Origin of the sequence: Bradyrhizobium sp. 62, from assembly GCF_023073035.1 — a bacterium.
Lineage (GTDB): Bacteria > Pseudomonadota > Alphaproteobacteria > Rhizobiales > Xanthobacteraceae > Bradyrhizobium.
On record NZ_JADPIT010000013.1, the window covers coordinates 123,600 to 174,993 of the forward strand.

Annotated in this window: 51 protein-coding genes; 29 read left to right on the top strand and 22 right to left on the bottom strand. The window is 63.6% G+C overall.

Annotated elements, in window-relative coordinates:
• Positions 1–434 precede the first annotated feature (434 nt).
• Positions 435–620 carry a hypothetical protein gene (locus tag IVB47_RS08225; protein ID WP_247290484.1) on the top strand — a complete coding sequence of 62 codons (186 nt, stop codon included), beginning with the start codon at positions 435–437 and terminating at the stop codon, positions 618–620.
• A 287-nt stretch (positions 621–907) separates the two neighbouring features.
• Complete coding sequence (locus tag IVB47_RS08230) at positions 908–2,194, top strand: divalent metal cation transporter (protein WP_247460943.1); 1,287 nt, start codon at positions 908–910, stop codon at positions 2,192–2,194.
• A gap of 155 nt (positions 2,195–2,349) precedes the next feature.
• Here IVB47_RS08230 and IVB47_RS08235 read toward each other — a convergent pair whose 3' ends face one another.
• Positions 2,350–2,538: a hypothetical protein gene (locus tag IVB47_RS08235; RefSeq protein WP_027566617.1), complete on the bottom strand. Its 189-nt coding sequence runs from the start codon at positions 2,536–2,538 to the stop codon at positions 2,350–2,352.
• Between the two features lie 174 nt (positions 2,539–2,712).
• On the opposite strand from IVB47_RS08235, the gene IVB47_RS08240 reads away from it, so the two are divergent.
• Positions 2,713–3,927: a mandelate racemase/muconate lactonizing enzyme family protein gene (locus IVB47_RS08240; RefSeq protein ID WP_247356482.1), complete on the top strand. Its 1,215-nt coding sequence runs from the start codon at positions 2,713–2,715 to the stop codon at positions 3,925–3,927.
• A gap of 6 nt (positions 3,928–3,933) precedes the next feature.
• Here IVB47_RS08240 and IVB47_RS08245 read toward each other — a convergent pair whose 3' ends face one another.
• From IVB47_RS08245 to rocF, 4 genes are all read right to left on the bottom strand, one after another.
• Positions 3,934–4,230, bottom strand: coding sequence for a hypothetical protein (locus IVB47_RS08245; RefSeq protein ID WP_035961179.1), 297 nt, complete (start codon positions 4,228–4,230; stop codon positions 3,934–3,936).
• Between the two features lie 97 nt (positions 4,231–4,327).
• Positions 4,328–4,870, bottom strand: a complete 543-nt coding sequence (locus IVB47_RS08250) for a cytochrome c (RefSeq protein ID WP_027566614.1) — start codon at positions 4,868–4,870, stop codon at positions 4,328–4,330.
• Positions 4,857–6,128, bottom strand: a complete 1,272-nt coding sequence (gene soxC, locus IVB47_RS08255) for a sulfite dehydrogenase (RefSeq protein ID WP_247460945.1) — start codon at positions 6,126–6,128, stop codon at positions 4,857–4,859. The genes IVB47_RS08250 and soxC overlap by 14 nt, the downstream gene beginning before the upstream one ends.
• Positions 6,129–6,289: 161 nt before the next feature.
• Entirely contained in the window at positions 6,290–7,267 is a 978-nt protein-coding gene (gene rocF, locus IVB47_RS08260; protein ID WP_247436804.1) for an arginase, read from the bottom strand.
• 243 nt (positions 7,268–7,510) lie between these two features.
• Here rocF and IVB47_RS08265 point away from each other — a divergent pair, with 243 nt between their 5' ends.
• On the top strand, positions 7,511–7,795 hold the full coding sequence (locus IVB47_RS08265) for a hypothetical protein (protein WP_007612789.1): 285 nt from the start codon (positions 7,511–7,513) through the stop codon (positions 7,793–7,795).
• Positions 7,796–7,807: 12 nt separating this feature from the next.
• Here IVB47_RS08265 and IVB47_RS08270 read toward each other — a convergent pair whose 3' ends face one another.
• The gene (locus IVB47_RS08270; RefSeq protein WP_247356478.1) at positions 7,808–10,549 is read right to left on the bottom strand and encodes an EAL domain-containing protein; all 2,742 of its coding nucleotides are present in this window, start codon (positions 10,547–10,549) and stop codon (positions 7,808–7,810) included.
• A gap of 59 nt (positions 10,550–10,608) precedes the next feature.
• On the bottom strand, positions 10,609–11,889 hold the full coding sequence (locus IVB47_RS08275) for a FecR family protein (protein ID WP_247356476.1): 1,281 nt from the start codon (positions 11,887–11,889) through the stop codon (positions 10,609–10,611).
• A 129-nt stretch (positions 11,890–12,018) separates the two neighbouring features.
• Between IVB47_RS08275 and IVB47_RS08280 the strand changes: the two genes are divergently transcribed.
• From IVB47_RS08280 to IVB47_RS08290, 3 genes are all read left to right on the top strand, one after another.
• The gene (locus IVB47_RS08280; protein ID WP_247460947.1) at positions 12,019–13,815 is read left to right on the top strand and encodes a POTRA domain-containing protein; all 1,797 of its coding nucleotides are present in this window, start codon (positions 12,019–12,021) and stop codon (positions 13,813–13,815) included.
• A gap of 154 nt (positions 13,816–13,969) precedes the next feature.
• Complete coding sequence (locus tag IVB47_RS08285) at positions 13,970–14,800, top strand: alpha/beta fold hydrolase (RefSeq protein ID WP_247460949.1); 831 nt, start codon at positions 13,970–13,972, stop codon at positions 14,798–14,800.
• 293 nt (positions 14,801–15,093) lie between these two features.
• On the top strand, positions 15,094–15,411 hold the full coding sequence (locus IVB47_RS08290; RefSeq protein ID WP_247402861.1) for a cytochrome c: 318 nt from the start codon (positions 15,094–15,096) through the stop codon (positions 15,409–15,411).
• Positions 15,412–15,608: 197 nt separating this feature from the next.
• On the opposite strand, the gene IVB47_RS08295 is transcribed toward IVB47_RS08290, so the two are convergent.
• Positions 15,609–15,950 (bottom strand): phasin, encoded by a 342-nt coding sequence (locus tag IVB47_RS08295; protein ID WP_027519308.1) that lies wholly within the window; start codon positions 15,948–15,950, stop codon positions 15,609–15,611.
• Positions 15,951–16,092: 142 nt separating this feature from the next.
• Positions 16,093–16,278 carry a hypothetical protein gene (locus IVB47_RS08300; RefSeq protein ID WP_027519309.1) on the bottom strand — a complete coding sequence of 62 codons (186 nt, stop codon included), beginning with the start codon at positions 16,276–16,278 and terminating at the stop codon, positions 16,093–16,095.
• A gap of 755 nt (positions 16,279–17,033) precedes the next feature.
• Here IVB47_RS08300 and IVB47_RS08305 point away from each other — a divergent pair.
• Complete coding sequence (locus IVB47_RS08305) at positions 17,034–17,390, top strand: hypothetical protein (protein ID WP_247460951.1); 357 nt, start codon at positions 17,034–17,036, stop codon at positions 17,388–17,390.
• 46 nt (positions 17,391–17,436) lie between these two features.
• Here the strand turns inward: IVB47_RS08305 and IVB47_RS08310 are convergent, their stop codons facing one another.
• The gene (locus tag IVB47_RS08310) at positions 17,437–18,012 is read right to left on the bottom strand and encodes a hypothetical protein (protein WP_247436793.1); all 576 of its coding nucleotides are present in this window, start codon (positions 18,010–18,012) and stop codon (positions 17,437–17,439) included.
• A 46-nt stretch (positions 18,013–18,058) separates the two neighbouring features.
• The gene (locus tag IVB47_RS08315; RefSeq protein ID WP_247460953.1) at positions 18,059–18,586 is read right to left on the bottom strand and encodes a GcrA family cell cycle regulator; all 528 of its coding nucleotides are present in this window, start codon (positions 18,584–18,586) and stop codon (positions 18,059–18,061) included.
• Positions 18,587–18,752: 166 nt separating this feature from the next.
• On the opposite strand from IVB47_RS08315, the gene IVB47_RS08320 reads away from it, so the two are divergent.
• Positions 18,753–19,361 (top strand): S24 family peptidase, encoded by a 609-nt coding sequence (locus IVB47_RS08320; RefSeq protein WP_007612810.1) that lies wholly within the window; start codon positions 18,753–18,755, stop codon positions 19,359–19,361.
• A gap of 96 nt (positions 19,362–19,457) precedes the next feature.
• On the top strand, positions 19,458–19,733 hold the full coding sequence (locus IVB47_RS08325; RefSeq protein WP_247460954.1) for a hypothetical protein: 276 nt from the start codon (positions 19,458–19,460) through the stop codon (positions 19,731–19,733).
• A 39-nt stretch (positions 19,734–19,772) separates the two neighbouring features.
• On the opposite strand, the gene IVB47_RS08330 is transcribed toward IVB47_RS08325, so the two are convergent.
• Positions 19,773–20,747: a quinone oxidoreductase gene (locus tag IVB47_RS08330; RefSeq protein ID WP_247460956.1), complete on the bottom strand. Its 975-nt coding sequence runs from the start codon at positions 20,745–20,747 to the stop codon at positions 19,773–19,775.
• Between the two features lie 224 nt (positions 20,748–20,971).
• Between IVB47_RS08330 and IVB47_RS08335 the strand changes: the two genes are divergently transcribed.
• From IVB47_RS08335 to IVB47_RS08345, 3 genes are all read left to right on the top strand, one after another.
• Positions 20,972–21,172, top strand: a complete 201-nt coding sequence (locus IVB47_RS08335; RefSeq protein WP_247460957.1) for a hypothetical protein — start codon at positions 20,972–20,974, stop codon at positions 21,170–21,172.
• Positions 21,173–21,319: 147 nt separating this feature from the next.
• A complete protein-coding gene (locus tag IVB47_RS08340; RefSeq protein ID WP_007601482.1) occupies positions 21,320–22,267 on the top strand; it encodes a MoxR family ATPase in 948 nt (315 codons plus the stop codon).
• Positions 22,268–22,272: 5 nt separating this feature from the next.
• Complete coding sequence (locus IVB47_RS08345; protein ID WP_027566601.1) at positions 22,273–23,649, top strand: VWA domain-containing protein; 1,377 nt, start codon at positions 22,273–22,275, stop codon at positions 23,647–23,649.
• A gap of 18 nt (positions 23,650–23,667) precedes the next feature.
• Here IVB47_RS08345 and IVB47_RS08350 read toward each other — a convergent pair whose 3' ends face one another.
• Positions 23,668–23,850: a hypothetical protein gene (locus IVB47_RS08350; protein WP_027519316.1), complete on the bottom strand. Its 183-nt coding sequence runs from the start codon at positions 23,848–23,850 to the stop codon at positions 23,668–23,670.
• A 350-nt stretch (positions 23,851–24,200) separates the two neighbouring features.
• Here IVB47_RS08350 and IVB47_RS08355 point away from each other — a divergent pair, with 350 nt between their 5' ends.
• Positions 24,201–24,422, top strand: coding sequence for a hypothetical protein (locus IVB47_RS08355; protein ID WP_247460959.1), 222 nt, complete (start codon positions 24,201–24,203; stop codon positions 24,420–24,422).
• 216 nt (positions 24,423–24,638) lie between these two features.
• A complete protein-coding gene (locus tag IVB47_RS08360; RefSeq protein WP_247460961.1) occupies positions 24,639–25,958 on the top strand; it encodes a dicarboxylate/amino acid:cation symporter in 1,320 nt (439 codons plus the stop codon).
• A gap of 10 nt (positions 25,959–25,968) precedes the next feature.
• Here the strand turns inward: IVB47_RS08360 and IVB47_RS08365 are convergent, their stop codons facing one another.
• Together IVB47_RS08365 and IVB47_RS08370 are read right to left on the bottom strand one after the other, a co-directional pair.
• Positions 25,969–27,342 (bottom strand): hypothetical protein, encoded by a 1,374-nt coding sequence (locus IVB47_RS08365; RefSeq protein WP_247460963.1) that lies wholly within the window; start codon positions 27,340–27,342, stop codon positions 25,969–25,971.
• Positions 27,343–27,439: 97 nt separating this feature from the next.
• A complete protein-coding gene (locus IVB47_RS08370) occupies positions 27,440–28,699 on the bottom strand; it encodes an allantoate amidohydrolase (RefSeq protein ID WP_247460965.1) in 1,260 nt (419 codons plus the stop codon).
• A 403-nt stretch (positions 28,700–29,102) separates the two neighbouring features.
• Between IVB47_RS08370 and IVB47_RS08375 the strand changes: the two genes are divergently transcribed.
• Genes IVB47_RS08375 through IVB47_RS08400 form a run of 6 tightly spaced genes read left to right on the top strand, consistent with a single transcriptional unit; the run spans position 29,103 to position 34,975 of the window.
• Positions 29,103–30,215 (top strand): BMP family ABC transporter substrate-binding protein, encoded by a 1,113-nt coding sequence (locus tag IVB47_RS08375; protein ID WP_027566597.1) that lies wholly within the window; start codon positions 29,103–29,105, stop codon positions 30,213–30,215.
• On the top strand, positions 30,212–31,324 hold the full coding sequence (locus tag IVB47_RS08380) for an ABC transporter permease (RefSeq protein ID WP_247460967.1): 1,113 nt from the start codon (positions 30,212–30,214) through the stop codon (positions 31,322–31,324). Before IVB47_RS08375 ends, IVB47_RS08380 begins: the two co-directional genes overlap by 4 nt.
• 1 nt (position 31,325) lies before the next feature.
• A complete protein-coding gene (locus tag IVB47_RS08385) occupies positions 31,326–32,252 on the top strand; it encodes an ABC transporter permease (protein ID WP_007612833.1) in 927 nt (308 codons plus the stop codon).
• A gap of 11 nt (positions 32,253–32,263) precedes the next feature.
• Positions 32,264–32,947, top strand: a complete 684-nt coding sequence (locus tag IVB47_RS08390; protein WP_247460969.1) for an isochorismatase family cysteine hydrolase — start codon at positions 32,264–32,266, stop codon at positions 32,945–32,947.
• Entirely contained in the window at positions 32,944–34,476 is a 1,533-nt protein-coding gene (locus tag IVB47_RS08395; RefSeq protein WP_247460971.1) for an ABC transporter ATP-binding protein, read from the top strand. Before IVB47_RS08390 ends, IVB47_RS08395 begins: the two co-directional genes overlap by 4 nt.
• 13 nt (positions 34,477–34,489) lie before the next feature.
• Positions 34,490–34,975 carry a nucleoside deaminase gene (locus IVB47_RS08400; protein WP_247436770.1) on the top strand — a complete coding sequence of 162 codons (486 nt, stop codon included), beginning with the start codon at positions 34,490–34,492 and terminating at the stop codon, positions 34,973–34,975.
• 132 nt (positions 34,976–35,107) lie between these two features.
• Here IVB47_RS08400 and IVB47_RS08405 read toward each other — a convergent pair whose 3' ends face one another.
• Positions 35,108–36,217: a hypothetical protein gene (locus IVB47_RS08405; RefSeq protein WP_027566591.1), complete on the bottom strand. Its 1,110-nt coding sequence runs from the start codon at positions 36,215–36,217 to the stop codon at positions 35,108–35,110.
• 571 nt (positions 36,218–36,788) lie between these two features.
• Between IVB47_RS08405 and IVB47_RS08410 the strand changes: the two genes are divergently transcribed.
• The 4 genes from IVB47_RS08410 to IVB47_RS08425 all read left to right on the top strand — a co-directional run bounded on the left by IVB47_RS08410 (position 36,789) and on the right by IVB47_RS08425 (position 41,493).
• On the top strand, positions 36,789–38,360 hold the full coding sequence (locus IVB47_RS08410; protein ID WP_247460973.1) for an ABC transporter ATP-binding protein: 1,572 nt from the start codon (positions 36,789–36,791) through the stop codon (positions 38,358–38,360).
• Complete coding sequence (locus IVB47_RS08415) at positions 38,344–39,435, top strand: ABC transporter permease (RefSeq protein WP_247402824.1); 1,092 nt, start codon at positions 38,344–38,346, stop codon at positions 39,433–39,435. The genes IVB47_RS08410 and IVB47_RS08415 overlap by 17 nt, the downstream gene beginning before the upstream one ends.
• Positions 39,422–40,339: an ABC transporter permease gene (locus IVB47_RS08420; RefSeq protein ID WP_247402821.1), complete on the top strand. Its 918-nt coding sequence runs from the start codon at positions 39,422–39,424 to the stop codon at positions 40,337–40,339. Before IVB47_RS08415 ends, IVB47_RS08420 begins: the two co-directional genes overlap by 14 nt.
• 77 nt (positions 40,340–40,416) lie before the next feature.
• A complete protein-coding gene (locus IVB47_RS08425) occupies positions 40,417–41,493 on the top strand; it encodes a BMP family ABC transporter substrate-binding protein (RefSeq protein WP_247438164.1) in 1,077 nt (358 codons plus the stop codon).
• A 112-nt stretch (positions 41,494–41,605) separates the two neighbouring features.
• Here IVB47_RS08425 and IVB47_RS08430 read toward each other — a convergent pair whose 3' ends face one another.
• Positions 41,606–42,955: an 8-oxoguanine deaminase gene (locus tag IVB47_RS08430; protein ID WP_247460975.1), complete on the bottom strand. Its 1,350-nt coding sequence runs from the start codon at positions 42,953–42,955 to the stop codon at positions 41,606–41,608.
• Between the two features lie 153 nt (positions 42,956–43,108).
• Here IVB47_RS08430 and IVB47_RS08435 point away from each other — a divergent pair, with 153 nt between their 5' ends.
• Genes IVB47_RS08435 through IVB47_RS08445 form a run of 3 tightly spaced genes read left to right on the top strand, consistent with a single transcriptional unit; the run spans position 43,109 to position 48,076 of the window.
• On the top strand, positions 43,109–43,936 hold the full coding sequence (locus IVB47_RS08435; RefSeq protein WP_247436731.1) for an FAD binding domain-containing protein: 828 nt from the start codon (positions 43,109–43,111) through the stop codon (positions 43,934–43,936).
• Complete coding sequence (locus IVB47_RS08440; RefSeq protein WP_247436710.1) at positions 43,933–46,656, top strand: molybdopterin-dependent oxidoreductase; 2,724 nt, start codon at positions 43,933–43,935, stop codon at positions 46,654–46,656. The genes IVB47_RS08435 and IVB47_RS08440 overlap by 4 nt, the downstream gene beginning before the upstream one ends.
• A gap of 22 nt (positions 46,657–46,678) precedes the next feature.
• Positions 46,679–48,076 (top strand): nucleobase:cation symporter-2 family protein, encoded by a 1,398-nt coding sequence (locus IVB47_RS08445; RefSeq protein ID WP_247460977.1) that lies wholly within the window; start codon positions 46,679–46,681, stop codon positions 48,074–48,076.
• Here IVB47_RS08445 and uraD read toward each other — a convergent pair.
• The 4 genes from uraD to IVB47_RS08465 all read right to left on the bottom strand — a co-directional run bounded on the left by uraD (position 48,073) and on the right by IVB47_RS08465 (position 50,693).
• On the bottom strand, positions 48,073–48,960 hold the full coding sequence (uraD, locus tag IVB47_RS08450; RefSeq protein WP_247460979.1) for a 2-oxo-4-hydroxy-4-carboxy-5-ureidoimidazoline decarboxylase: 888 nt from the start codon (positions 48,958–48,960) through the stop codon (positions 48,073–48,075). The two genes, IVB47_RS08445 and uraD, sit on opposite strands and share 4 nt — an antisense overlap.
• Positions 48,961–48,965: 5 nt before the next feature.
• Positions 48,966–49,901, bottom strand: a complete 936-nt coding sequence (gene puuE / locus IVB47_RS08455) for an allantoinase PuuE (protein WP_247290552.1) — start codon at positions 49,899–49,901, stop codon at positions 48,966–48,968.
• Positions 49,902–50,315, bottom strand: a complete 414-nt coding sequence (locus IVB47_RS08460; RefSeq protein WP_027566580.1) for a DUF3830 family protein — start codon at positions 50,313–50,315, stop codon at positions 49,902–49,904.
• Positions 50,316–50,414: 99 nt separating this feature from the next.
• Entirely contained in the window at positions 50,415–50,693 is a 279-nt protein-coding gene (locus tag IVB47_RS08465) for a hypothetical protein (protein WP_035961174.1), read from the bottom strand.
• Positions 50,694–50,921: 228 nt separating this feature from the next.
• Here IVB47_RS08465 and IVB47_RS08470 point away from each other — a divergent pair, with 228 nt between their 5' ends.
• On the top strand, positions 50,922–51,140 hold the full coding sequence (locus tag IVB47_RS08470) for a hypothetical protein (RefSeq protein ID WP_027566578.1): 219 nt from the start codon (positions 50,922–50,924) through the stop codon (positions 51,138–51,140).
• A 19-nt stretch (positions 51,141–51,159) separates the two neighbouring features.
• Here the strand turns inward: IVB47_RS08470 and IVB47_RS08475 are convergent.
• The coding region (locus IVB47_RS08475) for a hypothetical protein (RefSeq protein WP_247460981.1) at positions 51,160–51,394 on the bottom strand (235 nt) is incomplete at its 5' end.

A 51,394-nucleotide genomic window follows, 5' to 3' on the forward strand; every position in this document is an offset into this window, starting at 1 on the left:
AGTGTGGAGATGCGCGCGGCGCGGCGGGCCAGTTCGTCGTAATTTTCCGCCACCTTGCGCAGCACGTCCCGCGTCTCGGGGTATTCGCAACTGTCCGCCTTGGTGCGAAATTCTTCCGCCCGCATCCGCCAGTACCGCGGAGGGTGCATCCGCTCGGCGCCCATGGGCCACTCCCCTCAGTTGGTCCAATTGTTCATGTTCGTTAATGGAGAGCGCGTCCAACAGTTCCCGCGCAGATATTCCATTCCCGCTCGCACGTCCAGATTGCGCAGCAAACTGCAGCCGACGGCGGCATCCTGCGGAACGGGTCAACTTTAGTTCAAATGCAGCAGGGCGAATTCGGCAGGACGCAATGGGTTCGCGCCATGCTGGGACGCGTCCCTTGACAGGTCTCTTGCGACAGACGCAAGGGGGATAGCTCGGAGAGATCGTCGATGTATTTCGTCGCCGCCGCATTGCTGGTGCTGTCCGGACTGTTCTACTCCGCGGGCCATCACGAGATCGGCTCGTTTGGTGTCACCATGTGCACCTATGGCAGTGCGTTCTGCGACAATCCGCTGATCGTCTTTTCTGGCGCCGCGCTGGCCGGCGCCTGGGGCATGTTCGTCAGCATCAAATAATCCCGACCGCACTCTCTGCGGGACGAACACCGTGCTGGTGTCCGTAATACGGGGGTTGCGGAATGCGCGACAGCCGTCCATGGCCGCCCGGTTGCGCCCGGGGATGCGCGCCAAAGCGGGCACCGGGTATTCTCCGATGATGAAACTTATACAGGTGTTTTGCCCGACGAGTCAAAGGCGATTAGCTTTATCCGAATTGGATGAGACGCCCGCTCACCCCCGGCTCGGGAACCTTGTTTCCTGCTTAGCATTTGTGAAGGACGCGCCCGACCGAGGTCCCTCCTGCCATGGCCGACAGTGCCCTCACCGCTACGAAATCCGCGCCGACGCTGTTGCAGAGGCTGGGGCCGGGTCTCGTCACCGGGGCGGCCGACGACGATCCGTCCGGCATCGCCACCTATTCGCAGGCCGGCGCGCAATTCGGTTACGGACTGCTCTGGACGGTGTTTCTGACCACGCCGTTCATGATCGCCATCCAGCTCGTCAGCGCCCGGATCGGCCGCGTCACCGGCAAGGGGCTCGCCGCCAACGTCATGCAGATCGCGCCGCGCTGGGCGGTGCTGTCGCTGGTCGCCATGCTCGTCGCCGCCAACACCTTCAACATCGCCGCCGACATCGCGGCGATGGCGGAGGCGCTGTCGCTGGTGATCGGCGGCCTCAACCACGAGCACGCGCTGATCTTCGCGGCGGGCTCGACCCTGCTGCAGGTGTTCCTGCCCTATCGGCGCTATTCGCCGGTGCTGAAGTTTCTCACCTTGGCGCTGTTCGCCTATGTCGCGACCGCCTTCACCGTCAAGATCCCGTGGAGCACGGCGCTGCTCGCGGCGGTGTGGCCGAAGACGAATGTCAGCGCCGACTATTTCATGATGGTCGTCGCCGTGCTCGGCACCACGATCAGTCCGTATCTGTTCTTCTGGCAGGCCTCGCAGGAGATCGAGGAGATGAACCAGGGCAAGCGCGACAAGCCGCTGCGCGAGCTCAAGCGCGGCGGCAGTCCGGAGCTGGCACGCATCAGGTCCGACACCATCGCCGGCATGCTGCTCTCGAACGGCATCGCCTTCTTCATCATCCTCACCACCGCGTCGGTGCTGCACGCGAATGGCGTCACCAACATCAATTCGGCGACGGAGGCCGCCGAAGCGCTGCGGCCGCTCGCCGGCGACTTCACCTTCGCCCTGTTCGCGACCGGCATCATCGGCACCGGCCTGCTCGCAATTCCGGTGCTGGCGGGCTCGGCCGCTTACGGCGTGGCGGAGATCTTCGGCTGGCGCGCGACGCTTGAGGCGAAGCCCGACGAGGCGGTCGGCTTCTACACCATCATCGCCGCGGCAACCATCATGGGCTTCGGACTCGGTTTCACCGGGATCGATTCGATCCACATGCTGGTCTGGAGCGCCGTGCTCAACGGCATCGTCGCCGTTCCGATCATGGCCATGATGATGCTGATCGTGTCGAGCAAGGCGATCATGGGTCGCTTCAAGGGCCGCTCATGGCTGGTCGCGCTGGGCTGGCTCGGCACCGCGCTGATGGCGCTGGCCGTGCTCGCTTTGCTCGGCTCGTCCGCGATCGGCTGACCAGCCTTTCACTAACCTTGCGACAAGGCGGCCGAGATCTGCGAGGCGATGACGAGGGCCGCGAACACGGCCGGCACGCTGATGAAGCGCAGGAATTGATCGATCGAAAGCATCGCTGTCTCCCCCAAGACAAAAAAGCATCTCCGCCCGCCGCGCTATTCCACCCCGTGCGCGACGTGCTGATCGGCCGTCAGAAACTGATCGGAAATGGCGGCTCCACCCATCGTGAGCAGCGCCAAGATCGAAATCACAGCCAGAAATTTCATGGCCGGAGGGTCGATCCCGATTGTGGCCAAAAACGTCAAAGCATGGTCCCTTTTCAGGACGATCCCGGGAAAGATCATGGCTGTCCCCACCGGATTCCCCGACCTTTCCCGCCGAAGAAAGGCGGCAAAGCGCCCCCGGCGCAGCTCCCCGGGCTTCACTGCGCAGGTCCATTAGCTTAACAGTTGCGGCTGGAGCGGGGCTTGCGAGCCGGCCAAACAAAAAAAGGACCCAGCCGGGTCACAGGGAGCGACATGACCAGATCATCAAAAGCAACGAGTCTCGAAATTCTCGCCTGCGACGCCGGCTGGCGAAACTACCACTTCGTCAAGCTGACGACCGAGGACGGCATCGTCGGATGGAGCGAGTTCGACGAGGGCTTCGGCTCGCCTGGCGTCGGCGCTGCGATCCAGCGCCTGTCCGCCCGCGTCGTCGGGCAGAACGTCTTCCGGCACGAGCGCATATACGCAGAGCTGTTCGCGGCCACGCGTCCCGCCGCCGGCGGCGTAGTGGCGCAGGCGCTCGGCGCGATCGAGAATGCGCTGCTCGACGCCAAGGCGAAGTGTCTCGGTGTGCCCTGCTACGAACTGCTCGGCGGCAAGATCCGCGACCGTGTCAGGGTTTATTGGTCGCATTGCGCGACGTGGCGGATCAATCATCCGTCCTGGTACAAGCCGCCGATCGAGAACCTTGACGGCGTCAAGGCAATGGGACGCGAAGTGCGCGAGAACAAGTTCACCGCGCTCAAGACCAACATCTTCTCCTACGACGACGGCAAGCCAACCGGTTGGCGACCGGGCTTCGGCTCGCCCTTCGCCCCCGAAATCAACGTCGATCGCAAGATCCTGCGCGACCTGCGCATGCATCTGGAAGCGATCCGCGACGGGGCAGGCCCTGATGTCGACATCCTGCTTGACTGCAACTTCAACGCCAAGACCGAGGGCTATCTGGAGATCCTGCGCACCATTGCGGACCTCGACATGTTCTGGATCGAGATTGACAGCTTCAATCCGGAAGCACTCGGTTACATCCGCAGGCAAAGCCCGCATCCGATCTCGTCCTGCGAGACGCTATTGGGCTTGCGGGAATTCCTGCCCTATTTCCGCGAGCAGGCCATGGACGTCGCGATCATCGACACACCCTGGAACGGCGTCTGGCAGTCGATGAAGATCGCAGCCGCTGCGGAAGCGTTCGAAGTCAACGTTGCGCCACATAATTTCTACGGCCATCTCTGCTCGATGATGAACGCGCATTTCTGCGCCGCCGTGCCGAACCTGCGCATCATGGAGATCGACATCGATCGCCTGGCATGGGACCGCGAACTGTTCACGCATGAGCCCGAAATTCAGAACGGCCATCTGGTCATTCCGGACCGGCCCGGCTGGGGCACCGATCCGAACGAGGAAGCCCTTCGCGCGCACCCGCCAAAGACCACCGGCGGACTGCTCAACTACGGCCGCAAGAGCTAGAGCGTCTTACGGCGTAACTGGATTGACGGTCGGGGACGTCTTGGGCCCCGGCCGCTCCGGCTCGAGCGGCGACTTCTGTTCGGTCGGGAGCACTGCGGCGCCTGCGGCGCGTGCGGCCTCGCCCGTGGTCGCATACATCGCAACGTGAGCAGGCTGCGTCTTGGCCCGATTCCATGGTCCGTGATCGACGATGAGCATCGCAGCAATCGTCACCGCGGCCACAATCAACGCGATCACGCCGGGATGGCGAAGCGCTGAGGACATGGAATTTGCGAAGCGATCCGTTGCCATCGTGGAATCCATAGGTTTTTCCTCTCGCAGGTTAATGCAATCGGGTCCTGCGAGTTCCGCCCTTGGCCAACGCAAGTTCCAAGCGGGGAACCTGAACGCCACAAGGCAGTCAGTGTTTCACATCCGGCCGGGTATCGCCGACGAACCGGTCGCGGTTCGGCATTTTGACAGCCGCAAGCGATTTGGCATCGAGCGTCGCATCCGCTCCTACCAGTCCATTCAGGTTCAGGATGTACGCGGAGACCGCATAAACCTCCTCATCGCTTAACGATTGCGGCGCGTTCTGCGGCATCGCGCGGCGGATGTAGTCGAACAGCGTCGGCGCATACGGCCAATAGCTACCGACCGTGCGGATCGGCTTTGGCGTTGCGATCGTGCCCTGCCCACCGACGAGCCGGTCACCGAGCCCGCCCTCGCCTTTGTCGCCATGGCATGATGCACATTGCTGGGCGAACACCTCGCGCCCATGGCTGACCGAGCCACTTCCCTTCGGGAGATTGCTGCCGTCGCGTCCGATGTCGATATTCCAGCCCGCGATCTCCGCAGCCGTCGCGGGGCGTCCGAGGCCGTACAGGCTTTGTGCTTGCGCAACACTCGCGAACGCACACAGCACGATGACGACAGCAATGCCGCAAGTCTCACGCCAGCGCATTGGTCACCTCGCCGTCAGCCGCGATGCGCCACGGCCAGATCGCGTTGTTGTGGTAGAAATAGTTCTCGCCGCGCACCGCGAGCAACTCAGAGAGCGTCGGCTGCACATAACCGGTCTCATCGATGGCACGGCTCTGAATCACGGCAGGCTTGCCGTCCCATCGCCACGGCAAACGGAAGCGCGTGAGAGCGCGGGTCAGCACCGGCTCCTGCAATTGCGCGCTTTGCCAACTTTTTCCCTCGTCGACGGACACTTCGACGCTTGCGATCTTGCCATGCCCGCTCCAGGCGATGCCGGTGATCTCGTGGACGCCGGGCGCGCCCAGGCGTTGGCCGCCGGAGGGCCTCGTGATGATCGACTTCGCCTCCATGTAGAACGAAAATTCACGCGCGGTGCCGTCCGGCAGCAGGTCTGTGTATTTCGAGGTCTCCTCGCGCGAGTAAACCGGCTCAGCCGTCACATGCAGGCGGCGCAGCCACTTCACGCTCATATTGCCCTCGAAGCCCGGCAGGAACAACCGCAGCGGATAGCCCTGCTGCGGGCGCAGCCGCTCGCCGTTCTGGCTGTAGACCAGCATGGCGTCCTCGAGGCATTTCTCGATCGGGATGCTGCGGGTCAGTGCAGCCGCGTCGGCGCCCTCGGCGACGACCCATTTGGCTTCCGGCTTCAGCCCGGCCTCTTGCAGCACCAGCTTGAGGCTGACGCCGGTCCATTCTGCACAACTCACCAGACCCACAAGGTCCGACGCTGTCTTGCCGTAAGGCTTGGTGTAGCCGGGATTGCCGGAGCATTCGAGAAAGTGGACGCGCGATTCCGACGGGAAACGCCTGAGATCGTCCATTGTGAAGATCAGCGGGCGCTCGACCAGCCCGTGCAGCATCAGCCGGTGCTGGGCCGGATCGATGGTCGGAACGCCGCCGTGGTGACGCTCGTAGAACAGTCCATTCGGCGTGATGATGCCATCGAGCTCCTGCAACGGCGTCCGGCTGGAGGCCGAGATGTACTGTTTGAGAGTCTTCGAGATGTTCTTGACGACGCCCTTCTCGAACGACGATGGCGCGCCATAGAGCTGGCCCCCCGTCGGTTCGCCCGGCGCCTTCATCCATTCGGGAATGTTGGGTGGAAGGTTGTCGGTCCCGGCGGCAACCGATGCGCCGGCGCCCAGGACAGTACCACCCGCAGCGGCAGCGCTGCCGCGCAGAAAGCGGCGGCGAGTCGTCCCCGCGGATTTGTCGGCGGCGTCGAACGTGCGGCTCATTTGCGGATCCTCGGTTGAAGCGCGACCCGCATGAAACATTCTGCGACGAGCATTTGCAATTCGCACCTGTTTCAAAAACAGGCGATTTCGATCTGGACTGATCTAAATCCGGTGGCGGCGACGGCAATTCTCTTCTTCGCAACGCACAAACGGCTCGTCCGTCACTCGCCCGGCGCGATCGCATTGCTCGGGGTCGGCCGGTCGGCGATCTGCTGGCCGAACAGGCTGCCGATCAGTTCGACCGCGGTGCGCGCGGTGCGGCCACGCTCGTCGAGGAACGGATTGAGCTCGACGATGTCGAGTGAACCGACTACGCCGGAATCGTGCAGGAGCTCCATGATCAGATGCGCCTCGCGATAGGTCGCTCCACCCGGCACCGTCGTGCCCACGCCAGGTGCGACGCAGGGGTCGAGAAAATCGACGTCGAAGCTGACATGCAATACGCCGTTGCTGGCCCTGACGCGCTCTATGACGCGGCGGATCAGCACGGCGACGCCGAATTCGTCGATCTGGCGCATGTCGACGACCCTGATCCGGCGCGTGCGCATCAGCTCCTTTTCGAGCTTGTCGATCGAGCGCGCGCCGAACAGGTCGAGCCTGTCGGGATCGATCGAGGCGCGCGGATCGTCGCCCAGCAATCCGTCGAGGCCGGGTTCGCCGCAAAGGAATGCCGCCGACATGCCGTGCATGTTGGCAGTGATCGTCGTCTCCGGTGTGTTGTAGTCGGCATGGGCATCGAGCCAGAGCACGAACAGCTCGCGTCCGCGCTCCTGCCAGTGACGGGCCATGGCATTCACCGATCCCATTGACAACGTGTGATCGCCGCCAAGAAAAATCGGCAGCGCGCCGGTTTTCGCGATCTCGTAGCCTCTGCGGCTCAGCACGCGCGTCCAGCGCTGGATTTCGCGGTAGTGATTGGCTTTGTCGGGGGCCCTGTCTGCGAGGTCCCGGAGCTCGGCCACCGAGAGATCGCCGTAATCGACGACCTCGAAATCCAGGCTCTCGAGCAGTGTCGCAAGGCCGGCGGTGCGGAGCGCCGCAGGGCCCATCAGGGTACCGCGCTGCGAAGCCCCCATGTCGATGGGAGCGCCGAGCAAGGCGATGCGCCGGGCTCGATCCGTCGTGGTCCGGTCGGTCACAGCTGTCTCCTGACATCAGCAAGATTGAGCCAGCCTAACAGAGATTCGCATCCGTCGTTTCACGGGGGCGGTCCGCGCAGGGGCGCATCGTTTCGGAACAAAAGCCCGCGCGCCGAATTGCTCATTCAAGGCCGGTACCCGCCGTAAAAACCACGGCGCCTGTCGCGGATAGCCAAAGGTCATCTGACCCGCTGTTCAGAACGAGCGCTCGCGCGGATAGCCAAAGGTATCGGCCTCCGTCACATGATCAGCCCGGAGGTCGCGCACTTGAGCACGGAGATCCCGCAGTCCACCTCACATCCCGGCATGGCCGAGCGCGCCATCGATGCCGCGACGGACGTATCCCGCACCATCGGTGAAGTCGCGGGTGGCCTGCATGCAGCTGTCGACCGCATGACCTCCGCTATCGACGAAGCGCGAAAGCCGGGCCGGCCCCTCGCGACCGTCGCCGCGATCACGCGCGAAGCGCCGCTCGCCAGCCTGTTCGTTGCTTTCCTGTTCGGCGTCGCGGTCGCGCGGCGGCGCTAGAGCAACGTATGTTCAGGCCGCACTGACGGCGGCGCACTCGGCTGCGAGGAACTGCCGCTCGAATGCTTCCGCCGGCATCGGACGGCCGAAGAAATAGCCCTGGCCTTCCTCGCATCCCATGCTCACCAGGAAGTCGGCCGTAGCGCGATTCTCGATGCCCTCGGCCACGACCGTCAGTCCGAGCTGTTTGCTGAGGCCGATGGTCGACCCGACGATCGCGGCATCGTCGGAATTCGCGAGCAGACCGAGCACGAACGACCGGTCGATCTTGAGCCCGTCGAGCGGAAACTTCTTCAGATAGCTCAGGCTCGCATAGCCAGTGCCGAAATCGTCGAACAGAACGCGGACGCCGAGCTGCTGAATACGCTTGAACATGTCGAGCACGCGGGCTTCGTCGTGAAGCAGGATGTCCTCAGTGACCTCAATCTCGAGCAGCGACGGTGTGAGCCCCGTCGCTTCGAGCATCCCCGCAACCGAATGGGCGAGGTCGCCGGAGTGAAGCTGCGAGGGTGACAGGTTGATCGCGACGCGCACAGGGTCGCCTGACAATTCCCAGGCGCGTGCCTGGCGGCAGGCAGTCTCCATCACCCAGTTTCCGATCCGCTCGGACAGGGCTGAGCTGTTGACCACGGGCATGAACTCTCCGGGCGAAACGTAGCCGCGCACGGGATGCCGCCAGCGGATGAGCGCTTCGGCCCCGACCAGGCTGGCGTCGATCAGGCGAACCTGGGGCTGGTAGAACAGCTCGAACTCGCCGCGATCCGCGGCAAGCGCCAATTCGCTCTCCAGCGTCAGGCGGTTCTCCAGCTCCTGCCGGATCGCGCTCTCGAAGACCACATGACCGCCGCGCCGCGTCAGCTTTGCCTTGGTCAACGCAAGATGGCCGTTGCTCAGGAGATCGTCGGCGTTGTGTCCGCCTTCCGGATGGACCGCGACGCCGATGCTGATCCTGACGCGATGCTGCCGCGTGCCGGTCGCAAGCGGCGCTTCGAACGCGCGCGCAATTCGTTCGGCGTACTCTGCGATCCGCTCGTCGCCATCGGCGCCTTTGCGCGCAATTGCGAATTCGTCGCCGCTAAGCCGGGCAACGACAGCGCCGTCGCCCGCGTGGGCTTTCAGGCGAGTAGCGACCGCCTGCAGCACGAGGTCTCCGGCGGAATGGCCCAGCATGTCGTTGATGCTCTGGAAACCGTCGAGCCCGATCACGAGCAGCGCGACCTCGCAAGGACGCTGCGCTGCATCCGCGATCATGCCGACCAGTCCGGCGTGCAGCGTGTTGCGGTTGACCAGACCGGTCAGCACGTCGTACTCGGCGAGATATCTGACGCGTTCGGCCTCGCGCTTGCGGACCGAAATGTCGCGCAGGATGGCTCCGTATTGGAAGCCGTCCGTTCCCTGCCAGCCCGAGAAGCTCGCCTCGACCGGGAAAGTTTCACCGTTCTTGCGCCGCCCTTCGAACTCGATGACGACCGCTCCGCCGGGTGCGAGGAGTGCCTGGCGCGCGGCGTCGCGCGTGGACGGCCTCGCCTCACCGTCCACCGGAACGGCACATAGCGTTTCGAACGGGCGGCCGATGATCTCGGCGGGCATATAGCCGAAGATCGCGCTGGCGCCGGGGTTCCAAACGGTGATCAGCTGATCTTCGTCGGTGCAGACGAGGCCATCGCCGAGCGACATCGCGATACGATGAAAGCGGCTTTCGGCGATGCGCCCCAGCAGACCACGAAAATCGATCTCGTCGAGTGCGATCGCCGTCAGATAAGCGACAATCGCGATGTGGAACAACGATGTGTCGATGATGAAGGGCCATCTTGCCTGAACGAGGATCGCAACCAGCTCGAAGGCCGCCCCGGCCGAGATGAGGATTGCGACGCGAATTCCCGAAGCGAAGCGGCGCCACGAATACATCATCAGCAGGCAGATCACCGCGAGACCCAGGATCATGCCGGTATCGGAAGTCCAGCGCAGCATCCGGTTCTGGAGGATCGATTCCGCTGCCAGCGCCTGGAGGATGGGTCCGGAGATGATGCGGCCATTTGGAACGCTGAAGCGGTCGCCGAGTTCGAGCGCCGTCGCTCCAATGATGATCTTCTTGTCTCTCAGCCTGTCGAGAGCGGCGGCTTTGCCGCGGAGCACGTCGACATAGGAGACACTTGGAACAGAGCCCGCCCGAATGCTGAAATCGATCAAGAACGGCGGCCGCCGATTGGCGTCCTGCCCGGCCAGCACGACGGCCATCGAAGGCATCAGGGCATCGCCGAGCTTCTCGCCGAACGGATATCGGCGAACGAGCCCGTCGGATTCGATGGCGACATTGACCAGCGCGGGCCACGACTGGTTGCCGAACGGCTTCAGGGGGCGATTGATGTGAGCTGCGCCGCCATTCGGCGCCGGCTGCTTGAAGGACGGCAGGATGGTCGAGCCGCCTGCCTCACGCAGCGCGTTGACGAAAGCCTCGTCGGAGGCCGGATCGGATGGCGAGCTGAAATCGACGTCGAAAGCGACGTCCTGTGCCCCCGCAGCCTCTAACCTTTGCAACAGTTCCGCGTGCAGCCGGCGCGGCCAGGGCCATACCCCGATCTGGTCGATTGAGGGCGCGTCAATGGCCACCACGACGACGTTGCCGCTCGCGGCGCGCGATTGCCAGGCAAACCGTAGGTCGGTCAGCGCGTTGCGAAGCGCACCATGCCACCCCGTCGACAGCACGATCGCCAGCGCGGTCACGACTAGAATATGCGGACGATAGCGCTTCACTCCGGTCCTCCCGCGCACCCGCTTCTGCGGTTGCGCCCCCTCATCCCCAGGAAATCGCCTCAGTGCTTGTTGTGGCCAAAGGCATTGCCGTGGCCATTGCTGCCGTTGCCGCCGCCATTGCCATTGCCGTTGCCGTTGTTGCCCTTGCCGTTTCCGGTGGCACCGCTGTTGCCATTGCCGTTGCCGGAATTCCCATTGCCGGAATTGCCGTTACCGGAGTTGCCCTTATCCGGTTTGGTCTTGCCATCGGAATTTCCGCTGCCGCCGCCCGAACCGTCGCTGGACGCACCTGCCGTGGTCGCGGCTATTGTCGTGCTTGCAGCCGACGAACTGGTGCTGCCAGCCGTCACGCCGCTGCTCGTGGTTACCGCAGTCTGGACGGTGCTGTTGGATGCGTTTGTGCCCGATTTCGAGTCGCTCCAGACCGTCTCCGTGCTGGCGTGCGCGTTGCGCACCTGTCCGGGGGCACCGCCGCCGTGGGCGAGCCCGTGCGTGACCTTGTGGACGTTCAGCTTGACCTCGCCGAGCGAGTTCGAGATGCGTACGACGCCGGGCTTTGCAGCACCGCCCTTGGACGCGTGAGCTCCAGCCGCCTGTTGCGATGGCTTGAGCGCGCCAGCCGCCTTGGTGCCCTTATCGATCGGCCCGAGCGCATGGATCATGTGGCCATTCGCCCCGTTGCGCGGCGCCGGCAGGCCCGATTTCGGCACGGGCACGCGCTCGATGCTCGAGGCGCGTGGCTTGCCGTGCTCGATCGGATTGAAAGTCCCGGCGCCGCTCAGGCTGAGACCAGGCTTGCCATGCTCAAAGACGGTGGCGGCCTGCCCCGGCAGGACCTGGGCGATCTGTCCCGTCTTGAAGTCGGAGACCTCGACCTGGCCGCGAAGCACGCCGACCTTGGTGCTGCCCGCGGCCACGGTGACGCTGAACTGCGTTCCCTTGACGACAGCGGCGAGATAGGGCGTCTCGACCTCGAAATGCTTGACGTTGCGCTTCTCGACCTCGAGCAGGATCGAACCTGCCTGCTGGATGATGGTAGTCGAGAGGCCCTCCTTGCTCTCGGTCGGCAAGCCGACCACCGAGTTGGGAGAGATCAGGATCGTTTCCTCGCCGCGGACGAGCAGCACGCGGCCATTACGTCCGGTGCGAATGGTGTCGCCGGGCTTGAGCGCCTCCTGCTGATTCAACGAGACCTGCTGCGCGCCGCTGGTGGCGACCCAGACCTCGCCGGTGGCTTTGCCGACCGACCAGACGCCATCGTCGGCGGCGGATGCGCCGCAAGCCGTTCCCAGGATCAGCGCAGCCGCGAAGGCGCACCGCATTCCAATTTTGCTCAGCATGACGATCCTCAGTCCGCGTTACAGCCAACCTGAGGGGTATCCGAAATCACTCAACATAGGATTAGCGGGAAGCGGCCAGCGGAGCGGTCGCGTTAACGGTTCATTGACCATAAAAAACTATGAAAAATCATGTGGCTAACGAACCCTTATCGCATCAGGGGCACATCTCCGTCGAACTACGGGGACAGGCGCATTGCGCGCGTCGGGAAGCGGCATCTCATTACCGCATTGGCGCTGTTAGCCCCTTTTTTCACGGGAGTTCCTCAGGCTTTCGCACAACAGGCGAACCAGCCGGGCTTCGATCCGCGCCAACCCGAGAAATATTTTGAAAACCAAACCGAGCGGGAATCGCTGACCCGCCCTCCGGTCAGGCTGCCGACAGTCGGTCAGCCCAACACCGGCGGCGATACCAAGCCTCAATTCGTGCTGCGCGGCGTCGATATCAGCGGAGCCCGGGCCGTATCCCCCGATCGCATCGCCGCGGTTTACCAGCCCTATGTCGGCAAGAAGATTTCGCAGGCGGATCTCGCCGCGATCGCAGGCGCGATCAGCGATCTCTACCGTGCCGATGGTTTTCACTTGAGCCGTGCGATCGTGCCGCCGCAGGATATTGCGGACGGACGCGTCCGGATCCAGGTGGTCGAAGGCGCCATTTTGGAGGCCGAGCTGAAAGGCGACGGCGCCGAGCAGTTCGGCGTGAGACCGATGCTTGGGCCGGTTCTGGCTGAGCAACCGTCGCGCCTGGCAACGCTGGAACGTCAGCTCTTTCTCGTCAACGGCAGACCTGGCGTCCGGATCACCGACACCGCACTGGAGGAGATCGGCACTGCAACCGGCCGATTCCGCCTCATCGTCTATTTGAAGACCTGGCACGTCTTCTCGTCGTTCGGTCTGGACAATCTCGGCTCATCATCAGTTGGTCCGTGGCAGACCTATGCGACCGGCGCGTTCAACTCCTATCTCACGCCCGGCGACACGCTGGCGGTCAATCTGTCGACCATCGCCAACGACCCCCGCCAGCTTGGCTTCGCACGGCTGTCCTACGATGCACCGGTCGGTGTCGACGGTGTGCGTCTCGGCGGGTCCGTCCTGTACAGCGCGGTTAGACCGGGCGATGCCCGCCGCCTCGACAGCGACATCACCACGACCGAGGCGTTCGAGCTGCGTGCCAGCATCGTCCCATTGCAGTCGCAATCCTCCTCGCTGACCCTGACTGCGGCGACGACCTTCAGCAACGTGTCCGAGCATGACCTTTACGGCCCCTGGTACAATGACCACATCAGGACCGCGAGCCTGACCGCCGATTACCGGCTTCAGGACCATTTCGGCGGCACCAATTTCGCGACGCTGACCTACCGCCAAGGCCTCGACATCTTCGGTTCCTCGCATTTCGACGACGATCTTTTGTCGCGCGATGGCGCGTCATCGAACTTCTCGGTGCTAAACCTCTGGTTCACGCGCTACCAGACGCTCAACGACGTCTGGTCGCTCAAACTTTCCGCTGCGAGCCAGACGGCGTCACGGCCGCTGTTCACCTCGCAGCAATTCTATCTCGGTGGCGCTGCCTTCGGGCGCGGCTATGGCGCAGCAGAGATCAGCGGGGACAACGGTCTTGCCGGCTCACTCGAACTGCGCTTCGACCAGAAGCTCAACTACCGCTACTGGACCGGCTATCAGCTCTATGCCTTCGGCGACGCCGGCGCCGTCTGGAACGACGGTTACCGCCTGAGCGACGGCCTGTCGCTGACCTCGCCCGGAGCTGGCGTGCGGTTCTTCCTGCCGGACGATTTCCAGGCCGATCTCGGCGTGGCCGTCCCCCTGAGCTACCGGGCGCCCGACAACGACCGCCGCAGCCCCCGCTTCCTATTTACTCTGTCAAGCGCGCTGCGGCTCTGCCCCGAACGCGGCAAGGGCGGCTGTCTGTAAACCCTCGCCCTTCGCGCTATGGCCCCGGGCATGCGGCTCTTTTGGGGCGCGGCTCACAGACTTGCCTAAATTTAATCCCGTAACCTGCTCACGATCGCTCGATCCGGGAGTTCCCAATGGCCATGTTCAGTCGAAAGTGATTTGAGACGGAACCATGAAAAAGGTTTTTGCTGTTCTGGCGTTTCTCTGCATCCTCGGCGTCGGCCAGTATTTCGTCGTCAGCCGGTTCGCGATCCGCCATGAGGTTTTGACCCTGTTCGACGCCGCGCGCCAGCGGCCGATTGCGGTCGAAATCGCTGTACGGCGCGATTACGAGACCAAGGCCAATCTCGGCCTCTGGAAGCTCCCGCTCGCCATCATCAGCAACGGCAATACCGTCAAGGCCACCGAATATTCCTTCCTCGCCAACGTGCTCGCCGCACGCGGTTATCTCGTCGCGAGCATCCAGCAGGATCTGCCGAGCGATCCGCCGCTGATGACCAAGACCGGCCAGCAATATGTCGGCCGGCGCGAGGTCTATATCCGCTGCGAGGCCAACATCCTTTTCACCTTGGGCGAGTTGAAGTGGCGGCAGGAGAACGCCGACTACGACCACATCACGCTCGTCGGGCATTCCAACGGTGGCGACGTTTCGATGTATGTCGCCCATCAGCACCCGGAGTTGGTGTCGAAAGTGATCACGCTGGACAATCTGCGAGTGCCTTTCGTGCTTAGCGACAACATGAAGATCCTGTCGTTCCGCTCGAAGGATCCGCATTTCGTAACCGATCCCGGCGTGCTGCCGACGCCGGAAGAGGCCAAGGCGCGCGGCATCGACATTGTCCACACCGGTGCGCAGCATACCGAGATGAGCGATCGCGGTCCCGATGCGGTCAAGGAGAAGATCCAGGCGACACTCGACCGCTTCCTGCGCGACAGCGCCAGCAGCGCGCTCGCGCCGGCCGATACACGAAGCCCGATGATCATGAACCCCGGCGACTATTAGTCCAGCACCTTTGCGGCAGATCAAGGCTGCGGCGAGCCGGCCACGCTAGAAAGGGCCTTGCCATCTCGGAGAGACACCGTGTCGCACTCCATCGAAAGCCTTGGTACGAAAAGACTCGCTGCGACAAGCTTTGTCCTGCCTGCGGCAAGGACGCCGAGATTCGCCCGGCATCTCTATCGTTTGGCCCGCAAGCTGCTGCGGTCGATCATCGCCCGCATCGACCTCTCGCAGTTTCCGGGTTCGTGTTGCGGATGAGGACGGCGTCGCTAGCCAACAACACACAGGGTTGCCCTATGCACCGGCATTTGAGACGAATCTGTCTGCTGGTTGCAGTGGCCTCGAGCGTGTGCGCGTCGCCCGCTCTCGCCGCCGATGCAGATCACGGCGCCGACCTTGCGAGGCGCTGGTGCGCCAGCTGCCATGTCGTGGCGAACGGCCAGATCCAGGCGAGCGCCGACGTCCCCTCCTTCGCGTCCGTTGCGCGCAGGCCTGACTTCAGTTCGGAAAGGCTCGCCTTTTTCCTGCTAGACCCGCACCCGAAGATGCCGAATTTCCCTTTGAGCCGGATCGAAGCCGGCGATATCGCGGCCTACATCGCATCGCTGCGCTAGCAGAGCCACCGATCGGTCAAGACACCCGCGACAAATGCTTATCCCTGCCTGAGAACCGACAGGGATCAGCAGAAGGGATGATGGGCGGCGAATGAGGTCCATTCGACGGCCCAGCATGGACCGGTACCCGCATCGACGTGCGGATAATCACGCCCGGGCAAGTCCAATCTCTGGACGCGCCAGGAACACACCGAGAATCAGGACTTGCCCTTCCCTGGCTGCATGAGACTGCCGGTCATCTGGCGCATGTGGTCTCCGGCATTGGTGAACTGGCTGCGCAGGAAATCCGATTGAATTCGCATCGCCTCCTGAAGGTCGGTCGCATGGACGAGCTTGCGAGCATGCTCGAACGCCGACTTCATGTTCTGCTCGGTGAATGCGAGCGCCTGCTTCGAGACGTCCGTCCCCGCACCCGGAACGGTCGTCATCGATTTGGTGGCGGCTTCGAAAAACATGCCGAAAGCTTTTTCCGCCTGGTCAATCGTCTTCTCGGCCAGGTCGCGCAGTTCGGCCGGAACTTCGAGCTTCGGTTCGATCATGGTCGCACTCCTCCCGTTTTCAGAACTGAATACCACACTTGCCGGATCGCCTGCCAGCGTCCAGGCCGGGGAAGACGTCGCCCGGCGGCCGGCTCTGGCAGGAAAACGAAGGGCAAGGGGTAAGGCCAGCGTGCAGGCCGGCTCAGGACAGGGGGTGTTCGGGAAGGGATTCTTCGGTGGCGAGGTCTTCGACGAGCTTGATGACTTCGAAACGCTGCCGGGGCGCGAGCTTCAGAAAGGCGCGGAGCAGGCGCAGGCTTTCGACAGTACCGCTTGCAGGCGCGCCGAGCTTGAGGTGCAGCTCAGCTGCGAAATTGAGGTTCTTCATCTCGCACCTATGACAAGCATCGGACTTCGTGATCCAACAGCGAGGTCCCAACTAAGAACCGAACGCCACAACCGAACGCCACAACCGGATGCCACAACCGGATGCTATGGCGATGGCGCGCTTTCGTCCGGGGGAAGCCCGGTGTGTTCGCACGCCGAGCTACATGTGCAAGCGGCCACACTTGAACAGGTTGCAACTATGTCAAAAAACAACCCTTCCGGCAAGCCTAACAGTTGACCCAGCGATGCTTCGTCTGCATCGCGCCACGGCAATTCCGGATAACAGGAATATGGCCAGCCGTCACCCACCTGCGTCAAGAAGCGTCATCGATCAGGCATGCAGCCTCGATCGCCGTCAATCGACGCCTTGTTTCGTCTTGTTTCAGATGTGAATGGACATTGGTGGAGCCGAACCAGTGCTCTTCAGCTTATGCACGTAATTGTTGAGTCCGTCGTCGGCGGTTGTATCGTCCGCGAAATAGACGTCGATCTCGGGCCATGGATCGGTGGCCACAGCGCGGCCTTCTGAACCAAGAGACAGACTATGGCGCTTGGATTCATCTAAACCCGCCCCATCGAGCTCTTGGACTTGGACTCGCCTCTTCGCATCAGAATTCATCGGGCCGCATTTGTTTCCGGCGGTGAACCGTTTTTGAGGAGCAAACGACAAAGCGGTGGCGAAACAGCCACGCAGATCACGAGCGCCATGGCCGATGCATTGATCGATTCGGCGCCCCAGAACCAAAGGACGACGGCATGCTTTCTCGCTGCGATCTCATCAAGAGCGCCGCAGTCGCGCTTCTCACCTTCTCGATACAAGGCGCATGGGCGCAGGAGACCAGGATGAACCTGTTCAAGATCGTCACCATCAAGGACGAAATCGTCGTCGGATTGTCAACGGAGGAGCTTCAGGCGCTCGGCGGCAATGATGCCAGCGCCGTTGCACATGCTCTGGCACAGAAGGGCGATCTCACTGTCTGGCAATACAACGTGCATCGCGGTCCGAACGGCGAATTGCAGCAAGCGCCGACCGCCAGAATCGGGCTTTTGGCCAACGCGTCGCTCCGGGTCGAGCCGTATACCACGACCTACCAGATCCTACCGCATCCCTAAGCAGCAGACCGGCGCGCCCGCGGCCGAGGTCGGGGGCGCGCCCTTGTCATCTGCGTTGCCCTGCACGTCGTGTCCCCGTTTCCGTCGCAAAGCCGTAGATCAGTGCCAACCGGTCCAGGCATTCACGAAAACGTCGGGAAAAATAGTCGGTCCAGCGTTGCGTACGAACGGCGCGACGCTGGCCGATCTCGTCCATGGTCAGGCCCAGCACCAACACGTCGTGCACTAGCGCGGCACCGTCGGTGCCGAGTTCGCGCTCGATCCGGTTCAGCCGCAGCACCGCCTGACGTTGGCTCTCGGTAACCGGCTCGCGCGTGCGCGCGCCATCGACATATTCGCGGGTCGGGTCCATCGCCTGAGGGCCACGCTCGGCCCTCTCCCAATCGTTCTGGAAGGCGCGCCCGCCGCGATACTGCGCCTCGTCGATCTGATGGTGCGCGTGCAGCCGGCCGAGCGGATCGCTGCGGATCGACCGCACGGCCATGATCTTCTCGCCGGGGTCGAGCGCCAGCGGATTGTCCACCTCGACTTCCGCGATCTCCGCATTGAACGGTATCTCACGCGAGCGTCGATCGTAGACATCCGCCAGTTTGTAAGACCTGTTGCGTCGGACACGTGCCACTCGGATACTCCTTGCGAAATTGACGATTGAACGGGCGGTCGTCAGGTCAGGCGGCAGAGACCAGCCTCAGCACGACGGGGCCGGCGACGCGAGCGGATCCAGTTCCGGCGCGGCGCGTCAGGCGCGCATGCGGCGTGCAATAGCTCGAGCCCGGCTCACGCGGATGGCCGCAGAAGGTGATCTCCTCCCCGTCCTTGTCGCCGCCATAGGGATAGCGACAGTCCTCGCCAGCGAGTTCGACCAATGGGACCAGGCGCGGCTGGACGCCGACGCAGCGCAATTTGACCTGCGCGGCAGGCTTCATCGCAGATTTCGGCGGCAGGCTCAGCACCGTAGGGCGGTGCGGCAGGACAAGACAGCCCCCAGACGGCAACACTGGGACGATCGACGGGCTCGCCGTCCGCACCTGCACGACCAGCCCGAGCCGCTTGGCGCGGCCGACCACCGCGTTGCGCGTGTAAGCCGTTCCAAACCTTGCGTTAATCTGTCTTCCGATCTCCGCATAAGACATTCCCTTGAGAAAATAGTCGCGAAGCGCGTCGGAGTGCTCCGACGGCCAATGGCCCGGTTCCATGCTGCTGTCCTGTGATGCGCCTCCTCCGATCGCACGATCGCGAGGCGAAGCGCACATTCCGGTATTCCGAAGTCAGAGTCAAGCGATAATTCTGATATTCATAATTGCATCAATTCCGAATTTCGGATTACAAGAGGCGGGACGATGGACAATCGAGGGAATCACCATGTTGGACGCTGCAATGATCGAACGGGGCCTGGAAAAGACAGGCAAGAGCAAGGGCGGCCTGGCGGCTGCCATGGGCGTACGGCCCGGCGCGGTCTCGGAGATCCTCGGCGGTGAACGCCTGGTGAAGGCTTCGGAAATCATTCCGATCATGGAATATCTCGAACTCAATCTCGCGCCGATCATGGGCCGCGTCGGCGCCGGTGCCGTGATCGAGCCGGATTATGAGCAGGTTCCCCCGGAAGGCCTAGGCGACATCGCGCTGCCCTTTCCGATCATGGAGGAGACCATCGCATTCGAGATCGTGGGCGATTCGATGCTGCCCAAATACGAGAGCGGCGACGTCATCGTGGTCTACAAGGACCAGCGCCATCCCCTGTCGAGCTTCTACGGCGAGGAGGCCGTGGTCCGGCTCAAGACCGGCGAGCGCTATCTAAAGACGATCGAGCGGGGCAAATCCCCCTCCGTCGTCAATCTCAGCAGCTTCAATGCCAAGCAGATCGTCGGCGTGAAACTGGAGTGGGTCGGCGAGATCTGCCTCTCCATGCCCAAGGGGCAGCTGGAGCGGCTGCGCGCCAAGTCGGCGCGCCCTCGCAAGAGGAGCAAGTAGGCTGGAATTTCCGTTTTTGCGAAATGCGCCTTGACTTGATTCCGTTTTTCGGAAATACTCTGCCGTGCCCGACATGGGGCACGGCAGGATCGTTTCATGCAGTATTTTGTCGTGATGATCGATTATGGGCGCCGCGGCCGCGAGGCGGTCGTCGACCCTGAAATCACCAGGCGTGAGGTCATTTCCCGCGTTGCCTCAGGTGAATATGGGAACATCTCGTTCATCCACGAGATCGCGGAGAGCTCGGTCGAGGACATTACCGAGGCCATCCTCGCCGAAGCGGCCCTCCCGGAGATCCGGCCCGAAGAAGTCGACTTACAGGCTATCCGCCTCGATCACGCCCACGATCTGCGTAAGCACGAGCCGACGTGACGCAAGGCCAAGCGGCCTGCGCCACAGCCCGATCGGAGATCACACCGTGAGGACGGTCGATCCCGTGGTCTTGCGCGCGGCGAGATCGGCATGCGCCTTGGCGGCATCCTTCAGCGGATAGGTCTGGTGCACCTCGATCTTGACCGCGCCGGACTTGACGACGTCGAACAGCTCGCCTGCCATCGCGACCAGGCTCTCACGCTTGGCGGCGTAGGTGAACAACGTCGGCCGGGTGACGTAGAGCGAGCCCTTCTGCGCTAGCAAACCGAGATTGAGCGGCTCGACGGCGCCGGACGACGCACCGAACAGCGCGGCGACGCCGAGCGGCGCGAGGCAGTCGAGCGACTTCAGGAACGTATCCTTGCCGACGGAGTCATAGACCACCGGCACCTTCTTGCCGCCAGTGATCTCATCCACGCGCTTCACGAAATCCTCGCGGCTATAGATGATGACATGGTCGCAGCCATGCGCCTTGGCGAGCTTGGCCTTTTCGTCATTGCTGACGGTGCCGATCACGGTCGCGCCGAGATGCTTGGCCCACTGGGAGAGAATCAGGCCGACACCACCGGCTGCCGCATGGAGCAGGATAGTGTCGCCGGCCTTCACACGATAGGTCTGCCGGATCAGATACTGCGTGGTGAGTCCCTTCAGCATCATCGCCGCCGCAGTCTTGTCGTCGACACCGTCGGGCAACTTCAGCAGTCGGTCGGCCGGGATCAGCCGCGCCTCGGAATAGGCGCCGAGCGGCGAGGCGCCGTAGGCGACGCGATCGCCCGGCTTCAGATCGGTGACACCGGGCCCGACCTCCTCGACGACACCAGCGGCCTCGCTGCCAAGCCCGCTCGGCAGTTGCACCGGGTAAAGGCCCGAACGGTTGTAGATGTCGACGAAGTTGAGACCGACGGCGGTATGGCGGATTCGCGCCTCGCCAGGTCCGGGCTTGCCGACACTGACCTCCTCCCAGACCAGCACTTCCGGACCACCAGCCTTGTGAAAGCGAATGGCATGCGTCATGGGCGTTGCTCCCTTATCGTTGAGGTCAAAATCCGAATACCGGATCGAGCTTTTGAAATAGGTATTTGGTCCGCCCGTCACAGTACAGAGACGTAACAAGAATGTCACAGCGAACGACAAACCTCCGCCGTTCCGCCTCTGTTCGAAAGAGTTGATGTCGGCCTTGCGCCAGCCGGCAGTAGCCTTCGCGCGGGTTTGGAGGTCGTCTGCGAAGGAGAGCCGAGATGCCAGCTTATGTACAGCATCATCAGGATATCGAGATCGCGCCTGTGATTTGCCCTGCTTGCACGGCGTTCCTTCCAATGTATGTGCGCGAGGTCGAACCGCATTGGAGTCTTGCCAAGATCGACTTCGTCTATGAATGCGCCGATTGCGGCGCCGAGGTCAGACAGACGATCCGCAAGCCGGAGTTGCTGCGGCACTGATCGCGCGGCTGGTGGCTGCTAGACTATTTGCGCTGAGCGGAAAAAACGCCCATTCGCGCGGGTCTGGGCTCTCCCAAACGAGGCTTGTTCTTTGCCGTGAACGCAGGCAGAACAAGCCTCAATCAAGACCTTTGGGAGCGCCTTTTCGTGGCTGAACAGAAGCCCTCGACAGCGATCGAGGCAGTGGAGAGCGGCCTCGCCGCGCAAGGCTACATCGCGAGCCGGCAGATCGCGACCGCCGTGTATTTGTCGCAACAGATCGAGAAGCCGATCCTGGTCGAAGGCCCCGCGGGTGTCGGCAAGACCGAGCTTGCCAAGGCGATCGCGGCCTGGCGCGGCCTGAAGATGATCCGCCTGCAATGCTATGAAGGCCTCGACGAGGCCAAGGCGCTCTATGAATGGAAATACGCCAAGCAGCTTCTCTACACGCAGATCCTCAAGGACAAGCTCGGCGAAGTCCTGGGCGGCGCGCAGACTTTGCACGCTGCACTTAATCAGCTCCACGATTTCGGCGACGTGTTCTTCTCCAAGGAGTTCGTCGAGCCGCGGCCGCTGCTGCAAGCGCTGGAGCAGCCGGGCGGCTGCGTGCTCCTGATCGACGAGATCGACAAGTCGGATGCGGAATTCGAATCGCTGCTGCTGGAAATTCTCTCCGACTTCCAGGTCACGATTCCGGAACTCGGCACCGTCTCCGCGATCACGCCGCCAACGGTGATCCTCACCTCGAACAGCGAGCGCGATCTCGGCGACGCCCTGAAACGGCGCTGCCTGCATCTGCACATCGGCTTTCCCGAGCAGCGGCTCGAGGAGCGCATCGTCGAGAGCCGCGTCCCCAACATTTCGCAGACGCTGCGGCGGCAGATGGTCGGCTTCATCCACGAAATCCGCTCGCTCGACCTGAAGAAGCTGCCTTCGGTCAGCGAGACCATCGACTGGGCACGCGTGCTGGTGCTCTTGCAGGCCTCGGAGCTCGACACCGAGATCGTCAAGGACACGCTCAACGTGCTTCTGAAATACGAGGCCGACATCGAGGCGGCTCAGCCTCAGATTACGACCTTCATTGCCAAGGCAGCACGATCCAACGTCTTCGGTTGACGCCGATGCGCGAGAATATTCATCGCTTCTTCCGTGCGGCACGGGGCGCCGGGGTCCATGTCTCGCCGGCCGAAAGCATCGATGCGATGCGTGCGGTCGCGCAGGTCGGCGTTTCCGACCGGACCATTCTGCGCGATGCGCTCCTTCTGACGCTCGCCAAGTCGCAGGACGAAAAGCTTGCGCTTGGTGACTGCTTCGATCTGTTCTTCAGCCAGCCGGAGCCGCGGCAGGAACAGCCTGAAGCCGACAGCAACGATGTTTCGGAGGACGCAGATCAATCTCCGTCATCCGGCGAGGCCAGCGATGCGAGCGGCGGTTCGCCTCCCGCAGAATTGGGCCCCCTGGCGCAAATGCTGCTGTCGCAGGATCGCAACGCGATCACCGCCGCGATCGCCAGCGCCTCAGGTGCGGCCTCCCTGTCCGACATCCGCTACTCCACCCAGCGCGGCATCTTCTCCAGCCGCATCCTCGACGCCATGGGGCTCCAGCGGCTACGCGACGATCTCGACGAGCTGACCGCGACCAATCCGGCACTGGCCGAGCGGCTTCGCGCCGCGCTCGATGGCTTGCGCGACGCCGTTCGCGACACTGTCGCGCAGGGGCTTGCGCTCTATGCCCGCGAGGAGGCTGAAAACCTCCGCAACGAGATTCTGCGCAACGCGCCGCTTGCCCGCATCGAGCGGCGCCATGTCGCGGAAATGCGCGCTCTCATCCGCCAGATCGCGCGGCGCCTGCGCGAGCGCTATTCGAAGCCACGCAAGCGCCAGCGGCGCGGTCATCTCGACGTCCGCCGCACGCTGCGCCGCAACGCCGCCTGGGGCGGCATCCCCTTTCTCACGGCCTGGAAGCGCAAGCATCGCGACCGGCCGAAGATCGTGGCGCTCTGCGACGTCTCGGGCTCGGTCGCGCAGGTCTCGGATTTCTTCCTGCTCCTGATCCACTCGCTGCACGAGGTGGTCGACGACGTCCATTCCTTCGCCTTCTCCTCGCATCTGATCGAAGTCAGCGACGTCCTGGAATCGAAACCGCCGGAAGAGGCGATGGCCGAGATCATGTCCAAGGTCGGCTTCGGCTCCTCCGACTACGGCTCTTCGCTGGCCGATTTCGACAAGGAGTTTATGAGCACGCTGACGCCGCAGACCACGGTGATCGTGCTGGGCGATGCCCGCAGCAACAATCTCGATCCGCGCGCCGACATCCTGCGCCGCATCTCTGAGCGCTCGAAGCGACTGGTGTGGCTCAATCCCGAAGGACGTCTCGCCTGGGGCTTTGGCGATTCCGAGATGCCGCGTTATGCGACCTTCTGCAGCGTGGTGCGCCAGTGCGCCACCGCGCAGCAGCTCGAGCGCGCGGTGTCCGATATTGTGGCGACTTATCAGTAGGCCTTACCCAAGCCGACGTCAGTTTCGCATCAGCTCCGTCTGAGCCACATTGCACTCCCGGAAATGATAGGCGATCTCGTCAAGCGCGCGCTGCTCCCATTCCTGAGCTTGCGCAAGCCAGAAAACCCGGCGCTGGAAATCAAGCGCGGCGCGCTCCCGGCACAGGGATTCCTGACTACGAATTTCGACTAGTCTGTTCATGCACTCCACTCCTGCCCTGTGAAGCCATTCCCCGTGAATCAGCGTACAGAATCCCGAACCGTTCGTCTCATGATTTCTGTGCATATTGCGACGCAGAATGGGACAGCAGCGCTTCCCGTGCAGTGCGGTGGTTCGCCGACCAATATGAAGCCCACATCATCAATATGTGATCGAGGCTCCGGACGGTCCTCGTGATCGAGCGGTCTTAACGCTTGTGGCGCAATGGCGTGCAGCAATTTGTGAAGAGGAGTTCTAAACACCTCACCGAATTCCCGACTCATTGTCGTCGCACGGTCTTCATGCAGCGCCTCTAACAGAGGCGCACGAACGGCACTACCGCTTGAGGCAACATGAGCAACGACATCGACTTCGATCTTTCGCCGGACCAATGGGATGTTCTGAAGGCGCTTCGCAACCCGGTGTCGAACGGTCGCCTTTCCAAGGCCTATCTCATCGGGAGCCTCGTCAAGCTCGGTCTTGTCGTCGTCTGCGACGGTGTGCCGGTCATGACGCCGAATGGACGCAAGGTGCTGGTACGCGGATCGTGTCGGCTGCTGGATCTGGCGGCGTGACACGGCCACCCCCGTGCGGAACATGACGGTACCACCGCAAAATCGCCTGTCCATGTGACCGATGGCAGCTCGAACGGTGGCCCGGTGCCGATGCGGATGCCCAGTCGCACCGCAAAAGCGACCAAATAGACCTCCTCCTCAGCGGAAACCGCGACAATCTGGCACGCTAGTTGCTCCTTTCGACGATCGAGACGTCGTCAAAATGGGGGAGTCACCATGTCGACCATTGCCGCGGCCCCGGCTGCCGAGCCAAAGCCGCTCTATACATCGCTGTTCGTCCAGGTCCTGGCCGCGCTGATCCTCGGCATCATTCTCGGCGTGGCCGCGCCGGATTTTGCCATCTCGCTCAAGATTCTGAGCGACGCCTTCCTGAAGCTGATTTCGATGATCGTGGCGCCGATCGTGTTCTGCGTCGTCGTGCACGGCATTGCCGGTGCGGGCGACCTCAAGAAGGTCGGACGGGTCGGCGTCAAGGCGCTGGTCTATTTCGAGGTGATGACCACAGTCGCGCTCGTGGTCGGTCTCATCCTGGCCTACACTTTCGGCCCCGGCCACGGCATGAACATCGACCCTTCGACGCTGGACGCCAAGGCCCTCAATACCTATGCCGACAACGCCCACAAGCTTCAGGGCGGCGGCATCGGCTCCTTCCTCCTCAACGTGATCCCGAGCACCTCGTTCGACGCGTTGTCGCGCAACGACGTGCTCCAGGTGCTGTTCTTCGCCGTGCTGTTCGGCGTAGGCCTCGCACTGGTCGGCGGTGAGAAAGGCAAGCTCGTCACCTCGATGATCGATGCCGCCTCAACCGTACTGTTCCGCGTCATGGGGCTTATCGTCCGCGTCGCTCCACTTGGCGTGCTCGGCGCAGTCGCCTACACCGTCGGCAAATACGGCGTCGGCTCGCTCAAGCAGCTCGTCTCACTGGTGGCGCTGTTCTACGTCTCGGTCGGCATCTTCGTGCTGGGCGTGCTCGGCGGCGTCATGGCGCTCGCCGGCATCAACATCCTCAAATTCCTCGCCTACCTGCGCGAGGAGTTGACCATCGTGCTCGCGACCGCCTCGTCGGACGCCGTGCTGCCGCAGATCATGAAGAAGCTGGAGCGGATGGGCGTAAAGGATTCCGTGGTCGGCCTGGTGATCCCGACCGGATATTCCTTTAATCTCGACGCGTTCTCGATCTACCTGACGCTTGCGGTCGTCTTCATCGCGCAGGCGACCAACACGCCGCTGTCATTCGGCGACCTCCTGCTGGTGCTCGGCGTCTCCCTGATCACCTCGAAGGGCGCGCATGGCGTACCGGGCTCCGCGATCGTGATTCTGGCGGCGACGCTGAACGCGGTGCCGAGCATCCCTGCGATCGGCCTCGTGCTGGTCTTGTCGGTCGACTGGTTCATCGGCATGGCTCGCGCGGTCGGCAACCTCACCGGCAACTGCGTTGCCACCGTGGTGGTGGCCGCCTGGGAAGGCGACCTCGACCGCGCCAAGGCGGCCAAGGTCCTCGACGGCGGCGAACTCGTGGACATGACGGCGGGGTAATGACCGCCGTTCAGTCATTCCACTGGAGGAGCGGCCTTCCATGCGCTCTCCTCCAGACGGAGAGGAAACGCGGAAACCAGGAGTGGGCCACGGCGCCCTTGTAGGCCCAGGTGCGATATTTCAGGCCCTGCTCCGAGATCAGTTCCTGATAGCCGCCGTGGACTTGGGTCGCGGTGCGAATGTCCTTCAGAATTCCCTGGGCGCAGGAACGGTAAGTATTGCTCCCCGAGAATTCGTCGTACTCCAGCATGCGATCCGCGAACTCGACGTTGAACGTCGGCCAGGAGGACCGTCCCTGGTAGGCGGGAGCCGCGATCTTGTGGATCATCTTATTCCGCGGATTATCCGCGGACACCAGGAAGTGGAATGTGCCGGGGATGCGAAAGCGCGGCTCCGCAATGATCAGATCCGCCGTGGCCGCGAACAGCGCGCGCTCGCTTTCCTCGCTCATATCCCAGAAGCCGCGATGCACATTGACGAAATCCAGCGCGACCGAGGACACCGGCGAGCCCGTGGGGCCATCAAGAGAATGCCTGATATGGCCGCCCTTGCCGAACAGGCGGAGCAGGTCCCTCTTGTACTGCGCCAGGTCGCGTCCGAGCAGCCGCTTCAGCTCGTTCTCGTTGACGATTCCGAGCTGCACGCCCCACACGTACGTCGTGTGAACGCAGGCATTGGTGACGAAACGCCTGCGCTCGGCGCGCGTGTCCGTTGCCGCGGAGCGCGGAGCACTGGCGTCGCACAGCAAATAGGTGGAGCCATCATCATTGAACGGTTCGAGCTCGCTTGCGAGCTGGAGGATCGCGCGCTTCAGATCACCGCAAGATTCGGCCAGCAGCAGGCGGCCGGCATGCGCGCATTGCGACATCGCCAGATAGGATGCCCCTCTCTCCTCGGCAGAGATCATCTGCCGCAGGCCGGCCAGAATGCCGAGCAGCGTATCCGAGGGGCGCGAGAAATAGTTCACGCCAAGATACCTGGCGCGCCCAGCCGGGACGATCGTCGTCGTGACGACGTTGGCGCGAACCGCTTCCAGCAGCAGGCGGACGCTCTTGTCGAGCAGACGAGCCCGCCGCACCGCATCCTGCGAATCGATGATGGTGTCGGGGTCGAGGACGTCGGGATAGAACCAGGCAAAGTCGCGCGGATAATACGCAGAGGCGTGCGGCGCGCCCGTGACGAGAAAGGACTCAGTCACCGCAAAGGCGCTGTCCATCGAGTGCCGGTAAAGGTCCTCGATGGCCGTGAACGGATGATGCGACTGCCTCAGGAATCGATCACCGAGAAAGTTCACGGCTTGGAGCGCGTTGGCGACGAAGGGCGCCGCCACACCCTGGTAAAATCGGTTTTCGCGATGGGATGGAAAAGAGATGCCGCTGTTCATAGGCGCCGTCGAATGGTGTCTCGTGGTTCGGCGGGAGGCCGTCGCGGCTCTAGACCTGTCTGATTCGTGTCTCTATCCCGTGACTTGCGGGCTCAGTTTAGCCTTGCCGGGGCCGAAAATTCTCGATCAGCCGCAGCAACACCCGCGCGCCGGCATCGGCGTCGGCTAGCTCGACATGCTCGTCCGGGTGATGGCTGATGCCGCTGCGGCAGCGGACGAAGATCATGCCGACATCGGCAATATCGATCATGGCCATGCCATCATGCCCGGCCCCGCTCGGCAGCTCGAACACGGAAAACCCCTCCGCCTTGATTGCCTGCGCGATCTGCTCCTTCAGCCAGGGCGCGCACGGCGCGGTGCGGTTCTCGTGGGTGACGTCGAGCTGAAGCGACAGTTGACGGCGCTTTGCGATGGCTTCGATCTGCCTGACGACATCGGCGACCGCGCGCTTGCGGTGCATGTCGGTCGGTGCCCGCATGTCGATGGTGAACGACACCTCGCCCGGAATGACGTTGGTCGCGCCGGGCCTCGCCTGGATGTAGCCGACGGTGCCGACGAGTCCGTCCTCGTCGGTGCGGCAAAACTGTTCGATCGCGCCGATACATTCGGCCGCGCCCGCCAACGCATCGCGCCTGAGCGCCATCGGCACCGTGCCTGCGTGCCCCGCCATGCCGGTCAGCCGCGCGGCAAGCCGTGTCGCGCCCGCAATCGCGGTGACCACGCCGACGGGCAGGTTTTGTGCTTCCAGCACCGGCCCTTGCTCGATGTGCAGCTCGAGATAGGCAAGCAGTTCGCGCCGGGCTCGCGCGGCCGCGCCAATATGATCGGGGTCGAGCCCGAACTGCACCAGCGCGTCGCGCATGGACACGCCATCGCGGTCGCGTGTGTTGAGGGCGCTCTCGTCAAAGGTGCCGGCGACCGCGCGGCTGCCGAGCAAGGTCGAAGCAAAGCGCACCCCTTCCTCATCAGCAAAACCGACGATTTCGATCGCGAACGGGAGGCGCTTGCCGCGGCGGTTGAGATCGGCGACGCAGGCGATCGCCGTGATCACGCCCAACGGCCCGTCCCATTTGCCGGCATCGCGCACGGTGTCGTAGTGCGAGCCGAGCATCAGGGAGGGCGCGCCCGGCCGCTCGCCTTCATAGCGCCCGCAGACATTGCCGATCGCGTCGAGACGCGCACTCATGCCGGCGTCGCGCATCCAGCTCAGGATGAGGTCCGCCGCCTTGCGCAGCTCGCTGGTCAGATAGATGCGGGTGAGCTTGTCGCCTTCTTCCGAGATCGCCGCGAGCTCATTGATCCCTCGCACGATCTCTTCGCCGAGCGAACCAGTGTGAACGGCGTTACCAGCAGCCATCTCGGCGAGCTTTCCATCTCTTGGGACCGCGGCGACGGCGGTCCTGGCGCAATCGATTCAAGTTCGGTGCCAGCGAAATCACGCGGCCGACACCGTTCCAATCAGCGCGTGGTTAGCATGAATGCGGTCGCCGGCAGACCACCCGGCCCTCGTCATGCACATGTCCAGGCCGGTTAAGACTGCTTAACTCCATTGCATACAACTATAAAATATTGCCTATAATTTCATCTGCTGCTTTCCTGATCAAGCTCGAATTGCCGAAGATACCTAATTTATTTCAATGGCTTAATCAAAGATTCTCTCTCGGCAACCTCTGGCACGAAGCTTGCGACAATTGATCCCGGGCTCCGCCAGACCGGCGCAGCGCGAGATGAGGCGGTGCATCCGCCAAGGGGAGCAAGCAATGGAATTTGGCAGGATCTCACGACGTCATTTGTTGCAGGGCAGTGCGGCCCTCACGCTCGGCGCGGCGGCCGGCGCCCGCCCGTCCTTTGCGGCCGAGACGACGATCGGTTTCATCTATGTCGGCTCGCGCGACGACTACGGCTACAATCAGGCGCATGCGCAGGGCGCGGCGGCGCTGAAGAAGATTCCCGGCCTCAAGGTCGTGGAAGAAGAGAAGGTGCCGGAGACCGACGCGGTCGAGAAGACGATCGAGTCGATGATCAATCTCGACGGTGCCACCCTGCTCTTCCCGACCTCGTTCGGTTACTACAATCCGCACATGGTCAAGATGGCCAACAAATTCCCGAAGCTGCACTTCGAGCACTGCGGCGGCCTGTGGAGCGACAAGGACCCAAAGAACGCCGGCAGCTATTTCGGCTATATCGATGAAGCCCAGTATATCTCGGGCATCGTCGCCGGCTATAGCTCCAAGAGCGGCAAACTCGGCTTCGTCGCCGCCAAGCCGATCCCGCAGGTGCTGCGCAACATCAACGCCTTCGCGCTCGGCGCGAGGCTTGCCAATCCCAAGGCCACTACGCAGGTCATCTTCACCGGTGACTGGTCGATGCCGGTCAAGGAAGCCGAGGCCACCAACAGCCTGATCGACCAGGGCGTCGACGTCCTCACCTGCCATGTCGACGGTCCGAAGACCATGGTCGAGAACGCCGCGCGCCGGGGCGCCATGGTGTGCGGCTATCACGTCAACCAGTCGCCACTCGCGCCAAAGGCGTATCTCACGGGAGCCGAGTGGAACTGGGAAGCGTTGTACCCCAAGTTCGTCAAGATGATCGCCGCCGGCGAGAGCATCCCGAACTTCTATCGCGGCGGCCTCAAGGAGGAAATCGTCAAGACCTCGCCCTATGGCGAAGCGGTCTCGGCCGAGGCGCGCAAGCACGCCGACGACGTCAAGGCCAAGTTCTTGTCCGGTGACGGCTACGCCATCTTCAAGGGAGGCCTGGTCGACAACAAGGGCAAGACGGTGATCGCAGCCGGCACCGATCGCGGCCAGAAGGATCCCGAGCTCGAGAAGATGGACTATCTCGTGGAGGGCGTGGTCGGGGCAACTTCGTGACGACGGAAGCTGCGGATCTCGTTGAAGCGGTCGGGACGGTGGCCCCGGCCGCCGATCCGGGATTCCTCCAACGTCACGGCGGAGCGATCGAATATATCCTGATCCCGGGCGCGGCGCTGGCCGGCGCGCTCGGGGTCTTCGGCATCTTCGTCGCAATGTTCGGCAAGAGCCCGCTCGACCTCTATTTCTACATGTACTACGGCGCGTTCGGCACCTGGTTCTCATGGCAGAACACACTCACGCGCGCGGCGCCGCTGATCCTTACCGCACTCTGCACGGCGCTGCCCGCACAGCTTGGCATGGTCATCATCGGCGGCGAAGGCGCACTCCTGATCGGCGCGCTGTCGGCAACCAGCGCAGCACTGGTGCTTCAGGGCATGCCGCCGCTCATCGTGCAGATCGCCATGATCGTCGCCGGCGTGATCGGCGGCGGCCTGTGGGTCATGCTTTCGGGCGCGCTGCGGCAATATCGCGGCGTCAACGAGACGATCTCGAGCCTGCTGCTCGTCTACATCGCACTCGCGGTCCTCAACCATCTCGTCGAAGGCGTGATGCGCGACCCCGCGAGCCTCAACAAGCCGTCAACCCGCGAGATCGGCGCGGCCAACTTGATCGGATCGATCCCCGGCACCGACGTGCATTGGGGTCTCGTGTTCGGCCTGATCGCCGCGATCGCCGCCTATATCCTGATCTATCACACCGTGTTCGGCTTCGCCGCGCGTGTTGCCGGCGGCAACATCCGCGCTGCGAAGATCGTCGGCCTCAATGTCAGCAAGCTGATCCTGACCATCTGCTTCCTCGCCGGCGGCGCCGCTGGCCTTGCCGGCATGGTCGAGGTCGCCGCCGTGCAGGGGCGCACCAACGCCAACCTCGCCGCAGGCTACGGCTTTACAGGGATTCTCGTCGCCTTCCTGGCGCGACAAAATCCGCTCGCCATTATCCCCGTCGCGATCCTGCTCGGTGGTATCAGCGCCAGCGGCGGGCTGTTGCAGCGCCGCCTCGGATTACCGGATGCATCCGTGCTGGTGCTGCAAGGCATCATCTTCGTCTTCGTGCTGGCCAGCGATGCGCTTTACGGCCGCATCGGGTTTCTGAAGGGAAAGTCCTGAAATGGCAGACGGCTCGATCGGACTCTGGACCGTCCCGCTCGCCGTGCTCGGCGGCGCCATTCGCGTCTCGACCCCGTTCCTGTTCGTGAGCCTGGGCGAATGCATCACCGAGCGCTCCGGCCGCATCAATCTCGGCCTCGAAGGCACGCTGGTGATGGGCGCGATGAGCGCCTATGGCATTTCCTATCTCACGGGATCGCCGTGGCTGGGCGTGCTCGCCGCTGGCATCACCGGTGCGCTTCTGGGCGCGCTGCATGCCGGCATCTGCTCGCTGCCGCGCGTCAACGACGTCGCGGTCGGCATCGCGCTGATGTTGTTCGGCACCGGACTAGCTTTCTACCTCGGCAAACCGTTGATCGAGCCGACGGCACCTCGACTGCCCGCAATCGATTTCGGCTGGTGGAGCGATATTCCGCAGGTGCGCGCGGCCCTACGGGTCAACGTGCTGTTCCTGATCGGCGTCGCGCTCGCCCCAATTCTCTACTGGGCCTTCCGGACTACGCGCTGGGGCCTCCTGATCCGCACCGCCGGCGAGAGTTCGGACGCCGCGCGTGCGATGGGCCACTCCGTGCTGCTGATCCGCCTGCGCGCAACCATGGTCGGCGGCTTCCTTGCCGGAATCGGCGGTTCCTTCCTGTCGCTGTTCTATCCCGGAAGCTGGAACGAGGGCCTGTCCTCGGGCCAGGGCATTACGGCGGTTGCACTCGTGATCTTCGCGCGCTGGGATCCCTTGCTCTGTCTGTGGGCCTCGCTCGCCTTTGGCGGTGCTGCAGCACTGGGCCCGGCGCTGCAATCGGTCGGCGTCACCTCCGGCTACCACCTCTTCAACGCCGCCCCCTACATCCTGACGCTGGCGATCATGATCATCACCTGCTCGCCGAAACGCACGCTGACCGGAGCCCCGGCCGAATTGTCGATCACCCGCTAGGAAGCGAAATCATGCCCGAGCGCACCATCAAGTCCGAGCCCTATGCCTGGCCCTATAGCGGCGATCTCCGTTCCGAGAATACCGCGCTCATCATCATCGACATGCAGACCGATTTCTGCGGCGTCGGCGGCTATGTCGACAAGATGGGCTACGACCTCTCACTGACGCGGGCGCCAATCGAGCCGATCAAGAGACTGCTGACGGCCATGCGGGGCCAAGGCTTTCACATCATCCACACCCGCGAAGGCCACCGTCCCGATCTCTCGGATTTGCCCGCCAACAAGCGCTGGCGGTCCCGGCAGATCGGCGCCGGCATCGGCGATCCGGGCCCCTGCGGCCGCATCCTGGTGCGCGGAGAGGCCGGGTGGGACATCATCCCGGAGCTCGCGCCGCTGCCCGGCGAACCCATCATCGACAAGCCCGGCAAGGGCTCGTTCTGCGCCACCGATCTGGAGCTGATCCTGCGCGTGCGCGGCATCGAGAACATCGTGCTCACTGGGATCACTACCGACGTCTGCGTTCACACCACCATGCGCGAGGCCAACGACCGCGGCTTCGAATGCGTGCTGCTGCACGATTGCTGCGGCGCGACCGACAAGAGCAACCATGACCACGCGCTGAAGATGATCAAGATGCAGGGCGGCGTGTTCGGCGCGGTCTCGACGTCCGACGCTTTCATCGGAGCGATTTCGTGATCGTCGGCGAAACGCCGCCGCCATCGGGCGCCTTCGGCGTCGATGCCATCGCCATGACCATGCGCTTCGGTGATTTCCTGGCGCTGGACAATGTCGCGCTGAAAGTGCGGCCGGGTTCGTTCCATGCGCTGCTCGGCGAGAACGGCGCCGGCAAGTCGACCCTGGTCAAATGCATCATGGGCTACTATCACGCCACCGAAGGCGACATCCTCGTCGGGGGCCGCGAACAGGCGATCGGCAATCCAAAGGACGCCCACGCCCTCGGCCTCGGCATGGTTTACCAGCATTTCACGCTGGTGCCGGCGATGACGGTCGCCGAAAATCTGGTGCTGGCGCGCGATGACGTGCCGGCTGTCGTGAGCTGGCCGAAAGAGATGAAGGAGCTCGAGGCCTTTCTCGCGCGCATGCCATTCAAGGTACCGCTCAGCTCAAAAGTCGCCGACATCTCCGCGGGCGAGCGGCAGAAATGCGAGATCCTCAAGCAGCTCTACCTGAAGCGCCGCTTCCTGATCCTGGACGAGCCGACTTCGGTGCTGACGCCTGCGGAAGCCGACGAGGTGCTCGGCATGCTCCGCGACATGGTGGTCAAGGGCGAGCTGACCATCCTGATGATCACGCACAAGTTCCGCGAGGTCATGGCCTTCGCCGACGACGTCACGATCCTGCGCCGCGGCAAGCTCGCCGGTGCCGGCAAGGTGTCCGAACTGACGCCGGACGCGATGGCGCGCACCATGATCGGCGCCGAGGAGCTGACGGTGCAGCCGCCCCGCACCGGAGAGGCCGGCAAGGCGAGGCTGGAGCTGGCGAAGATGCGCGCGCGCGACGACGCCGGCGCCATCGCCGTTCATGATGTCTCCCTCACGGTCCGCGCCGGCGAGATCGTCGGCATCGCCGGCGTCTCCGGCAACGGTCAGCGCCAGCTCGTCGAGGTGCTGGCCGGCCAGCGCGAAGCCGAGAGTGGCGAGATCCGTGTCTCCGGCGATCCCTATCACGCCAGCCGCGAGGAGATGCGGCGGCACAACATGTCACTCCTGCCGGAGGAGCCGTTGAAGAACGCATGTGTCGGCGGCATGAGCGTCGCCAACAACATCGCCTTTCGCGAGTTCGACCGCGCGCCTTTCGCTAGCTTCGGCTGGTGGCTCAACCGCGGTGCCTTCCGCGTCGACGCCAGGAAGAAGATCGCCCAGTACAAGATCAAGACCCGCACGCCCGACACGCCGATCTCGGCACTGTCGGGCGGCAACGTCCAGCGCGCCGTGCTGGCGCGCGAACTCGGCGGCGCCGTCGAGGTGCTGATCGCAGCCAATCCCTGTTTCGGGCTCGATTTCGCAGCGGTGGCGCAAATCCATGCCGAGATCATGGCCGCGCGCAACCGCGGCGCCGCGGTGCTGCTGGTCAGCGAGGACCTCGACGAACTCCTTGAACTCTCCGATCGGCTGGTGGTGATGTTCCACGGCGAATTCGTGTATGAAGCACGGACCAGCGAAGCCGATCTCACCGTGGTCGGCCGGCATATGGCGGGGCATTGACCAGGGAAGAGCGATGAGCGGCGGGTCCGAGCGCGACGAGCACTTCCTGCGCCTTTCCTTTGCGGTCGCCCGCCGTTCCCTCACCCACGGCAACCATCCCTTCGGTTGCATCGTCGTCGATGCGGAAGGCAAGGTCCTGATCGAAGCCGAGAACGGCTACATGCCCGATCACGACGGCACCGCGCATGCCGAGCGTCTCGCCGCGACGCAGGCCTGCCGCACGCTCGGCCGCGAGGTGTTGGCGAAGGCCACGCTCTATTCCTCCGCCGAGCCCTGCGCGATGTGCGCCGGCGCGATCTACTGGGCCGGCATCGGCCGAGTCGTCTATGGCCTCAGCGAACACCGCCTGCGCAGCATCACCGGCGATCATCCGGAGAATCCGACGCTAGACCTGCCCTGCCGCGAGGTCTTTGCCAGTGGCCAGAGGCCGACAGACGTTGCGGGGCCGTTGCTCGAAGACGAGGCCGAAGCGCTGCACGATGGCGTGTGGACGAAGTAGCAAACACCAATTCAATTTCGTAGAGCGGATTGCGCCCACGGCTCATCCCCTACCTTCTTGCCCCCAAACGAAGATGACGCCGCGGAGGTTTGACGCGGCGTCATCGTCATTCACCTGAAGAGTGTCAGGTGGTTAGAACTTCACAGTGATACCGGAGTAGAGCGAGGACTCGGTGCAGGATCCGGTGCTCACCTTCGTACCACCGACGAAGGTGGTGCAAGCAAAGGCATTGTTGTGATCGAGGCCGAACTTGTTCTGCCAGTAGCGATAGGCGACCCAGACGTCGACGAAGTGCGAGTACTTGTCGCCCCAAATCGCCTTCGAGGCATCGAGGGTCAGGCGGATTGGCTCGGAGTTGAACTCGACCTTGGTGGGATAGACGCCGTTGGCGACGCTGGCGGGAAGCGGCTCAGTGTCGGTGCCCTTCTTGCCGTACCACGCCGCGCGGCCGCTGATCGAGAAATACTGCATGTTCTGCGGCAGGAAGCCGAGGTCCATATAGTAGTTGGTTTCGATCGCCCAGGTCGGCTTGAACGACGTGTTGCCGTCGGCAATACACGGAGCGGACCAACCGGCGCCGCACTGCGAGAAGGAGTTGTGGTTGGCGAACTCCCAGTACACCAGCGGCGCGACGTTGAAGTAGCCCTTATAGGGAAGATCGAAGGCGAACTGCAGACCCGCGACAACGTCGCGCTTGGCGGCGCCGAAATACCGGTTCTCCGTGTTGGCATCCATACCAACCTCGAACGAGATGTTGTGCAGGGGGCCTTGCGTGAAGGCCTTGGTGTTGAAGATCTCGTTCCAGCCGAAGGTCGAGCGGAAAAGGCCGTAGATTTCTGTCGCGCCGGCACAGCTCGTCGGCGTCGCCGCGAAGCCCGCAGCCGGCGAAACGACCACGCCTGTGGCGGTGCAGGGGCCTGCCGGATCGTTGTGGTCCGACTTGAACATCGAGATGGTGAAGAAGTTGGTGCCGTAGGTCCAGGCATCGAAGTGGGTGAAGGAGTAGACCTGCTTCGTCGTCTTGGCGTTGATCACACCGTTGGTGTTGGTGAACGCACCGGGCTGCGAGGCATTGAAGATGTAGGAGAAGGTGACGCGGTCGTCGATCACCAGGAAGAACGGAAGGTCGGCCGCCTTCTTGGCAGCCTTGACCGGCAAGTCGGCTGCCTGAGCCATGCCACCGGTAGCGAGCGTAGCAAGTGACAGCGCCGCCGCTGCAACTGCCTTCATACGAAACGACATCGAATACCCCCAAGTTTGGACACGTAAAAATGAACGTCCCTTGGGTGCGACACTTGCGCCGATCTCCCGGAGTGAGAAGCCTCAACTTGTTTCAAGGCATGCCGCTTGTTTGCACAGGGTGCTGCGTTTCACTGGCGGATTTGGAAGGCCAAGCCTCACCGCCACACGTCAGGCGAGAGCGGCCATTGCCGGATATTCCCGTTTGATTTCGCTCGCCTTTTCATGTCGAGCGGACGAGGCAGACAAGATGGGCGGGAGTTACTGTTGCGGTGTTCGCAAATGCATACGCGTGATGGCGCGTCTCTGCTTAACTTCACGCCAAGCCTGCATAGCGGGTTCCGATTTGGCTTGAGCCGTCACAAATTTGCAACACGCGTCGCACGCAAGTCGGGACTGCAAAGGCTGCTCGGCAGGCATTTGAGGACGATCGCCTCCCGGCGACAGCCGCGACTCGCCGACACCACTTGCCTGCCGAAGCGTTGAGCAAGGGATGACGCTTTTTCACACCTTACGCGGCGGTTCAAACTAGCCCAGTATTGAGGCACTTCACCCCATGCAAGCGCATCAGCGAATGTTGGATCCCACGGCTAAGAGCTTGCATTCCGGCGAGTCCCCGCTCCTCAGGACGGTCGGGCTCACCAAGCGCTATGGCGATTTCCTCGCCAACGATGCCATCGACATCGATATCTGGCCAACGGAAATCCACGCGCTGCTGGGCGAGAACGGCGCCGGCAAGTCGACGCTGGTCAAGGCGATCTACGGGCTGATCCAGCCCAGCGCTGGCCAGATTTTCTGGCAGGGCCAGCCGATCGTGCTGTCCGGCCCCTCGGAAGCGCGCAGCCGCGGCAACGGCATGGTGTTCCAGCACTTCTCGTTGTTTGACAATCTCACCGTCGCCGAGAACGTCGCGCTCGGCCTCGACGGGAAAGAATCCTTCAAGGACATGTCGGCGCGGCTTGAGCAGGTGTCGAAGACTTATGGATTGCCGCTCGATCCCAAACGCGAGGTCTGGCAATTGTCGGTCGGCGAACGCCAGCGCATCGAGATCGTTCGCGCGCTCATGCAGGATCCACAATTCCTGATCCTTGACGAGCCCACCGCGGTGCTGACGCCACAGGAAGCCGACCAGCTCTTCATCGTGCTGGAGCGGCTCAAGGCCGAAGGCCGCGCGATCCTCTATATCAGCCACAAGCTCGAAGAGGTGAAGCGCCTGTGCGACACGGCAACGATCCTGCGCGGCGGCAAGAAGGTGGAGACCTGCAATCCCAGGCTTGAGACCGCCGCTTCGCTCGCGCGCATGATGGTCGGCGGCGAGATCAAGGAAGTGAAGGCGGCCGCCGGCCGGCAGACCACGGTGCCGCGCCTCGTCGTCAACGATCTCTCGCTCGCGCCCGGCGAGGCGCATGGCGTGCGGCTCGAGCACATCTCGTTCGAGCTGAAAGGCGGCGAGATCCTCGGCATCGCCGGGGTCGCCGGCAACGGCCAGGACGAGCTGTTCGCCGCGCTGTCCGGCGAACGCCTGTCGAAGGATCCCGGCACGATCGTGATCGAAGGCCTTGCTGCCGGCCATCTCTCGATCACGCAGCGCCGCAAGCTCGGCGCGGCCTTCGTTCCCGAGGAGCGCCTCGGCCATGGCACCGCGCCGCGCATGAAACTTTCGGAGAATGCGCTGCTCACCGGGCATGCCGCCAGCGGCATGGTCCATCACGGCTTCATCGATACTGCGGCCACTCTGAAGACGGTCGACCGCGCAACCGAGACGTTCGATGTCCGCAAGGCCAAGCGCGATCCGGAAGCAGCATCCCTCTCCGGCGGCAATTTGCAGAAGTTCATTGTGGGACGCGAGATCCTGCGCAATCCCGCGGTGCTGGTGGTGAGCCAGCCGACCTGGGGCGTCGACGCCGGCGCTGCCGCCGTCATCCGCCAGGCGCTGCTTGATCTCGCAACCGCAGGCGCCGCCGTGCTCGTCACCAGCCAGGACCTCGACGAGCTCGCGGAAATCGCCGACCGCATCGCCGTGATGTTCCATGGCCATCTGTCTGCACCGCTCGCCACCAGCGAGGCGACGCGCGAAAAACTCGGCCTGTTGATGGGCGGCAGCACGCTGGAGCCGAAGGAGGCCGCGCATGCAGTTGGTGCTTGAGAAGCGCGCCGAGCGCTCCAACACGATCGCGCTGATCTCTCCGCTGATCGCGATCGGCCTCACGATCGTGACCATGGTCATCCTGTTCGCGATCCTCGGCAAGAATCCGCTGCTCGCCCTGCACGCCTATTTCATCGCGCCTTTGACCGACAGCTATTCGCTCCAGGAAATCGCGGTGAAGGCAACTCCGCTGGTGATGATCGCGATCGGACTATCGCTCTGCTATCTCGCCAATGCCTGGAACATCGGCGCCGAAGGGCAGTTCCTGATTGGTGCAGTCGCCGGAAGCTGGATTGCGGTGAAGACGCAGGGCACCGACGCCGGCGTCTGGGTGCTGCCGGTCATGCTCGTGCTCGCCGCCGCGGCGGGCGCGCTCTACGCACTGATCCCGGCAATCTGCAAGGTGAAGTTCGGCGCCAGCGAAATCCTGACCAGCCTGATGCTGGTCTATGTCGCCGATCTCTTTCTCGACTATCTCGTGCGCGGCCCCTGGCGCGATCCACACGGTTTCAACTTCCCGACCACCGCCGAGTTCGATCCGGTCGCAACGGTGCCGCTGCTGATCGAAGGCGGCCGGCTGCATCTCGGCTCCATCATCGCCCTTCTCGTCGTCGCGGCGGTGGCGATCCTGCTCGGGCGCACCATCAAGGGATTCGAGATTCGCGTGGTCGGTGCGGCGCCTCGCGCCGCGCGGTTCGGCGGCTTCAATTCCAACCAGTTGATCATCCTGACCTTCGCCGTCTCGGGCGCGCTGGCCGGCCTCGCCGGCATCATCGAGGTCGCGGGTCCGGTCGGACATCTCCAGCCCGGCATCTCGCCGGGTTACGGTTTTACGGCGATCATCGTGGCCTTTCTCGGCCGGTTGAACCCCCTTGGAATATTAATTGCAGGCCTTTTTCTCGCGTTGACCTTTATCGGCGGCGAGCAGGCGCAGATCGCGATGAAGATCCCGTTGGACGTCACCAAGGTTTTTCAAGGCATCCTGCTGTTCTACGTGCTCGCCTGCGATTCCCTCATTCTCTACCGCTTCAAGCTGGTCTTCCCGAACCGACAGGTGGCTCGTGGAACTCATTGAAGCCATCATTCTCGCAGTGCTCGCCGCTTCGACGCCGCTCCTGATCGCGGCGACCGGCGAGCTCGTGACCGAGCGCTCCGGCGTACTCAATCTCGGCGTCGAGGGCATGATGATCGTCGGTGCCGCGTGTGGCTTTGCAGGTGCGTGGCTGACCGGCTCGATCTTCATTGGCGCACTGTTTGGCATCGTCGCCGGCACGCTGATGTCACTGGTCTTCGCACTGATGGCGCTCGGACTTGCGGTCAACCAGGTTGCAACGGGTCTTGCGCTGACCATCCTGGGCGTCGGACTCTCCGGCCTGATCGGCGCCGGTTTCGTCGGCGAGCGCATCACCCCGGCGCGACATCTCAATATTCCCGGTCTCACCGATATTCCGCTGGTCGGCCGCGTGTTGTTCGGCGAGGACGCCTTTGTCTATTTCTCGCTGGCGCTGGTCGTCGGCGTCTGGTGGTTCCTGTACCGCACGCGGCCAGGATTGATCCTGCGCGCCTGCGGCGACAACCATGTCTCCGCGCATGCGCTCGGCTATCCCGTGCTGCGCATCCGCACCTTAGCGGTGATGTTCGGCGGCGCCTGCGCCGGACTTGCCGGTGCCTATCTGCCGCTCGCCTATACGCCGTTCTTCATTCCGGGCATGACCGCGGGACGCGGCTGGATCGCGCTGGCGCTGGTGGTGTTCTCGTCCTGGCGGCCGGGCCGCCTCGTGGTGGGCGCCTATCTGTTCGGCGCGGTGACGATCCTGCAGCTGCACGCGCAGGGCTGGGGCGTCGGCATTCCCTCGCAGTTGATGTCGGCGCTGCCTTACCTTGCGACTGTCGTCGTCCTGGTCCTGCTCTCCCGCGCGCGCACGGGTGGATCGACCGCACCGGCTGCGCTTGGCACCGTGTTCGTGCCTGACCGCTGAGTTTCATTTCCACACCGTGCGCGATGGGGCGCGCACGTTGCGGATCGTGGCTTTCCCCTGACATTTGGAGATTGATGATGAGGAAATCACTTCTTGCGCTGGCTGCCGGGCTCTTGCTTGCCGGGAGCGTCAGTGCAGCCTCCGCAGCCGACAAGCTGAAAGTCGGATTTATCTACCTCGGCCCGGTCGGTGACCTCGGCTGGACCTATCAGCATGAGCTGGCACGCCAGGCGCTAGTGAAGGATCTCGGCGACAAGATCGAGACCACCTTTCTCGAAAACGTGCCTGAAGGCCCCGACGCCGAGCGCTCCATCGAACAGCTCGTCCGCGCCGGCAACAAGCTGATCTTCACCACCTCGTTCGGCTACATGGATCCGACGCTGAAGGTCGCGAAGAAATATCCGAACGTGCATTTCGAGCACGCGACCGGCTACAAGCGCAACCCCAACATGTCGACCTATTCGGCTAAATGGTATCAGGGCCGCTACATCCAGGGCCTGATCGCGGCCAAGATGTCGAAGTCCGGCGTGCTCGGCTATATCGGCTCGTTCCCGATTCCCGAGGTCGTCTCCGGCATCAACGCGACGATCCTCGCCGCGCAGACCATCAACCCGAACATCAAGGTCAAGATCATCTGGGCCAACACCTGGTTCGACCCGGGCAAGGAAGCCGACGCCGCCAAGGCGCTAATCGACCAGGGCGCCGACATCATCATGCAGCACACGGATTCGCCCGCTGCGATGCAGATTGCCAGCGAACGCGGCAAGCTCGCCTTCGGCCAGGATTCCGAGATGATCAAGTTCGGGCCGAAGACCCAGCTGACCTCGATCCTCGATACCTGGGGTCCGTACTACATCGCCCGGGTCAAAGCGGAACTCGACGGCACCTGGAAATCCGAGGACAGCTGGGGCGGCCTCGACAGCCACATGTTCGCGATGGCGCCCTACACCAACATGCCCGACGACGTGAAGAAGATCGCCGAGGATGCCCAGGCCGCAATCACCGCGGGCAAGCTGCATCCGTTCAAGTGCCCGGTCGTTGGGCAGGATGGCAAGCCGGTCGAGTGCAAGGGCGGCGCCAATCTCGACGACGGCCAGATCCTCGGCATGAATTTCTACGTGAAGGGCATCGACGACAAGCTGCCGGGCAAGTAGCACGCTTCTTGCATCGCCTAAATCACCTGCTCCTCCCGGAGGAGGTTCGGAGGGGGTGGCCAGAAGCACCCGGCACTTGTGGTCGCCCCCTCTTTCTATTTTCGCCTGGATACTATCCCGCCTGCATGGCCCGCGCCGCCGAACTGTGGCGGTGGATGAGGTCTGCCACATCTAGGCCGGGGACCGCGCCGTCGATCACGACCCATTTTCCTGCCACCATCACCCTATCGGCCCGATGCGCCCCGCACAGCACCAGTGCGGCCAGGGGATCGCCATGGCCGGAGAAGCGTAGCTCGTCGAGCCTGAACAGCGCGAGATCGGCCGCCTTGCCGAGCGCGATCTCGCCGAGTTCCGGCCGGCCGACGCAGGCTGCCGAGCCCTTGGTGGCCCAGCGCAGCGCATCCTTGTGACTGACCTTCGTCACCCCGTAGCGCGCCCGTTGCAGCAGGAACGCGGCCCGCACCTCCTGCATCAGGTTCGATCCGTCGTTCGAGGCCGAGCCATCGACGCCGATGCCGATGCCGACGCCGGCCTCCTCCATTTCGCACACCGGACAGCAGCCCGACGCCAGAAGCTGATTGCTGCATGCGCAATGACTGATGGTCGTCTTCGCCTTGCCGAGCCGCTTCATCTCGTCTGCGTTGAAGAAGATGCCATGGGCGAGCCACGTCCGCGCATTGAGCCAGCCGCATTGTTCGAGATAGTCGAGCGGACGGCAGCCATACATCTGCAGGCAGAATTTGTTCTCGTCCTCGGTCTCGGCGAGATGGGTATGCAGGCGTACGTCAAGCTTGTCGGCCAGATCGGCGGTGGCGCGCATCAGGGACGTCGTCACCGAGAAGGGCGAGCATGGCGCCAGCGCGATCTGCACCATCGCATCCGCGCCGCGCTGGTGGTACTTGGCGACCACGCGCGCGCTGTCCGCGAGGATCGTGTCCTCGTCCTGCACGACGCTGTCAGGGGGCAGGCCGCCATCGCGCTGTGACAGGTTCATCGAGCCGCGCGTGAGCAGCACGCGCACGCCGAGCCGCCTGGCCACCCCCACCTCGATATCGACGGCGTCTTCGAGCCCTGCCGGAAATACATAGTGATGATCCGTCGTGGTGGTGCAGCCCGAGAGCAGCAGTTCGGACATCGCCACGGTGACAGCGAGCTCGAGCGCATCCGGCGTCAGCTTCGCCCACACCGGATAGAGCGCCTGGAGCCAGGGGAACAGCTCGCGGTCCATCGCCGCGGGTAGCGCCCGTGTCAGCGTCTGGTAGAAATGGTGATGGGTGTTGATGAGGCCCGGCAGCACGACGTGGTCGCCAGCGTCGAACACCGCGACGTCAGCGGTTGCGGGCGCAGCGCCGGCCGGCACCAGCTCGACGATCCGGCCGCCTTTCACCACGATCCCGCGCTCGGCGCCATCGGCGAGGATAGCCAGAGGATCCCTGATCCAGATCGGCTTTGCGTCGCTCATGATCCCGCTTCTCCTCACATCCGCTGACGACAGGCCTGCACGGCAGGGGCCGGCCCGATTGCACTTTTGCTGCGACTTGTTGTTGCGACTTGGCGCTCGTCTTGCAAGACTTTCTCCTGGCTCGATTCACTCGTTGGAAGCGTTGACGTCGCCATGGACTTGAATACCATCACAGCGGTCGCCCATCCGCAAACGCGCGCGCAGCTGCCCGTTTGGACGCCAGGTGATGCTTGGCTCGCGGGCGGCACCTGGCTGTTCTCGGAGCCGCAAGTTCACCTCACTCGGCTCATCGATCTCATCGATCTGAAATGGCCGGCGCTGACGGTCACCGAGAGCCATTTCAGCATCGCGGCCACCTGCACCCTTGCACAGCTCGATGGATTCGTCTGCCCACCCGACTGGTTCGCGGCGCCGCTGATCAACCAGTGCTGCCGCGCCTTCCTTGCTTCGTTCAAGATCTGGAAGACGGCGACCGTCGGCGGTAATCTCTGCATGTCGCTTCCGGCGGGACCGATGATCTCGCTCACCGCGGCGCTGGAGGGCGTCTGCACCATCTGGAAGGCCGGCGGCGGCGAACAGATGATGCCCGTCGTCGACTTCGTCACCGGCAACCAGCTCAACCTTCTGGCGCCGGGGGACCTGCTCCGGCAGATCGATATCCCGATTGCCGCCTTGAAGCGTCGTACGGTCTTTCGCCAGATCTCGCTGGCGCCGGTCGGCCGCTCGGCGGCGCTGGTGATCGGCAGTCTGGATGCCGATGGCACGTTGACGCTCACGGTCACCGCCTCGACCGTGCGGCCGATTCGGCTGTCCTTTCGCGAGGCCCCCGACGCGAAAGCGCTCCGTGAAGCCATCGCGCAGCAGATCACCGACGATCTCTACCACACCGACATCCACGGCAAGCCGCTGTGGCGCAAGCACATGACACTGCGGCTTGCCGAAGAGATCCGCGACGAACTCCTCGGAGCACCGTCGTCATGAGCTTCGAGGTCAACGGCACGACGTTTGCGCAGGAGCCACGCGCCGGCCAGTGCCTGCGCACGTTCCTGCGCGAGCTCGGCCATTTCGGCGTGAAGAAGGGCTGCGACGCCGGCGATTGCGGCGCCTGCACCGTGCTGCTGGACGGCGAGCCGGTGCATAGCTGCCTGATCCCGGCCTTCCGTGCCGAGGGGCGCGCCGTCACCACGATCGAAGGTCTCGGCGGAGACAGCGGCGCGCACCCGATGCAGCAGGCTTTCCTCGATGCGCAGGGCTTTCAATGCGGCTTCTGCACCGCCGGCATGATCCTGACCTGCGCCTCGCTGAACCAGGCGCAGCGCACCGATCTCGGCGTCGCGCTGAAGGGCAATATCTGCCGCTGCACCGGGTATCGTTCGATCGAGGATGCGTTGATCGGCAAGACCAATATCGAGGAGAACGTCGAGGCCGGCGCCGCATTCGGCCGCAGCCTGCCGGCGCCAGCTGGCCCCGATGTCGTGCGCGGCAAGGCGCGCTACACGTTCGACACGCAGATTGACGGCCTGCTGCATATCAAGCTGCTCCGGTCACCGCACGCCCACGCGAGAATCGTCGTGATCGACAAGTCGGAGGCCCTGAGCGTTCCCGGCGTGCACGCGGTGCTGACGCATGAGGATGCGCCAACCACTCTGATGTCGACCGCGCGGCATGAGAAGGACTGGATGGATCCCGAGGACACTCGTGTTCTCGACGACATCGTCCGCTTCATCGGCCAGAAGGTCGCAGCCGTCGTCGCAGACAGCGAAGCCGCCGCCGAGGACGCATGCCGCCGGCTGAAGGTCAGTTACGAGATTTTGCCCGCGCTGGTCGATCCGGAGCAGGCGATGGCGCCGGGTGCGCCCATCGTTCATCCCGATCGCACCACCGCGAACCGCGTTGCCGAAGCCCAGCGCAACCTCGCCGCGGAGACGCATGGCGAGTTCGGCGACGTCGCGGCTGCGCTCGCGACATCCGCCGTCACCTTCGAGGGCACCTTCCATAGTCACCGTGTGCAGCATGCCGCTTTGGAAACCCACGGCGGCCTCGCCTGGCTCGACGCTTCCGGCGTGCTCAATGTCCGCACCTCGACGCAGGTGCCGTTCCTGACCAGGCGCGCGCTGTCTGATATCTTCGAGCTTCCCATGGACAAGGTCCGCGTCTTCTGCGAGCGCGTCGGCGGCGGCTTTGGCGGCAAGCAGGAGATGTTCGTCGAGGACATTCTGGCGCTCGCCTCGCTCAAGACCGGCCGGCCGGTGAAGCTGGAGCTCACCCGCGAGGAGCAGTTCGTCGCGACGTCGACGCGGCATCCGATGCGGGTCCACGTCAAGGCCGGTGCAGACGCGGACGGCAAGCTCACCGCGCTCCAGCTCGACGTGCTCTCCAATACCGGCGCCTACGGCAATCACGCCGGCCCCGTGATGTTCCACTCGCTGGCCGAATCCATCAGCGTCTACAATTGCCCGAACAAGCGGGTCGACGGCTGCGCCGTCTACACCAATACGGTGCCGGCAGGCGCGTTTCGCGGATATGGCTTGCCGCAAACGCTGATCGCGGTCGAAGCCGCGATCGACGAACTGGCCAAGCAGCTCGGCATCAGCCCTTACGAGATGCGCCGGCGCAACGTCGTTAAGCCCGGCGATCCCATGGTGTCGCCACCGTCATCGGAATTCCACGACGTGCTCTACGGCTCCTACGGGCTCGACCAGTGCCTCGACCTCGTCGAGCGCGCGATGCAGGCTGATGGCCCGCAGCCGGACCTGTCGCCGGAGTGGCTGATCGGCGACGGCATCGCGCTGACGATGATCGATACGGTGCCCCCGGCGGGCCATCTCGCGGATGCGATGGTCACGCTCAACGACGACGCCAGCTTCGACCTCATCGTCGGTACCGCCGAATTCGGCAACGGCACCAGCACCGTGCACCGGCAGATCGCGGCCACGACGCTTGCGACCACCGTCGACCGCATCCGCCTGCGCCAGTCCGACACCGCCCATGGCGGCCACGACACCGGCGCCTATGGCAGCGCCGGCATGTTCGTTGCCGGCAAGGCGACGCATGCGGCAGCCATGCAGCTCGCGACTGAGCTGAAGGCGGCCGCCGCCGGCGCATGGCTCTGCGACGTCGGGAGCTGCGCGCTCGAGAACGAGGCCGTCGTCAGTGGCGTGCGGCGGATGTCCTTTGTGGAGCTGGCCAAGCTCGCGCGCGAACGCGGACAGCCGTTCGCAGGCGCCGGCAATTCCGGTGGCACGCCGCGTTCGGTCGGCTTTAACGTGCAAGGCTTTCGCGTTGCCGTGAGCAAGGGCACCGGCGAGCTCCGGATTCTCAGGAGCGTGCATGCGGCGGACGCCGGCGTCGTCGCCAATCCCATGCAGTGCCGCGGTCAGGTCGAAGGCGGTGTCGCGCAGGCACTCGGTGCCGCGCTCTACGAGGAGATGGTGATCGATGCGGACGGCCGCGTCGTCAACCCCAAATTCCGCGACTACCATCTTCCCTCCTTCGCGGATGTGCCCCGCACCGAAGTCTTCTTCGCCGAGACCTCCGACACGATCGGCCCGCTGGGGGCTAAGTCGATGAGCGAGAGTCCGTACAATCCGGTCGCCGCCGCCCTCGGCAACGCGATTGCCGATGCCACCGGCATCCGCTTCACGGCGCCGCCCTTCAAGCCGGACAGGCTGTTTCCGGCGCTGCACGATAAGTTTGGGTAGGCATATTTCGGGGGATTGATCCATGAGCAGCGAAGTGCATCCCGTCGACGAGGTCTTGCCGGTCCCGCGCCTGCTCGCGCTCGGGCTTCAGCATGTGCTGGTGATGTATGCCGGCGCGGTCGCGGTGCCCCTGATCATCGGGCGCGCACTCAAATTGCCGCCGGAGGATGTCGCCTTCCTGATCAGCGCCGACCTGTTCGCCTGCGGGCTTGCGACGCTGGTGCAATGCCTCGGTTTTCCCGGCGTCGGCATCCGACTGCCCGTGATGATGGGCGTGACCTTCGCATCCGTCGGTCCGATGCTGTCGATGGCGGCTTCACCTGACATCGGCCTGCTCGGCATCTACGGTTCGGTGATCGCCGCCGGCCTGTTTGGCGTTGTCGCAGCGCCGTTCGTCAGCCGGCTGTTGCCGCTATTTCCGCCCGTCGTCACCGGCAGCATCATTCTCGTCATTGGAATCTCCCTGATGCGGGTCGGCATCAACTGGGCCGGCGGCGGCCTGCCGACGCTGACCAGGATGGTGGACGGCGTCGCCGGCAGCTTTCCCAATCCGGCTTACGGACAGTTGCAGGGACTCGGCATCTCGCTGTTCGTGCTGCTCTTCATTCTCGGCCTGATCAAATGGGGCACCGGCTTTCTCGCCAACGTCTCCGTGCTGCTTGGCATCATCGCCGGCGCCGTGCTCGCGAGCATTCTGGGCGTGATGCATTTTGACAAGGTCGCTGCGGCCTCCTGGGGCGCCATCGTGATCCCGTTCCGCTTCGGCATGCCGCAATTCCATCTGGTACCTGTTATCACCATGTGCGTCGTCATGGTCGTCGTGATGATCGAATCGCTCGGCATGTTCCTCGCGCTCGGCGACATCACCGGCAAGACGGTCGATCGCGATGCCCTGAGCCGAGGCCTGCGCGCCGACGGCGTCGGCACGCTGCTCGGCGGCATCTTCAACACCTTCCCGTACACGTCGTTCTCGCAGAATGTCGGCCTCGTCTCGGTCACCGGCGTGCGCTCGCGCTGGGTGACGGTCACGGGCGGCTTCATCATGCTCGTGCTCGGCCTGTTGCCGAAGCTCGCCGCGCTGGTCGAGGCCGTGCCGCTGGTCGTGCTCGGCGGCGCCGGCCTCGTGATGTTCGGCATGGTCGCCGCGACAGGCGCACGCATCCTCACCTCGGTCGACTTCCGCAACAATCGCTACAATCTCTTCATCGTCGCGATCTCGATCGGCTTCGGCCTGATCCCGCTCGCCGCACCCGGCTTCTTCAGGAATTTACCGCACGATCTCCAGCCGCTGCTGGAGTCAGGCATTCTGCTCTGTGCGATCGTCTCCGTGCTGCTCAACGCCTTCTTCAACGGATTGAGCGGCGGCGCAGCCGCGGAAGCGGATGCAGCAGCGGTCGCCTCATCCGCGCAACATATTTAACTACCGCGATAGGTCGAATAGCTCCACGGCGTGACGAGCAACGGCACGTGGTAGTGGCTCTCCGGCTCGCTGATCGCGAAACGAAGCGGGATTTCGTCGAGAAACGGCGGGTCAGAGAGCTGCACGTTGCGCTCGGCGTAATATTTGGCCACGCTGAAGCGAAGCTCGTAGCGGCCGATCGGAAGCGGACGGCCGCCGATCAACGGCTGGTCGGTGCGGCCGTCCGCATTGGTCACCGCGCGCGCTATCACGCGGCTCTCGCCGAGGTTCGCGAGCTCGATCAGTTCGACCGGAATGCCTGGCGCAGGTTTGCCGACGTGGTTGTCCAGCACATGGGTCGAGAGCCGGCCGTGGACCTTGAGCTTGTCATCGGCTGCGACGAGTTGATCGAGCCGCAAAGCCGAGATGCGGCCAATCTCCTCGATCGCACGCCTCGTCTCGGTCTTGGGGATATTGCGCAACCGCGTCTCGAAATCGCGCAGCACGGAATCTTTGGTGTGACGGCGCACGCAGACGATATAGGGGATGTCGAACTTCTCGCGATAGGCATTGTTGACGCGCTCGAACGCCGCGTATTCGGCATCCGACAGCCGGTCGAGGCCGGCGCTGTTCTGCTCCTCGGTCGATTCCGCGGTGAGCCCCGCCGCGCGCTGGGTCTTGTTGGCGAGGTCCGGATGCGCCCGGATCAGCGCCAATTGCACGTCGGGTTCGGCACTCTGGATCGCCGCCATCAGCGCGGCGTGCAACTGGTTGATGCCGGCGAACCGTCGCTTCGCGGCCAGTTGCCCGGCGATCCACGGCGAGTATTCAACGACGTTGGCGAGCGCGGCAACGAAATCGGCTTCATCGGCGGCATTGAGATCGGACAGCGATATCTGCGACATCGTCCTCACCCGATCTCGAATGCATCGGCCGCAAGGTGCGCGAGCTTGTCGTGCCAATGCTGGGCGATCTGCAACCGTGTCGGCACCCAGACGCGGTCGTGCTTGCCGATGTAGTCGAGGAAGCGGATCAGCCCCGCCGCACGGCCGGGGCGACCGGCGAGACGACAGTGCAGGCCGACCGACATCATCTTCGGCGCGCTCTCGCCTTCGGCATAGAGCACGTCGAAGGCATCCTTCAAATAGGTGAAGAACTGCTCGCCTTCGGCAAATCCTTGCGGGTTGATGAAGCGCATGTCGTTGGCGTCGAGCGTATAGGGAATGACGAGCTGCTTGCCGCTCGCGCCCTTGATCCAATAGGGCAGATCATCGGCATAGGAATCGCTGAGATAGAGGAAGCCGCCCTCCTCCATCAACAGACGGTTGGTGTTGATCGAGGAGCGTCCGGTATACCAGCCGAGCGGACGCGAGCCTGTCGCGGCGGTGTGGACGCGGATCGCTTCCGCGATCTCCGCCCGCTCCTGCGCCTCGGTCATGTCCCTGTGCTCGATCCACTTCAGGCTGTGGCTGGCGATGTCCCAGCCCGCCTCCTTCATGGCAGCAACGATTTCCGGATTGCGCTTCAGCGCCGTGGCGACACCGAACACGGTGGTCGGCCACTTCCGCTCGCCGAACATCCGCCACAGCCGCCAGAAGCCGGCGCGCGAGCCATATTCGAACATCGATTCGATATTGGCGTGGCGCTGGCCGGGCCAAGGCTGAGCGCCGAGCACGTCGGACAGGAATGCTTCCGAGGCCGGGTCACCATGCAGGATGTTGTTTTCGCTGCCCTCCTCGAAATTGACGACGAACTGCACCGCGACCCGCGCGTTGCCGGGCCATTGCGGATGCGGCGGGTTGCGGCCGTAACCGCGGAGATCGCGCGGGTAGCGGGTACCAGTCACTCAGACTTCCTCGAAGCGGATCGGCAGCGCGCCCTTCCACAGCACGCTCTTGCCGAGCGTCGCCAAATTCTCCAGGCCGGAGGTCAGCGTGATGAAATGGTTGCCGGCGAGCTGCCCCATCTTGCTCGCGAAGTGCACGCCGCCATAGGCCATCAGGATCTCGGTCTCGCTGATGCCGCCGGGATAGAGGATGATCTGGCCGGGCGCGGGATAGCTGGTGTGGTTCTCGTAGCCGACACCGAAATCGAGGTCGCCGAGCGGCATCCACACGCCCTCGCCGCTCCAGCGCACGTGGATGATGTGGCTTTCGAACGGCAGCGCCTTGCGGAACGCGGCGACAGTCTTGGGCGCCGCTTGCTCCTCGAAACGGGCATCGAAGGTGAAGTCGCCGGCACGGATAACGAGTTTGCTCATCTCATCTCTCTGGATCGGGGGCGGTGGCCCCACGGGGAATTTTCAGGCAAAGAGCATTCCATCGGGCTTCGCGCAAGGGGCGCGGCAAGTCACCTCAAGTTACCTGCGGTCGTAGGACCAGCCGAAAACGCCACTCCGCCGCGTCTCGGGCTCCGGCTCGGCGGCGGGCTGCGGCGCCTCCCTCAGTTCCGCCTGCGGCGGCGGAGGCGGCACCGGCAAATTCTCGCATTTCATGGAATAGACCAGCTTGCCGTCCGCGGTATGCCCGATCGGCGCGCAGGGGTCCGGATGCGCCACCGATTTTTTTGGGGTCAGCTTGACCTGCGCCACCGCTGGCGCAGCGATCAGCAGAAGGACCAGCAGATATTTCGACATCATTGTCGCCTGAAAACCAGATCTGGCCCATTGAACCGGATTGGAGGGAGCAAGTCCACCGGTGCAACGGGCGCGATTGCCGAATATTTAGCCGAGGCTAGAAAATTGGCTCGCCCCAATGTGATGTCGCGAGCGCTGATATCGGCTGGGCGCGTCGCCATGTCAGCCGCGACGGCGAGCACACAAACACACAATCTCACAGCCGGGCTGTCGTCACGGGAGAAAGAAACAATGCAAAAGACTTTCATCATTCTCGGCGCGACGCTGATTGCCGCCGCCACGATCCAAATCGCCGCGGCGAACGACCGCCGTCATGTCCGCAAGGCGCAGCCCCATCCCATCACCCAGTCGGTGCGCGACTCCAACGCCGCGCTCTGGCCATCACAACGGACCGAGCCCGACTGGTCGCGCTATTCCAACGGCGCGATGTCTGCACCAGCGGGACGGTGATGCGGGAAGCCTAGCGCGATCAAGCGAAACTGCCTCCACGTCGCCATTGCGAGGAGCTCTTGCGACGAAGCAACCCAGACATTCTCCACGGATGCATTTCTGGATTGCTTCGCTGCGCTCGCAATGGCCTGGATTGCTTCGCTTCGCTCGCAATGCGAGCTATGAGGCGGCAGCGCCACGCTTCCAGCTCGCATTTTTGAAGCAGACACAGCTTCGCAGCCTCGCGGCTGATTTCGCCCGAGCTTTGCTTCGTC

Coding starts and splice junctions, on each gene's coding strand:
- IVB47_RS08225 (WP_247290484.1), top strand. CDS start 435: ATGTATTTCGTCGCCGCCGCATTGCTGGTGCTGTCCGGACTGTTCTAC.
- IVB47_RS08230 (WP_247460943.1), top strand. CDS start 908: ATGGCCGACAGTGCCCTCACCGCTACGAAATCCGCGCCGACGCTGTTG.
- IVB47_RS08235 (WP_027566617.1), bottom strand. CDS start 2,538: ATGATCTTTCCCGGGATCGTCCTGAAAAGGGACCATGCTTTGACGTTT.
- IVB47_RS08240 (WP_247356482.1), top strand. CDS start 2,713: ATGACCAGATCATCAAAAGCAACGAGTCTCGAAATTCTCGCCTGCGAC.
- IVB47_RS08245 (WP_035961179.1), bottom strand. CDS start 4,230: ATGGATTCCACGATGGCAACGGATCGCTTCGCAAATTCCATGTCCTCA.
- IVB47_RS08250 (WP_027566614.1), bottom strand. CDS start 4,870: ATGCGCTGGCGTGAGACTTGCGGCATTGCTGTCGTCATCGTGCTGTGT.
- soxC (WP_247460945.1), bottom strand. CDS start 6,128: ATGAGCCGCACGTTCGACGCCGCCGACAAATCCGCGGGGACGACTCGC.
- IVB47_RS08265 (WP_007612789.1), top strand. CDS start 7,511: ATGATCAGCCCGGAGGTCGCGCACTTGAGCACGGAGATCCCGCAGTCC.
- IVB47_RS08275 (WP_247356476.1), bottom strand. CDS start 11,889: ATGCTGAGCAAAATTGGAATGCGGTGCGCCTTCGCGGCTGCGCTGATC.
- IVB47_RS08280 (WP_247460947.1), top strand. CDS start 12,019: ATGTGGCTAACGAACCCTTATCGCATCAGGGGCACATCTCCGTCGAAC.
- IVB47_RS08285 (WP_247460949.1), top strand. CDS start 13,970: ATGAAAAAGGTTTTTGCTGTTCTGGCGTTTCTCTGCATCCTCGGCGTC.
- IVB47_RS08290 (WP_247402861.1), top strand. CDS start 15,094: ATGCACCGGCATTTGAGACGAATCTGTCTGCTGGTTGCAGTGGCCTCG.
- IVB47_RS08295 (WP_027519308.1), bottom strand. CDS start 15,950: ATGATCGAACCGAAGCTCGAAGTTCCGGCCGAACTGCGCGACCTGGCC.
- IVB47_RS08300 (WP_027519309.1), bottom strand. CDS start 16,278: ATGAAGAACCTCAATTTCGCAGCTGAGCTGCACCTCAAGCTCGGCGCG.
- IVB47_RS08305 (WP_247460951.1), top strand. CDS start 17,034: ATGCTTTCTCGCTGCGATCTCATCAAGAGCGCCGCAGTCGCGCTTCTC.
- IVB47_RS08315 (WP_247460953.1), bottom strand. CDS start 18,586: ATGGAACCGGGCCATTGGCCGTCGGAGCACTCCGACGCGCTTCGCGAC.
- IVB47_RS08320 (WP_007612810.1), top strand. CDS start 18,753: ATGTTGGACGCTGCAATGATCGAACGGGGCCTGGAAAAGACAGGCAAG.
- IVB47_RS08325 (WP_247460954.1), top strand. CDS start 19,458: ATGCAGTATTTTGTCGTGATGATCGATTATGGGCGCCGCGGCCGCGAG.
- IVB47_RS08330 (WP_247460956.1), bottom strand. CDS start 20,747: ATGACGCATGCCATTCGCTTTCACAAGGCTGGTGGTCCGGAAGTGCTG.
- IVB47_RS08335 (WP_247460957.1), top strand. CDS start 20,972: ATGCCAGCTTATGTACAGCATCATCAGGATATCGAGATCGCGCCTGTG.
- IVB47_RS08345 (WP_027566601.1), top strand. CDS start 22,273: ATGCGCGAGAATATTCATCGCTTCTTCCGTGCGGCACGGGGCGCCGGG.
- IVB47_RS08350 (WP_027519316.1), bottom strand. CDS start 23,850: ATGAACAGACTAGTCGAAATTCGTAGTCAGGAATCCCTGTGCCGGGAG.
- IVB47_RS08355 (WP_247460959.1), top strand. CDS start 24,201: ATGAGCAACGACATCGACTTCGATCTTTCGCCGGACCAATGGGATGTT.
- IVB47_RS08360 (WP_247460961.1), top strand. CDS start 24,639: ATGTCGACCATTGCCGCGGCCCCGGCTGCCGAGCCAAAGCCGCTCTAT.
- IVB47_RS08365 (WP_247460963.1), bottom strand. CDS start 27,342: ATGAACAGCGGCATCTCTTTTCCATCCCATCGCGAAAACCGATTTTAC.
- IVB47_RS08370 (WP_247460965.1), bottom strand. CDS start 28,699: ATGGCTGCTGGTAACGCCGTTCACACTGGTTCGCTCGGCGAAGAGATC.
- IVB47_RS08375 (WP_027566597.1), top strand. CDS start 29,103: ATGGAATTTGGCAGGATCTCACGACGTCATTTGTTGCAGGGCAGTGCG.
- IVB47_RS08385 (WP_007612833.1), top strand. CDS start 31,326: ATGGCAGACGGCTCGATCGGACTCTGGACCGTCCCGCTCGCCGTGCTC.
- IVB47_RS08390 (WP_247460969.1), top strand. CDS start 32,264: ATGCCCGAGCGCACCATCAAGTCCGAGCCCTATGCCTGGCCCTATAGC.
- IVB47_RS08400 (WP_247436770.1), top strand. CDS start 34,490: ATGAGCGGCGGGTCCGAGCGCGACGAGCACTTCCTGCGCCTTTCCTTT.
- IVB47_RS08405 (WP_027566591.1), bottom strand. CDS start 36,217: ATGTCGTTTCGTATGAAGGCAGTTGCAGCGGCGGCGCTGTCACTTGCT.
- IVB47_RS08410 (WP_247460973.1), top strand. CDS start 36,789: ATGTTGGATCCCACGGCTAAGAGCTTGCATTCCGGCGAGTCCCCGCTC.
- IVB47_RS08415 (WP_247402824.1), top strand. CDS start 38,344: ATGCAGTTGGTGCTTGAGAAGCGCGCCGAGCGCTCCAACACGATCGCG.
- IVB47_RS08425 (WP_247438164.1), top strand. CDS start 40,417: ATGAGGAAATCACTTCTTGCGCTGGCTGCCGGGCTCTTGCTTGCCGGG.
- IVB47_RS08430 (WP_247460975.1), bottom strand. CDS start 42,955: ATGAGCGACGCAAAGCCGATCTGGATCAGGGATCCTCTGGCTATCCTC.
- IVB47_RS08435 (WP_247436731.1), top strand. CDS start 43,109: ATGGACTTGAATACCATCACAGCGGTCGCCCATCCGCAAACGCGCGCG.
- IVB47_RS08440 (WP_247436710.1), top strand. CDS start 43,933: ATGAGCTTCGAGGTCAACGGCACGACGTTTGCGCAGGAGCCACGCGCC.
- IVB47_RS08445 (WP_247460977.1), top strand. CDS start 46,679: ATGAGCAGCGAAGTGCATCCCGTCGACGAGGTCTTGCCGGTCCCGCGC.
- uraD (WP_247460979.1), bottom strand. CDS start 48,960: ATGTCGCAGATATCGCTGTCCGATCTCAATGCCGCCGATGAAGCCGAT.
- IVB47_RS08460 (WP_027566580.1), bottom strand. CDS start 50,315: ATGAGCAAACTCGTTATCCGTGCCGGCGACTTCACCTTCGATGCCCGT.
- IVB47_RS08465 (WP_035961174.1), bottom strand. CDS start 50,693: ATGATGTCGAAATATCTGCTGGTCCTTCTGCTGATCGCTGCGCCAGCG.
- IVB47_RS08470 (WP_027566578.1), top strand. CDS start 50,922: ATGCAAAAGACTTTCATCATTCTCGGCGCGACGCTGATTGCCGCCGCC.